This is a genomic window from Geomonas sp. Red276 (assembly GCF_054784495.1).
The window spans coordinates 57,672-114,859 of the sequence record NZ_BLXW01000014.1 but is presented as its reverse complement, the minus strand read 5'-3'; the positions used below and the strand labels follow the sequence as shown (position 1 = coordinate 114,859).

Below are 57,188 nucleotides of genomic sequence, written 5' to 3'. Positions count from 1 at the left end.
GCCGCCGCCCATTCGGTCCCCCTGCCTGCACTATCGCCCCCACCTAATCGTACCTCATCACTGCCTGGCCTGAGATGGAGAGTTGGTTACTCCCTTGCGGCTGCCCGTTGATCAGCATGGCAAGCATTGCGTTTAGCGGGGTGATCATCGGGAACTGACCATAATTGACCGTCACTGTCACCTGGTTCCCCGGCTGTGCAGCCCCAGTCACGCTCCGCCCGCCGGCATTGGCCAGGGAAATCTGGTAGGTGATGGACGGTGGGACGGTGCCGTCACTGTTCTGCAATGGCGCCAGCGCACCCGCCACCGCGACGGCGGTGGTGGAACTCCCCGAACCGACGGCAGTGGAACTTTGCGGGAGCAGTCCCGGTGTCAGCACCGCCGTCCTGGCTCCGGCGCGTGCCGCATTGACCAGGGTATTCCTAGCATGCATGACCCTCCCATAGTCCACCACGCCAAAGAGAAACGCGAGCAGCACCGGCAGTATCAACGCCAGTTCGATTACAGTAGCCTGTCCACTTTCATTTCTCATCCCCTTCCTCCCTCACCATAGCTTTCGACTCTAGGCGAAGTAATCCCGACAGGCCTCGGTGACACTTTCCAGGGTAAGCTGCGGCGGCCGGTCGTAAAACGAGGAGTCGGTCAGGATCAGGTTGATCAGGTCGCGGGGGTGGCAGGCACTCCGCTCCACCTTCTGGCTGCCGTACCAGTGATCGTTCAGGTAGCGGTAAACATCCTCCCTGAACTCGATCCCGTGCTCCTCGCAGGCCGCCTTGAAGATCGTCAGGTACTCGTCCTCGGTGGGACGATCGATCCTGATCTTGTAGTGAAGCCTCCTCAGGAAGGCCTCGTGAACGAGGTCCTTCGGCTCCAGGTCCGTCGAGATGATCACCAACACGTCGAACGGAATGAGCACCTTCATGCCGGTCTGCAGGGTGATGTGGTCGACCTGACGCTCCAGGGGGACCAGCCAACGGTTGAGGATGCTGAGGGGGTCGATCTGCTGGCGTCCGAAGTCGTCCAGGATGAAGACGCCGTTGTTGGCCTTCATCTGCAGCGATCCCTCGTAGTACTTGGAGACCGGGTCGAAGCTCAGTTCCAGCATCCTCAGGGTCAGCTCCCCGCCGACGTTGATGACCGGCCTCTTGATGAGAACCCACCGGCTGTCCGTTGTTCCCCCCTCCCCCCCCGGCGCCACCACCTCGTGGCAGGCGGGGTCAAAGACGCTTATCACCTGCCCCCCCACCTGGACGGCGTACGGAATGTAGACCTCCTCGGGGAGCGCCCGCCCGATGGCTTCGGCGATCGAGGTCTTCCCGTTGCCCGACGGGCCGTAAATGAAGACCGCCTGCCCCGAGATGATGGCGGGCCCCAGGCGCCTCAGCACGCTGTCGTTGAGGACGAGGTGTGACAGCGCGCTCTTCAGGGTGTCCTCCCCACCAAGGGCTCCCTTCACGGTCTGCGCCTGCACCACGCGGCGGTACTCCTTGATCGATACCGGCGCCGGACCGGTGTAACGGCAGAGATCGAGCAGATCCTGCCCCTTCCTGCGCCCCGCCTCGGTCAGCCGGAAGAGGTAGGAGGTCTTCGTGTAGGTTGCCGCCCCCCGGATCTCCAGCAGCTTCTCCTTGTGGAGATCCTCCAGCATCAGTTCGACCAGAGATACCGGCAATTTCACCCGCTCGGCAACGTCGGTCATCTTGAACTCGCCGAGAAAGAAGAGGTGCTTCAGTACCAGTTCCTCGGCGAAGGAACGCTCGAGCCCTGCCTCTTCAAGGGTGGTCGGTACCTGAGGGGGAGAAAACGTCCGCATAGCCCTTCCTCCTTTCGATGACGAGGTCTGTCCGCTAGGAGAGGGAAAAAACCTTGTTATTCCGTCTCGTTTCGATGAGTGGGCCGAAAACATTGGCACATTTTAATTCAAAATTATACTTATTTATCGGCGATTTGAACGCGGAGGCGAAAAAAATTTCCGCTTGCAGATTTGCGGGACCGCCGTACTATTTGCATTAATCTTTTCTAATTCCACAAACTCTCACGGACACCGCCTTCACTTGCAGCAGTATCGTGGCCATCCGACAGCCCGGTCCCCACTGTTGTGCCGAGCCGGGAGGCAGGAGACATCGGTTGCCCGCCTGCTGTCATGACGGGAAACGTCCTTGGGTGAGCGAAGGAGCCCGATCCAGTCCGGAAGGAATTGCCAAGAAAAAATCCGCGACCTGGGGCCAGGCTATGTCGCGGAGGTCACTCAACGACCGGGAGCGGGGACTGGACGAGACATGACCAATGAGGGTCTTCGGTAACTGTTGTCACGAGTGGTGTCACCACCACTTTCATCAATCAAAAAAAGGAGAAAGGATATGCTAGCTCACCTGAGAAATGCGTATGAGAAGGCATTACGGAACGAGAAAGGACAAGGCTTGGTGGAATACGCGCTGATACTGGTGCTGATCGCGGTAGTGGTGATCGCCGCCGTCAGGGGCATCGGTAGCCAGGCCGCCAGCACCTTCAGCACCATCAACAATAACCTGCACAATTGACGGACTGTCATCGCCTCTGCAGGAGGAGACCAGTTCCCCCTGCAGAGGCCGATCAGGCTGTCCAAGCTGAAAGGACACCTTCACCTCTGCTGGCGGCTGCAACTCCCTCATAGGACCGGCGGGAGCCGGAGTTCTCTCCTGCGGCCGAGCCGGATCCCTCGACAACGAATACGTGGTACCAGCGGACCACTCACCTGGAGAATCCTTCCGGGGCATCCCGGATTGCCCCATCCCGCCGCACCGGTTGCCATCCGCCATCCAACCGTCGCGGCGGACCAGCGGTGGAAAGCCGGCAAAAGGAGTGACCGATGACGCGCCAGAACTCCGCCGTGATAATCGTCTCCGCCTCCGCGGTCGTCTTCGCGGGGGCCGCAGCCTGGCTCACCTACAACTACCTCCAGCAAGAGGTGAGTAGCGTGAAGGCGGTGCAGCCCCAGAAGATCGTGGTGGCGAAGAGCGACATCCCGATTGGACCCCCCCTCTAAGGGGCACAACTCAAGGTAACCTCCTGGCCCAAGGACAGCATTCCGCCGGGGAGCGCCCAGACCCCTGAGACCTTGGTGGGGCGGGTAGCCATCCGCCCGATCGCCGGGGGGGACGCGGTCACCGAGCAGAAGCTAAAGCCCAAGGCCGGCGCACAAGGGAGCGGCTTCATGACCTACGTGGTACCTCCCGGACACCGGGCGGTGACGGTGGCGGTCAACGAGGTCGCGGGGGTGGCGGGTTTCCTCACCCCCAACGACCGGGTAGACATCGTGGTGACCACCTCCCTTCCCAACAACGACAAGGAAAGCGTCAGCAAGATCATCCTCGAGAACGTACCGATCCTGGCGACCGGGCAGATCACCGACCAGAGGGAAGGGAAACCTGCGGTGGTACCCACGGTTACCCTGGACCTGGTCCCGGCAGACGCTGAAAAACTGGTGCTCTCCGCGAGCAAGGGATCGCTGCAACTGCTGCTGAGAAATATCGCCGACAGCGGAGCGGTGGATTCCAAGGGGGCGACCATCGCCAAGGTGCTGGGAGGGGCGGAGCGCCCCCTGGTCGCGCCTCCCCCTGCCACAGCGGCCAAGGCGGCCGCAAAACAGCCGGCGAAGCAGGTGAGCATAGTGAAGACCTCCTCCCCCGGCTACACGCTCGAGGTGGTCAAGGGGACCGAAAAGATGTCATGGCACTACACGGAATGAGCCAACCAAGACCTTCATGAATCGAGGTAGACCATGAATCTCATCCGCTGCAGATCGTTGCTGGTACTGGTTATCGCCGCCTGTCTCCTGGCCGGCCTCGCCCCCCTCCCCGCCGAGGCCGGCGTCGTCATCACGGTGAAGCAGGGCAAAACCGCCATCCTGCGCCCGGCCGACAAGAAGGCGAAGTACAAGTACGTGACCATCAGCGATCCTGAAGTCATCGACGTTCCCAAGTCCTTCCAGCCCAACTACCTGCAGATAAACGGCAAGAAGATCGGCTCCACCAACCTCCTGGTCTGGGAGGACACCGGCAGCGAGCCGGTCTTTTACACCGTCAACGTGGTGGGGGACGACGAGGCGATCCAGTCGCGGCTCGACGAGCTAGCCCCTGACGACGACATCGTCGCCCAATACGCGAAGGACACCCTGGTCCTTTCCGGCACGGTCGCCAACGAGCTGACCTCCAAAAGGGCCGAGGACATGGCGAAGATCTACAGCGGCAAGGTCATCAACCAGATCGCCGTCGATAACCCGCCCCAAGTGCTCCTCCAGGTGAAGGTGGCCCAGGTTGACAAGACCTCCCTGAAGAAACTCGGGCTAAGCGTGCTGGTCAAGGGGAACCATGGCGAAGGGTTCCTTAACCTCGCCGGGGCCCCCGTCAGCGCCACCACCACCATTTCCCGCACGACCTCAACGGAGACCTCGGCCCCCGGCATCAACGCCAACGGCCCGTCCGGGCTCGGGGGGTTTGATCCGCTGAGCGCCTTCCAGGTTGGCGTCTCCTACTTCCCCGGCGGGGTGGGGGCGGTGCTGCAGGCGCTGTCGACCAAGGGGCTCGCCAAGATCCTGGCCGAGCCGAACCTCATGGTGAAGAGCGGGCAGGAGGGGGACTTCCTGGCCGGGAGCAAGATCCCTTACAACGTGCTGGTCAGTACCGGCGGGGCCGCCACCTCTTCCATCGTCTTCGAGACGGTGGGGGTCAAGCTGAGGTTCAAGCCCGAGGTACTGGAAAACGGCGCCATCAACCTGAAGATCGACCCGGCCGAGGTGAGCAGCATCTCCGGGACCCTGTCGGTGAACGGCTACCCCATCATCGACACCCGAGACGTCAGGACCAGCGTCCAGCTCAAGGATGGCGAGAGCCTGGTGCTGGCAGGGCTGCTCCAGGAGGAGCAGATAAAGACCATGTCCAAGATCCCGGTCCTGGGGGACATCCCCATCCTCGGTGCCCTGTTCCGCTCCACCGACAGCGAGCGCCGGGAGAAAGAGCTCGTGTTCTTCATCACCCCCAAGCTGGTCGATCCCAACCCGCCAGACGCGGAGCCGGAACTCCCCACCGACCGGGAGCCGGACCCCGAAGACGTCAAGGAACTGAACTGGATGCCGACCGGGAGCTGATCCCGGCCCTAGCCGTCGACCACCTCTGCCGCGAGGGGGAAACGGAGGCGCAACGAGGGGCCAGGCACGAGCCAGCCCCTTCGAGCGGGAGAGTGCCGATTAAGGAGGCTTGGCTGCCATGGCTTCGCAATTCTCCATCGTGATCATCGACAAGGACGAGCAGTCGAGGGAGTCCATCGCCAGCACCCTGAGGCCCTACTCTGAAACAGTGACCCTCGCCGGTTCGGTGGACAACTTCGCCGACGGGGCGCTCACCATCCAGAAGGCCTCGCCCAACGTGGTGATCCTGGGGGTCGACAGCATCGAGCAGGGGATCAAGGACGTCCAGTTCATCACCCTCAAGTACCCGCGGGTCTCAGTGATTGCCTGCTCGTCGGAGAAGAACGTCGAGTGGTTCCTCTCCATCATGCGGGCCGGGGCGGTGGAGTACCTGCTGCGGCCGATCGGGCAGGAGGAGCTGAAGCAGTCCCTGCAGAAGGTCGGCCGATTCCTCCTCCCCCCCCCCGGAGAGGAGATGGCGGCGGGCGAGATCATCGCGGTCTACAACCCGATCGGCGGCATGGGAACCACCACGGTCGCGGTCAACCTGGCGGCGGCCCTGGCCGAGGAGGGGACCAAGGTTGCGCTGGTGGACCTGAACCTGGAAGCGGGCGACGTCAACACCTTCCTCAACGTGAACCCGACCTACACGCTGAGCTCGGTCACCACCAACGTTCAGCGGCTGGACGCGAACTTCCTGATGAGCGTGATGACCCGCCACGTCTCCGGCCCCTTCGTGCTTACCGAACCGGTCGAGGTGGACGAGGCGACCTCCATCACCCCGGACCAGGTACAGCGGGTACTGGAGCTTTTGCGCGGCATCTTCGGGTACGTGGTGGTCGACTGCGTCGGGCAGTTGGCCGGCTGCAACCTGGCGATCTTCTCGAGCGCCCACCGGATCCTCTTCACCACCACCTTGAGCCTGCCGGCCCTCAAGAACACCAAGCGCTACCTCTGCGCCATGGAGCGCAAAGGGTTCGGCGCCGACCTCGTGAAACTGGTCATCAACCGCTACCAGCCGAAGTCCGACATCCAGTTGAAGGACGCCGAAAAGGTGCTCGGGAGAAACGTCTACCAGTCGATCCCCAACGAATACCTGGACGTGGTCAACTCGATCAACAAGGGGATCCCGGTGGTCAAGCTGGCCCCCCGCTCGCCGGTCAGCAAGGCGATCCAGGGGCTCGCCAACCGGATCAAGGAGTAGCCGGTGGCGGAGACTCCCCCTCATCGCCGGAGGCCTAGGGGCGGAAGGAAGAGAAAAGCGGCAAAGGAGAAAGCGATGCTGACCAACGATCCCTTCAAGATACCGAGTGTGCAGGCGACCAGCGCGGAGGCCGAGTACTTCCAGGACATGAAGATCCGGATCCATCGCCGCCTGATCGACCGCATCGACCTGAGCAAGATGGACCTCATGGGGGGGAGCGAAGTCCTCAAGGATATCGGGAGCATCATCGAGAACCTAATCATCGGGGAGGGGATCCCGCTCAACCAGATGGAGAGGGACCGGCTCATCGTGGAGATCCAGCACGAGACCTTTGGCCTTGGCCCCCTGGAACCGCTGCTGGCCGATTACCAGATCTCCGACATCCTGGTCAACAACTGCTCCAAGGTCTACATCGAGAAGGGTGGGAAGCTGCAAAAGACCGACGTCTGCTTCCGGGACAACAGTCACCTCATGCAGATCATCGAGCGGATCGTTTCCAAGGTGGGGCGCCGAATCGACGAGTCATCGCCCTACGTGGACGCCCGGCTCCCCGACGGCTCCCGTGTCAACGTGATCATCCCTCCGCTGGCCCTGGACGGGCCGGTCCTCTCCATCCGCCGCTTCGGCCGCGATCCTCTCGGCATGCCCGACCTGATCAAGGTGGGGGCGCTCGACCAGCGGATGGCCGAGCTTTTGGAGGGGGCGGTCAAGACCAGGCTGAACATCCTGGTATCGGGGGGAACCGGGACCGGCAAGACCACCCTCCTGAATGCCCTCTCGGGCTCAATCCCGCACAGCGAGCGGGTGGTCACCATCGAAGACTCGGCCGAACTCCACCTGAAGCAGGAGCACGTGGTGCGCCTGGAGACCCGCCCCCCCAATATCGAGGGGAGGGGGGAGGTGACCCAGCGCGACCTCCTCAAAAACGCCCTGAGGATGCGCCCCGACCGGATCGTCATCGGCGAGGTGCGCGGCGGCGAGGCGCTCGACCTGCTCCAGGCCATGAACACCGGCCACGATGGCTCGCTCTCCACCGTGCATGCCAATACCACCCGCGACGCGCTCTCGAGGCTGGAGACCATGGTGCTCATGGCCGGCCTCGACCTCCCGGAGAAGGCCATCAAGGAGCAGATCGCCTCGGCCCTCAACCTGGTGGTGCAGCTCGTGCGGTTCTCCGACGGGACCAGAAAGATCGTCAAGATCTCCGAGATCACCGGCATGGAGGGGAACACCATCGTCATGCACGACGTCATGATCTTCGACCAGAAAGGGATCGACAAGGACGGCAAGGTGATCGGGGAGTTCAAGGCCACCGGCGTCCGTCCCCACTTCGTGCAGCGCTTCAAGGTATTCGGCTACCAGCTTCCCCCGGGTATCTTCGACAACTAGGAGGCGGCCGTGCTTCTCCACGTCGCGGTACTCATCTTCCTCACCGCTTTCTGCGCCTTCGTGGCCCTCTGGCTCGCCTGGAGGGAGCGTAGCGCATCCCCGCGGGCGGAACTCAAAAGACGCCTCCAGCAACTCTCCCGCGTCTCCCCCAAGGCGGTGCCGGAGGAGCTCAAGGCGGAGATCGCCAAGGAGGCCAAGCCGACCGACCTCTTCTTCGCCCGCTTCCCGCTCACCCGCAATCTCTCGGTAAAGCTCGACCGGGCCGGGCTCGCCGTCACCGTCTCGCTCTTCGTCGCCGGCATGTTCGCCGCGGCCCTGGTGGTGCTGCTGCTGGTAGTGCTGCTGGTGAAGTCGCTCCTTTTGGGGCTGGCTGCGTCGGTGGCGACCGTACTGGCGGGAGACCTCTTCCTGAAGATCAGGGCCCAGATACGCCTGGAGAAGTTCACTGAGCAGTTTCCCGACGCCTTGACCATGATCGCCCGCTCCCTGCGCGCCGGGCACTCCTTTACCACCGCCATCCAGCTGGTCGGTCAGGAGCTCGCCCCTCCGGTGGGGGATCTCTTCAAGCTCGCCTACGACCAGCAGCAGTTGGGGCTTAGGCTTACCGACGCCCTGGCGGAACTCAACGGCCGGCTCGACAGCCTCGACCTCAGGTTTTTCACCACCGTGGTCTCCATCAACACGGAAATAGGCGGCAACCTTTCCGACGTGCTGGACAAGCTCGCCCTCACCATCCGTGAGCGGCTGAGGATCAGGAGACAGGTGCGGGTCTTCACTGCCCAGGGAAGGATGTCGGGGTACGTGCTGGGCGGGCTCCCGATCGCCTCCTTCGTCACCATCAGTTTCGTCTATCCCGAGTACGAAAAGGCCCTCTTCACGGAGCCTATGGGGATCTACATCGTGGTCTTCGCGACGGTGCTGCAGCTGTTCGGCCTGATGGTCATCAGAAGAATCATCCGGATCCAGATCTAGGGGAAAGGCCATGGTGTATTTCATCACGTTGCTCGTTTTCTCGGCGGTGGTCCTCCTCTTTTGGGTGTCCTCCTACCAGTTGCTTTTGAGAAGGAGCATGCTGCTCGAGCGGCTCAAGGGGCTTGTCCCGGAGAAGCGGCCAACGCCCAAGCTGAAGGAGTCCGGCACCTGGGCCTACAAGTTGAGCAGGATCGGGGAAAAGGTGAAGCTTCCCGAGAAGGATCACTCCAAGTACGCAGCCCTGCTGGTGGCGGCCGGCTACCGGAAGGAATCGGTGGCTCTCCTTTTGGGGAGCAAGATCCTCCTGGCGTGCGTGCTCCCCGCGGGGTACCTGGCCTATGCCATCCCCCGGGGGACCTGCTTCACCACCCAATCCATCCTGACTACCGCCGGGGGGCTCGCCGTCGGGTACCTGGTCCCGACCTACTGGCTCTACCTGAAGAAGAACAAGCGCCAGGTCGAGATCTTCCACACCCTGCCGGACATCCTGGACCTGGTCACCGTCTGCGTGGAGGCGGGGCTCAGCATGGACGCCGCGCTGATGCGGGCGACCGAGACCCCGCAGTTCGACAACAACGCCCTGGCCCGCGAGATTCGGCTCGCCACCATGGAGACCCGGGCGGGGAAACCACGCATCGAGGCGCTGCGTCACATGGCAGAGCGAACCCAGGTGGAGGACGTCCGGTCCTTCGCCTCCACCCTGACCCAGACCGAGCGCTTCGGGACCAGCCTGAGCCAAGCCCTGCGCACCCATGCCGACAGCCTGAGAACCAAGCGGCGGCAGATCGCCGAGGAGGCCGCCGCCAAGACGACCATCAAGATGATCTTCCCGCTCATCCTCTTCATCTTCCCGGCCCTTTTGGTGGTCATCCTCGGGCCGGCGATAATCCAGGTCCAGAAGATCTTCAGGTAACCCCGCAAGGGGCGGTCGACACCCAACACAAGGAGGTGATCCCATGAATTACGACCTCAACACTTTCATCCTGCTGATCATTTCGGTGCAGCTGGCACTGAGCTACGTGCGAGAGGGGAAGAGCAAGTAACTTGCCGCCCTTGCCGGCATCGGTGGATGCCGGCAAGGGATTAACCCGGCCTGAAACCACCGCAACTCCGGTCGGCCTCAAGATCAAGCAGCCATGATGGCAGGGAGATTCGACATGGCCTCGTACAAACCAGTCATAGCAGCAGTGATCGTTCTCGGTTTCCTCGCATTGACGGGATGCGGGTCCAGCGGGGGGACCAGCAGGGATCCCCTCGCCTCCGGCCAGCAAGGCAACGACACCGGTACCACCCCCTCGAACCAGACCCAAAATAACGGCAGCGTCATCATGTTCACCAGCGCGGCGGGAACCATGCCGGGAAGCCAGACCAACCTCCTCACGGCGGTCACCAAGGAGATAGATCCCGGTGCGGCCCCGGCGGTCACCTTCTTGCAGCTGATCCCCTTCAAGCTCACCGACGCCGGCGGCAACCCGCGCCCGGGGGTCCCGGTCCGGGCCAGCGTCTATAGCCTCACCACGCTCAATCCCGACGACGTCGCCATCGGGTTCCTGATGCCCCCGGTCACCGAAGCGACCCAGCAGACGGTGACCACCGACTCCGCCGGGCAGGGAATCTTCAGCGCCGCCATTACCCTGGCCTCCCCAACCGCAGGTAGCTCCAATACCGTCGCGGTGGTCTTCAAGGCCGAAAGCGGCGACACCCCCGCCACCATCGCCTACGTGGGGAACACCTACTCGGTAACGGCGAAACTCCCGACCCCGGCGATCACCCCGACCTCGGCGGCCTTCGGCAGCGCGACCGAGCTGCGGTTCACCATCAGCGGGGGGAGCAAGCCCTACACCGTCTCCTCCAGCAATACCCAGAGGGTCACCGCCACCATGCTTGCCGACGGGACGACCGTATCGGTGCAGCTGGCCGACCCCGGTGACTGGACCGGCTCGGTAACCATTTCGGTAACGGATGCCTCGGGAAAAACCGCATCCGCGACAGTGACCAGGCAGTAGTGCGACCCGCCGTTTCCATCCCTTCGGGACTGCGACCGCAGGAGGCCATCATGCGAAAATTCACCATCATCGTCTTACTCGGCCTGGCAGCGATGGCTTCCAGCGCGGCGGCCGCCTCGCTCGACGGCAGGCTCGGGGTCACCGCCAAGGCGGGGGCGCTGGTTCCGGTGCAAGACGACTTCATCAGCTCGACCTCCATGGCGAGGACCGGCATCGCCGCCGGGGGGGGCCTCATCTTCGGGATCGGCCGCGGGGTAGCCGCCGAGGTCGACGTCACCCGGGCGCCCGGGCTCGATGTGGAGATCGGCGGGAACAAGGCCTACGAGGCGGCGCTCACCGACGTGGCCATCGGCCTGCAGTACCGGCTGCTTCCGGACCGGCGCCTGGTCCCCTTCCTGGGCCTGGGAGCCGACTTCATCAAGGGGAACCTCAAGCAGGCGGTGACCGGCACCAACTACGACCTCGACTGGACCGAGGGTGGCCATGTGAACGCCGGGATCGACGTCTTTATCACCGACAGCATCGCCTTCACCGCAGAGGGGAGGTTCCTGTTCGCCTTCGACGGGGACGTGAAAAGCGCGGGGGTGAAGAGCGGCAGTTACGACCCGACGAGCTTCATCGCCACTGTCGGTATCCGCCTGATCCTGCCCGAGGCTGCGTTCCGCTAGATGAGGGCCGTCAACGGCACTTCCGGCGCGGTACTGGCGGCCGATCTGCGCGTCGCCGACACCCTCCTCGCCAGGACCCGCGGGCTCCTCGGCAGGAGCCACCTCCCCCGCGGCGAGGGGCTGCTCATCTCACCCTGCAAGGGGGTGCACACCTTCTTCATGAGATTTCCCATCGACGTCATCTTCCTGGACAAGGACGACCGCGTCATCCGGATCGGAGAACATCTCCAACCGTACCGGGTGACCGGCCTGCATCTTGGCTGCCGCCGGGTGATCGAGCTTCCCGCCGGCACCGTATCGGCCTCCGATACCGCGGTCGGCCAGGTGATCCTGATCGGTTGACGCCTCCGCCATCCCGTTTGCCTTTGGACATGCAGGCTCATACTTGCCGGCCCCGGCCGATGCCATGCGGTGTGATATGGAAACCAAGCGCTCCCTGCCAGTGACCCTGCTCCCCCCCATCGGCGAACTCTTCTTCGCGGTAGCGCTCCCCATCGTCTTCTTCGCCGGGAAGGGGCGGCTTCTGGGCGACTGCGACACCGGCTACCACATCCGGGCCGGCGAGTATATCCTGCGGACCCGCTCGGTCCCCCGTTTCGACATTTTCTCCCTGCACACCCCTCCCCTCCCCTGGACCGCCCACGAGTGGCTCTCGGAGGTGGTAATGGCCCTTCTTCACGGGGCCGGGGGGCTCACCGCGGTGGACGCCTTCTTCGCCACCGTCCTCTCCGCCTGTCCGGCCCTTCTGTACCTGGTGCTGAAAAGCTACGGCACGCAAACCGCGGCGGCGGGTATTTTCACCCTCTGCGCCCTGAGCTCCTTCCAGGTCCACTGGCTTTCCCGCCCCCACGTCTTCTCCTTTGTCTTCATGCTCCTCTTCCACTACCTGCTGGAGACGTGGCGGCACGGAAAGTTCGACCGTCTCTATCTGCTCCCTCCGCTCATGCTTCTCTGGGTCAACCTGCACGGCGGCTACCTCGGCGGGTTCATCCTGATCGCCGCCTACCTCGCCGGATGCGCCGCCAGCACCGCCACCGGAGCGGCCGGCCGGCGCGAGCAGGGGTGGCGCAACTGCCGCCGGCTGGCCGCCATCGGGCTTTCCTGTCTCGGCGCCTCCCTCGTCAACCCTGCCGGCTACCGGATACTCCTCTTCCCTTTCAAGCTGGTGGGCGACACCTTCATCATGGACCACGTCTCCGAATTCTTATCGCCGAACTTCCACTTCATGACCTCCTTCCGGATCTTCCTCCTCCTGGTGCTGGCGCTTTTGGCCCTGTCCCGGAAGAGGCTCCCGGCCACCGACCTTTTGCTGCTGGCCGCCTTCACCAACATGTCGCTGTACTCGGCCCGCTACATCTCGCTGTTCGCCCTGGTGGTCCCGCCGGTCCTCTCCCGCAATTTACGGGGCATCAAGCTTCCCCCCTCGCCGGTGACGTGCTTTCTTGCCGAGCGGTCCCGCAAGCTCGCCGCCCTGGATGCAGGGGGGCTCCGAGGGGTCTGGGGGGCGGCCGCCCTGGTCGCGGTCATCGTCGCCGTCGTCTCCGGCAAGGTGGAGCACCGCTTCGATCCGAAGGTGAAAGCGGTGGAGACGGCGGAGTTCCTGATGCGGGAGAACATCCCGGGGAACATGTTCAACAACGACGAGATCGGCGATTACCTCATCTACCGCACCTTCCCGCGCTACCGGGTCTTCTTCGACGGGAGAAGCGACATGTACGGATCCGCCCTGATGAAGGAGTACTACCGGGTGACCAGGTTCCAGCCGGGGTGGGAGGAGGTCCTGGCCAAGCACCGGATCGGGTGGGTGGTCTTCGATACCGATTCCGAGCTCACGCGTTTCCTCGCCCTGCGCCGGGAGTGGGCGCTCGTCCATTCCGACCCGGTCGCCTCGGTCTTCGTGAGGAGGATCCCGCTCTACCAGGGGCTGATCGACCGGCACCCCGGCGTATCCCTCTGGCGTGACCCGGCCCCCCCGCGAAATCCCGCCTGACCCGGAGGAGAGCCATGCAACGTATCTGGTCGCGCGGGGACAGCGATACCGACAAGGCCGGGGCGGTCGGCGCCTCGCTGGCGCTGCACGGGCTCCTCATCCTGCTCTTAACCAGCAGCTCCAGCTTCAACCTCTTGCTCGGCCACGACCACCCCTTCGAACTCTACTGGTTCGCCCCGGCCCCCCCCTCCCTGCAGGCGGAAAGGGGCGGGCTTGCGCACCCTGACGTTGCGGCGGCGGTGCTCACCGACAAAGAGGACCAAGCCGAGGAGGAGGGGAGCGGCGAGGAGGAGACCGTACTCCCGGCGCCCCATCCGGAGACGGGAATCGCGCCCCCCCTCGGCCCTCCCGCTTCGCTACCGAGGGCTGCGGCGGCCCGGCCGCCTGATCCCCCGCTTCCGGCTACCGCATCCCCGACCATGACCTACCCCGGGGCCGCTCCGGCGAAAGTGGCACTCGAGGGGGGAATGGATGCCGCCGGTTTGGGGGGCGGGATGGAGAGCCGGAGGGGGCCCGGGGAAACACTCCCCCCTCAGCCATCGGCGGCCGCCACCGGGGCGACAGGCTCCTCCAGGGGAGCCTCCCCCGCCGCCAAGACTCCGGTAGCCTCGCGTCCGGCGGCGGTGTCCTCCCGTCCGGCGGTAGTGCCGATGGTCTCGCGTCCGGCGGCGCCCCCCGTCCTCCGGATTGCCTCCCCACCGGTGGCGGCGGCCGACCGCAGGCCCGTCGCGCCCCTCCTGTCGCCCCCTTCCCTCCCGAAGGGGGCTGGCGCGCAACGAAAGACCGCCCGTTCCGCGAAGAGCTTCCCCCGACGCGCCGCGGCCGCCTCGAGGGAGCCGGGTGACCGTCCGGGAAGGGAAGCACTCCCCGGCCACCGGGAAGAGGGGAGCGCCCAGGCGGTCCGCCAGGAGCCCCTCCCGGCGGCGGAGGCAACCCGCCGGCTGCCGGGAACCACCCGCCCGCCGGGGATGGCCGCCACCCCGCTCCGCGGCGACCTCAAACTGGTGGTCCGGGGGGGAGCCGGGCTGAAGGTGACCGTCGCCTTCCGGGAATATCCCATCTCTCGCCACACCAAGCCCCCGGGAAGGGCCGAGTCCCGCCGAACCCAGAAGGTGGCGGTCGTCGAGGCGGTGACCGGTGAAGAGACCAGGGAGGTGGTGGTCGAAAAGAGCGGCGAAGGGGTCTATCTCTTCACGGTGGAGCCCCCCGGGTACCTCGAGGAGGGGGGAAGCTTCACCATCAGGATCTACCAGCGGGAGAACGGGACCAGGATCGTCCAGCTCGGAAGCCGCAGGGTCAAGGGGCGGACCCTGTTGGCCCGGGTCCTGATGCCGGAGGGGATCCTCTGGGAGGACGACGCCGCCTTCACCGGGACGTTGGAGGATGCCGACAGCGTCACCAAGTTCAACGCCCGCACCGGGATCTACTGGAAGGAGTACAACGACTGAAGCGCCTGCCGGCGCGAAGGGGGTTCTCATGCTTCCGGAAACCAGCATCGTGATCGCCGCTTTCAACGAGCAAGAACGACTGCCGCAAACGCTGCGGACCATCGCGAGCTACCTGGCCCGGCGTGGGACCCCCGCCGAGATCGTGGTGGTCGACGACGGGAGTACCGACGCCACCGCACAGGCCGTGCGGGAGATGGCGCCGAGCGTGCCGGGTCTCAGGCTGATCGGCTATCCCGCCAACCGCGGCAAGGGGTACGCGCTCAGGACCGGGGTCCTGTCGGCCCGCGGCGGGGAGGTGCTGGTCACCGACGCCGACCTCTCGACCCCCATCGAGGAGCTCGACTCCCTCCGCAACGAGCTCGCCCGGACGGGAAGCGACATCGCCATCGGCTCCCGTGCCCTCCCCGCGAGCCGCATCTTGAAGGCCCAGCCCCCCTGGCGCCGGCTGATGAGCCGACTCTTCAGCCGGGCGGTGCGGTCGCTGGTCATCCAGGAGTTCCGCGACACCCAGTGCGGCTTCAAGCTCTTCAGCGCCCGCTCGGCCGCCGAGCTCTTCGCCAGGGCGCGCATCGACCGCTTCGCCTACGACGTGGAGATCCTCGCCCTGGCCGGCCGCCACGGATTCAAGGTCTGCGAGGTCCCGGTCAGCTGGACCAACTCCCCCGCCTCCCGGGTTCGTCCGCTGCGCGACTCCCTGCAGATGCTCGCCGACCTGGCGCGCATAAGGTTTTTACTTACCATACCCAAGGCAAGGCCCGCCATCGCCACGGTGAAAACCCTAGACCCCGAAGGTTGACACGGTCCCCTCCCGGCACGATTGCCCGAATTTTCCTGCCTCGAAATAAAGGGGGGCGCCCGTCAACCCGCGCCCCCCTTCGATCTACCGCCTGCCCCCCTTCCGGCCAGAAAAATAAGAGATTCCCCGACCAAGCTATCATTAAAGTTCTGCCCCCCCTTGCCGAAAACCTCCATGTATACAGTTACCGTTTCGTTACCCGCGTGTGCAAGCCGGCAGGATTGACCGGCAGAAAGGATCCCGATGTCACCGCAAAAAGAGCCCCTCTTCACCCTTCACCTGGAGGGGGAGTGGCGCATCGAACAGGCCCCGGACCTGCTCCGGCAGGTGGGGGGGGGGTGGTCCGCGCTTATCGCCGCGGCACCGCCTCCCGACCGCGTGGAGATCGACCTCGCGGAGGTCCGGGAGATCGACGCCTGCGGCGGTCAACTGCTGGCCTTGCTGCAGGAGCAGGTAAGGCGGCGGGGGATGATGCCGCTCCTTTCGGCGGTACCTCCCCCGGTCAGGGAGCGGCTGGCACTGCTCGGATACCTCGCCCAGGAAACGGGCGGGGAAGGTGGGGAGCCATGAGCGCCAAAGAGTTGGACGGTAACGATCTCAGCAGGTTCAACCAGGCCTTCTTCGAGGAGTGCGCCGAGCACCTGGCGGAGATGGAGCGGATCCTGGTCTCGCTCGGGGACCGGGAGCCGGACCGCGACCAGTGGGATGCCGTGTTCCGGGCCGCCCACTCCATCAAGGGGGGAGCCGGCATCTTCGGCTTCGAGGACATGGCGGTGGTGACCCACGCGCTGGAGTCGCTGCTCGACCTTTTGCGCAACCGGGAGATCCCCTACCGCGCCTGCATGGTCGACCTCTTCCTGGAGGCCGGAGACGTCATCTCCATGCAGCTCGCCGGGCACCAGGAGGGGAAGGTGGTGGACCGGCAGGCGGTGGAGGCGGTGACCGCCAAGCTCGAGCAGGCGCTTTTGCGGCAATCCTCCCCCCGCGAGCTCCCGGCGGCGGGAGACCCGGTGCCGGCGCCGCCTCCCACCCGCATTCCCATCCCCTACCGGGTGATCTTCTCTCCCCCGGCCGACCTCTTCGCCCGGGGAGTCCGCATGGAAGGGCTGATCGAGGAACTGGGCGAACTGGCTGAGCCGGGAACCTTCCGCTGCCGCGCCGAGCTCACCGAAATCCCCCCCTTTGAGGGGCTCGACCCGCAGCGCTGCCTGACCCGCTGGCACTTCACCCTGACCACCTCGGCAGGCGAAGAGGCCATCCACGACGTCTTCATGTTCGCCGCCGAGGAGCACGAACTGGAGGTGGTCCGGTTGGCGGGAGAGGTGGCCTTACCCTCCCCCCCCGCCCCGGTGGCCTCAGCCGCCCCAACTCCCCTCGCCACGGGAGCGCGGGAGCGAAGCGGCGGCGAGGGGGGGCGTCCCCCCGGCGAGCCGGACAACTCCATCCGGGTCAGGGTGGGAAAGGTCGACCAGCTGATCAACCAGGTGGGGGAGCTCCTCATCACCCAGTCCATGCTCTCCCAGATGTCGGCCACCCTCGACCCGGTGCTCCACGAACGGCTCCTAGCCTGCGTCTTGCAGCTCGAGCGTAACGCCCGCGACCTGCAGGGGAGCGTGATCTCCATGCGGCTCGTCCCGATCAGCACCGTCTTCAACCGCTTCCCGCGCATGGTGCGCGAGATCGCCGCCAAGCTCGGCAAGAACGTGGAACTGAGGCTGGTGGGGGAAGGGACCGAGCTGGACCGCGGCCTCATCGAGAAGATCGCCGACCCCCTCTCGCACCTGGTGAGAAACGCCCTCGATCACGGGATGGAGAGTCCCGGGGAGCGGGCGGCGACCGGCAAACCGGCCACCGGCACCCTGACCCTGGCCGCCTCCCAGGTGGGAGGGAGGATCCTCATCCAGGTCTCCGAGGACGGACGGGGGCTCGACCGGGAGAGGATCCTCGCCAAGGCGGCCCAAAGCGGCATCACGGTCAGCGAGACCTTGACCGACGAGGAGGTCTGGCAGCTCATCTTCCTCCCCGGCTTCTCCACCGCCGCCGAGGTGACCGACCTCTCCGGCCGCGGGGTCGGGATGGACGTGGTGCAGCGAAACGTCCAGGCCCTGGGGGGAAGGATCCAGCTCGCCTCGGAGCCGGGGAAGGGGACCAGCGTCACCATCAGCCTCCCGCTCACCCTGGCCATCGTGGACGGCCTCTCGGTCTCGGTGGGGGAGGAACGCTTCATCGTCCCGGTCAACCTCGTGATCGAGTCGCTGCAGCCCTCCCCCGACCAGCTGAAGATGGTCAACGGCCGCGAGGTGGTGCGGGTGCGCGGCGACTACCTCCCCATCCTGAGGCTCCACCAGCTCTTCGGCATCGACCGCGCGGTCGAGCGCCCGGAGCGGGGAATCCTCATGCTGGTGGCGGTGGAGACCGAACGGGTGGCGCTTTTGGTGGACGCCCTGGTGGACGAGCTGCAGGTAGTGGTCAAGAGCGTGGAGGCCAACTTCCGGCACGTGGAGGGGAGCGCGGGTGCGACCATCCTCGGCGACGGCAAGGTGGCGCTCATCCTGGACCTCACCGAACTGGTTCTTATGCAGAGACGGTCGATCGCGGAAGCGGTCCAGGCCGCTTGAAGGAGAGTGACGGATGGAAATCGGCAACGCGGCAACCGCCCTGACCGGCGGGCATCACCTTTCAGAGCACCTCACCTTCCGGCTGGGGAACGAGAACTACGGGATCGACATCCTGAAAGTGCAGGAGATCCGGGGCTACGACAGCGTGACCCGGATCGCCAACACACCCGAGTTCATCAAGGGGGTCATCAACCTCAGGGGGGTGATCGTCCCCATCGTGGACCTGAGGATCAAGTTCGCCACCGGCGAGGCGACCTACCACCAGTTCACCGTGGTGATCATCATCAACGTCCTCTCCAGGGTGGTCGGCATCGTGGTGGACAGCGTCTCCGACGTGGTGGCGCTGCCGCCGGAAAGCGTGAAACCTGCGCCGGAGCTCGGCTCCACCCTGGACACCCGCTACCTCTCCGGGCTCGCCGATCACAACGGTGAAATGCTGATCCTGATCGACATCGAGAAACTGATTGCCAGCGACGAACTGCAGGTCGTCAAGGCTGCCCATAACCACCGAAACGAAAACGAGACGAGGTTCGTATGAAAATCACCAAGTTCAAAGATTGGAAGATCCTTACCAAGATCCTGAGCATCTCGCTCGCCACCGTGGCGCTGATCGTCCTGGGGGTGCTCTGCTACCTCCTCCCCTACATCGAGAAGCACCTGATGGACGAGAAGATCCAGGCCACCAAGGGGGTGGTCGAGGTGGCCTACGGCATCATGGAGGGGAAGTACAACGAGGCCAAGGCGGGTAGAATCCCCATGGCCAAGGCCCAGCAGGAGGCCATTGACCAGATCCGCGACCTCCGCTACCACGGCTCCGAATACTTCTTCATGCTCGACCTGGACACCAAGATCGTCATGCACCCACTCAAGCCCGAGATCGTCGGCAAGTCCCAGGCCGAGACCAAGGATCCCACCGGCAAGCACCACTACGTCGAGTTCGTCAACGTCTGCAAGGAGAAGGGGGAGGGGACCGTCTCCTACCTGTTCGAAAAGCCGGGCGCCTCCAAACCGGTCCCCAAGATCTCCTACGTGAAGCTCATGAAGGAGTGGGGGTGGATCGTGGGGAGCGGCATCTACGTGGATGACGTCAACGCCGAGATGAGCAAGATGAGGTGGCAGGTGGTGGGGGCCACCCTCATCCTGGCGGCCGTGATCGCGCTCTTCGCCTGGTTCGTGGCGGGGAGGATCAAGCGGGCGCTCGACCAGGCGATCGGAGCCTCCCAATCCATCGCATCGGGGGACCTGACCACCGCGGTCAGCGCGGAGAGCAGCGACGAGACGGGCGAGCTTTTGAGCTCTCTCAAGCAGATGAACGACGGGCTCGCCAAGATCGTGGGGGAGGTGCGCCACGGCGCCGACTCCATCGCCCACGCCGCCGAGGAGATCGCCACCGGCAACGCCGACCTCTCCCAAAGGACCGAGGAGCAGGCGAGCGCCCTGGAGGAGACCGCCTCCAGCATGGAGGAGCTCACCTCCACCGTCCGCCAGAACGCCGACAACGCCCAGGCGGCCAACCAGCTGGCCATCAACGCGAGCAGCGTGGCGGTCAAGGGTGGCGAGGTGATCTCACGGGTGGTCACCACCATGGAGTCGATCACCGACAGCTCCCGCAAGATCTCCGACATCACCAGCGTGATCGACGGCATCGCCTTCCAGACCAACATCCTCGCCTTGAACGCCGCGGTGGAGGCGGCCCGGGCCGGCGAGCAGGGGAGGGGCTTCGCGGTGGTGGCCGCCGAGGTGAGGAGCCTCGCCCAGCGAAGCGCCGCGGCCGCCAAGGAGATCAAGGCCCTCATCGAGGACTCCTCCGACAAGGTGCGGGACGGCAGCCGGCTGGTGGAGGAGGCGGGACAGACCACCCAGGAGATCGTGACCAGCATCCGCCAGGTGGCCGAGATCATGGCCGAGATCTCCGCGGCCTCCCAGGAGCAGTCGACCGGCATCGAGCAGGTCAACAACGCCATCATCCAGATGGACCAGGTGACCCAGCAGAACGCCGCGCTGGTGGAGGAGGCCTCGGCCGCCGCCGCCTCCCTCGAGGAACAGGCCCAGCAGCTGGTGGAGGTGGTGGCGCGCTTCCGGCTGGAGGAGGGGAAGGAGCAGCCGGCCGCCCCGAAGGCGCAGCGCGAAAGGCGCCCGCCGACCAGGAGCGCGGGGCCGCGCGAGCGTGTGATCGTGGCGCCCCCGGCCCCCCGGGTGGCCCGGGCCAACGACAAGTCGCCGGCCGCCAACCTGACCCTGGACGACGAATGGAAGGAGTTCTAGCCCCGGCACCGGTCGCCGCCCGGCCAAACCATCTCCAGGGGGTGCGATGAACGGTATCGTGCGCAGCATACTGCTCCCGCTGTTACTGACCGCCACCATCGCCGCCGTCGCCCTGCACACGGTCAACCACCTGGTGCTCGAGAAGATCCTCAGCCAGGAGCTGACCGAGGTGGCCCAGCTGCAGAACAACAACCTCCGGGTCTTCTGGGAGCTCTGCGGCGCCAAAGGGAGCGCCTTCCGGCTGGAGGGGGGGGCGCTTTGGTGCGGGAACTACCGGATAAACGGCAACAACGAGATCCCCGACAAGGTGCTCGACCTGACCGGGAGCCGGGCCACGGTCTTCATGGGAGACGTCAGGGTGGCCACCAACGTCCCGCTGGCCGACGGGAGGCGGGCGCTTTGGACCGTGCTCGCCAACCCGGCCCGGCGGGCGGTGCTGGTGGAGGGGAGAAGCTACCGGGGAGAGGCGGCCATCCTCGGGGTCCCCTACTACACCGCCTACGACCCGATCAGGAACCGCCGCGGCGAGGTGATCGGCGCCCTCTTCGTCGGGATGGACCGCGACCACAGCCTGGAAGCCTACCGGAGGATGAGCTTCAGCATCAGGGCCATCAACGCGAGCTTCGGGGCCGGGATCGTCCTCTGCGCCCTGCTGTTGCTCATGCAGAAACGGCGCTCGGAGGAGGTGCTCCGGGAGCGCGGGAGACTGGAGGCCAAGGCACAGCATTCGGCCATGATGGAGGCCCTCATGGTCCATCTGAGCCACGACCTGAAGACCCCGCTCACCCCGCTCTGCGCCCTCCTGCCGCTCATGATCCGCGAGACGGGCGACCCGAGGCTCGTGAGGATGCTGGAGATCTGCCGGGACAACGTGGAACAGATCCGGGGGATGGCCGAGAAGTCCCTCCAGATGGTGAAACTCTCCTCCCGCAGCAGCGACCTCTGGCCGCTGGAGCTCGCCCCGCTGGCCGAGCAGGCCATCCTCGAGACGGCAGACGAGCTCTCCCGGCGGGGGGTGAGCTGCCAAAACCTCATCCCCGCCGGCATCCACATCATGGGGTCGATGGAGCAGCTCGACCTTCTCTTCACCAATCTCCTCTCCAACGCCGCCCGCTACGCCGCCGGCGCCGTCGTCCTCACCGCCCGGGTGGAGGGAAACCGGGTCGTGGTGGAGGTGCGCGACGACGGGGTGGGGCTCGACCCCGAGCACACCGCGCTGATCTTCACCGAGTTTTTCAAGACCGACGGTGCCCGCCACGATACCGGTAGGCAGGGATTGGGGCTGGCCATCTGCCAGCGAATACTATATAACCACGGAGGCAGCATCTGGGCCGAGAGCCCCGGTCCCGGGCTGGGGACCAGCATTTTTTTCACCCTCAAAGGGGCACCGCCTCCATGAAGCAACTCTCCATCGACCAACTCAAGGAACGGATCAGGCTTTTCGTCGGGCTCACCGTGGCGTCGGTCATGCTGATCACCGCCCACGGTGTGGTCACCGAGCGCCGCGACGTGCTGAACAGCGCCCGCAGGCTTTCCGCCGGGTACGTCCACGCCCTCGCCGAGCACAGCGAGAGCGCCCTCTCCGAGGGGGACGGCATCCTCCGGGAGCTCCTCGGCGACCTGCGGCGCGAGGGGGGGCTCGACCGGGTCGACGCCGCCTCCTTTCACGAAAAGATGCGCCTCGCCATGCGGGACTCGCCCCAGGTGGGAACCCTGTTCATCGCCGACCGCCAGGGGGCGATGCGGATCAACTCCGACACCTACCCCGCCAAGCCGGTGCAGGTCGGCGACCGTCCCTACTTCCGGCGCTACGTCGAGGAACCGGGGCTCGGCCTCTCGGTCGGGGAGCCGATCACCAGCCGGCTGGTGCACCGCCGCCGCTTCAACCTGATGCGCCCGCTGAACGCGCCGGGGGACCCGTTCACGGGGCTCTTGGCGCTCGGCTTCGAAACGACCTACTTCAGCACCCATTTCGACCCCTCCAAGCTCGGCTTCCGCGGCGAGGTGCTCCTGGTGAGAGACGACGGCACCCCGCTGGTCTGGGACCCGCACCCCGCCGCCGAGCAGGAGCCGAAGCTCGGCGCCAGCCCGCTCTTCAGGCGGGAGCTTCCCCGCGCGAAAAGCGGGGTGTTCCGCGAGCAGATGAGCTTTCTCGACGGCTTCCCCGCCATCATCGCCTACCAGCACCTCTCCCGCTTCCCGGTGGTGGCCGTGGTGAGCCTCAACGAGGATGAGGTGCTCGGCCCCTGGTACGGCCGCACCCTCCGCCAGTCCGCGCTGGCCGTCGGTCTGAGCCTCGTGCTGATCGCCCTGACCCGGATCCTCTTCAGCCACCTCGACCGCCTCAAGGTGGCCGACCAGCTGGTGGGGGGACAGCGTTCGCAGCTCGCCATCAAGGCCGCCCAGCTCGACTGGGTGCTCGACGTGATCCTCCAGGTCGACCGTGAGGGGAGGATCCTCCATTTCAACCAGGCCCTCTGCCGGCTGACCGGCTTCAGCCAGCACGAGCTCTCGGGCGCCCGCCTGCAGGACATCGAACCCCCGGAGTTCGCCGAGCGGGTGGCCCCCAACATCGACCGGCTCATGCAGGGGACGCAGGAGGAAACCTTCGAGAGCGCCTTTCTCTCCCGCAGCGGCGCCCTCATCCCGGTCGAGGTCCACTCGCGGATGATCGAGAGCGAGGGGCAGCCGCTGCTGCTCAGCGTGGTCCGGGACATCACCCACCGCAAGCGGGGGGAGGAGCGGGAGAGGAACCGGCTGCGGGTCCTCGAGAGGATCGCCGGCGACGCCCCGCTGGAGGAGCTGCTGACCGCCATCGCCACCTTCGTCGAGGAGGAGAGCCCCGGGGCGCTCTGCTCGCTCCTTTTGGCCGACCCCACAGGAACCACGCTTCGCCACGGCGCGGCCCCCACCCTGCCGGATTACTACAACCGGGCGGTGGACGGCCTGCGGATAGGCTCCGGCAAGGGGTCCTGCGGGAGCGCCGCCTTCCTGCGCCAGCGGGTGGTGGTGGAGGACATCGAGCCGCACCCCTGGTGGCAGGGATTCGAACCGGCCCGCACCGCCGGCCTGCGCGCCTGCTGGTCGGAACCGATCCTCTCCCCCCAGCGCGAGCTTTTGGGAACCATCGCCATCTACCACCGGACACCGGCGGCCCCGGGGCAGGAAGACCTCCTGCTGCTCGAGTCGGCGGCCCACCTGGCGGGGATCGCCATCTCCCGCGTCCGCAGCGAGGAGAGCCGCCGCTCTCTCGAGGAGCAGCTCCGCCACAGCCAGAAGATCGAGGCGCTGGGGAGGCTGGCCGCGGAGGTGGCCCACGACTTCAACAACCTGCTCACCCCCATCATGGTCTACGCCGACCTCCTGAGACGGGGTCTCTCCCCGGAAGCGCCCCAGATGAAGATGGTGGAGGCGATGGGGGAGACCGCCCAGAAGGCGAGCGAGCTCACCCAGAAACTCCTCTCCTTCGGCCGCAAGCAGCTCCCGGACATGTCACCGGTGGACCTCAACGAGGTGGTCCGCGCCTTCGGCGGCATCATGCGCACCACGGTCCGGGCCAGCATCGGGGTCGAATACAACCTCTCCCCCACCGCCACAGGGGTGCTGGCCGACCGAGGTCAGCTGGAGCAGGCCCTTTTGAACCTGGTGGTAAATGCCCAGGACGCCATAGCGGAGCGCGGGACCATCTCGGTGGAGACCGGGCACCTGGTGCTGGACGACGAGTTCCTCGGCCGCCATCCCGGGCTCGATCCGGGGGCCTATGTGCTGCTGGCGGTTACCGACGACGGCTGCGGGATGGACGAGGGGACCCTCCACCACGTCTTCGAGCCGTTCTTCACCACCAAGGAGGCGGGGCGCGGGACCGGGCTGGGACTGCCGACCGTGTACGCCATCGTCAAGCACCACGGGGGCTGCCTGGAGATCAAGACCCGCCCGGGGGAAGGGACCCGGGTGGAGATCTACCTTCCTTCCCGAAGCGGGCTGCTCTCGGCGGCGTTGCAGTCGGCTGCGCCGGCCGAGGTGCCGGTCCAGGTCGAGGAGGGGGGGACGGTGCTCCTGGTGGAGGACAACGCCGCCATCAGGGAGACCGTCACCGAGCTCCTGCACTCGTTCGGGTACCAGGTGCTGAGCGCGGCGCTCCCGGCCGAGGCGCTGGAGATGGCGGCCGGCGTCAAGGTCGACCTTCTGGCCACCGACGTGGTGATGCCCCAGCTGAGCGGGCCCGAGCTGTACGAGCGGCTTTTGGAGGGACACCCCTCGCTGCCGGTACTCTACATCTCCGGCTACAGCATCAACCCGCTGCCGGGCGATGCACCGGCCGGGGGGGGCTTTTTGGCCAAGCCGTTCACCGTCGAGCAGTTCCTGGACCGGGTTCGGCGGATGATGGCCGGAACAAGAGGCAAGCACGGGGCCGAATCCGGTGAGCAGTCATGAGCGGCCAGCGACCGCTGCTGGTGATCGCGGATCCACCGGTAACGGCCGGCGATTTCCGTGAGATTCCCGGCGGTGGCGGGGATCCCGGCACCTCTCCCGGGGGGTACCGGATCGAGTGGGCCGACGACGGGGAGCAGGGGATAGCCCTGGTGACCCGCGGGTTGGACCGGCAAAGCCCCTACCCGGTGGCCCTGGTCGATCAGTCCCCCTCGTCCGGGGAAAGCTGGGTCGAGACCGTGGAGCGCCTTTGGGAGGCGGACCCCCGTCTGCAGGTGGTACTCTGCACCGCCGGCGGCGAAGCCGGCGAGGCGGCGGAGCGGTTTCGGGGTGACCAGCGGCTCCTCTTGCTGAAAAAACCGGTCTCCCCCCTGGAAGTCGTCCAGTCGGTGGGGATACTGGCCGCTAAATGGGAGCTGGAGCGCCGCAGCGAGCAATTAGGAGAGCTCCAGGCGCTGGCCCAGCGGCGAGGAGACGCGCTCGACACCTTGACTGCCGATCTCGAACGGGCCCGGCGGGAGGCCGATGCCGCCCTGCAAGCCAAAAGGGAGCTCCTGGCCGCCATCGAAAAGGAGCTGAAGGGCCCGCTCAACACCGTGCTGGGGATGGCCGACCTGGCCCTGTTGGCCGAGCTACCCGCCAGTCAGCGGGGGCTCCTCGTCAAGGTGCGGGAGGCCGCCCAGGCACTGGGGGAGAAGGTCGGGGCCGTCCTCGACACCGCCGGACCGGCGGGCGAGACCGTTTCGCTCCCCGGGGTCTCCATCGCGCTGGGGCTCGAGTACTGCGGGGACGACCGGGAGCTTCTCCGCTCGCTGATGGAGAAGTTTCTCCGGCGCCGGGAAGCCACCGCCGAGATCGCCGACCTCCTGGCCAGGGGGAACCGTGAGGAGGCCCAGCGGGCGGCGCACACGCTGATCTCGCCGGCGGCCACCATCGGCGCCGACCTCCTTGCCCGGGCGGCCCGGGCGATGGAGGAAGGGATCAGGGACCGGGACGGCGACCGGCTCCCCCCTCTCTTGGAGAGGCTGGGGCGTGAGCTCAACCGGGTGATGGGTTCGCTCGATCGCTACCTCGCCCAGCAGCCCAACCAGGCGGGGCCCGGGGGACCCGACCGGGCGAGGGTGAAGGGGCTGCTCGAGCAGATGACCTCCCTCTTCGAGAGCGACCTGGGAGCCGCCCTCTCCGTCAAGGATGAACTCCGGCGCGAACTGCGAGGCAGCCACCTCTTCGAGCAGTTCTGCCGGCTGGAACATTTGGTGGATTCCTTCGATTTCAACGGGGCGGCCAAGGCCCGGGAACGGTTGGAGGAGATGCTGGAATCGGCACCGGCAGTGCCTGAGGAGAAGCCATGAACGAAACGGTCGGCGCGGCAGCCCGCAAGAAGCTCTTGATCATCGACGACACCCCCGAAAACATCCAACTGCTGATGGCGATCCTGGGACGCGAGTACCAGATCATCGCCGCGCGGGAGGGGGAGCGGGCTCTGGCGCTGGCCGCCAGCGATCCCCAGCCGGACCTGATCCTGCTGGACATCCGGATGCCGGGGATGGACGGCTTCGAGGTCTGCGAGCAGCTCAAGAGCGACCCCAAGACCCGGGACATCCCGGTCATCTTCGTCACCACCATGAACGCCGACGAGGACGTGCGCCGCGGGCTCGCGCTGGGAGCGGTGGATTACATAACCAAGCCCTACAGCCCGACCCTGGTGAAGGCCCGCATCCACGCGCAGTTGTCGCTGACCAGGGTGCCTGCCGGGGATGCCGGCGGCGAGTGAACAGTCATGAACGCAGGGAGGGAAGGGTGAAATGGCCAAGCAAGTGATGATCGTCGACGACAACCGGTACGTCCGCGACTCGGTGGAAATCATCTGCCAGGGGGAGAACCTGGGGGTGGTCACCGCCGCCTCGGGCGAGGAGTGCCTGAGAAAGCTGGAGGAGGGGTTCCGGGGAGTGATCCTGATGGACGTCATGATGCCGGAGATGGACGGCTGGGACACCATCCGGGCCCTGATCGAGAAGGAGCTCTATCCGGGCAACGTGATCGTCATGCTGACCGGGATGGGAGAGCCGGACACCAAGATGGACGGGGTGCAGGAGTACGTCACCGACTACATGACCAAGCCGTTCAACCCGGAGGAGCTGATCCAATCGCTGCGCTACTACCTGGCCCTGGTGGACGAGCTCCAGTAGATGACCTGCCGCAACCTCGTGGTCATAGGGGTCTCCACCGGAGGTCCCCTCACCCTGCGGGAGATCTTTCTCCGGCTCCCCCCCTTGAATGCCGCTATCCTGGTGGTGCTCCACATCACCCCGCCGATGGATGCCCGGATCGCCAAGGGGCTCGACGCGGTCTCCACCATGCCGGTGGCGCTCGCCCGGCACGGGGAATACCTCGAGTCCGGCCAGGTCTACCTGGCCCCGGGTGGTTTCCATCTCCGGCTGGACCCGCAGTACCGGGTCGAACTGGTCCGCGGCGAGCGGGTCAACTACGTGCAGCCCGCGGTCGACGTCACCATGTCCTCACTTAACCGTCAGCTCCACGGGATCCTGGTGGGGGCGGTGCTGACCGGGATGGGAAAAGACGGCGCGGAAGGGATCCGCCACGTGAAGCGGGTGGGTGGCATCACCATCGCCCAGGACCAGAAAAGCTCCACCATCTACGGGATGCCCAAGGCCGCCGCCCAGACCGGCGCGGTCGACTTCGTCCTCTCCCCTTCTCAGATCGCCGACAAGCTGGCCCAACTGATCCCCCCCTTGGCCTGACCCTTCGCCTCGACCTGCCCTCCCCTCGGGCTGGCCACCTCGGCCTTTACAATCTGCCCTCACCCGGCCTTCGGCCACCCTCTCCCGGGGGGAGAGGGCATACCGGTAAGCTTCACTAATTGCACCGTTATTCTCCCCTAAAGGGGCGAGGGGATTGATGCCTGCCCCCCTCCCCTGGCCAGCAGGAACTCCGCGAAGGCGCGGTTGGCCCGGGAGAGGTAGCTCTGTCTCTTCCAGGCGATCAGCAGGTCGAGGTAGAGCGGCGGATCGAAGGAGACCGCCACCAGTTCGCTGTCGTCGGCCACCACCATCCTCAGGAGGATGGAGATACCGGTTCCGTTTCTCACCAGCGACCTCACCAGCGAGAAGAGGTTGGTCTCGAAGACGATCTCCGGCCGGGCCTCGCTCTCCTTGAGCGCCTCCAGGAAGAACTCCCGGATGAAGTACCCCTCCTTGTAGAAGATCAACGGTTCGCTGATGAACTCGGCCAGGGTGACGCTCCCGGCGGTGGCGAAGCGGTGTCCGGGGGGGACGCAGACCACCACCTCCTCCCTCAGGAAATGACGGGTCTCCAGGGTATCCGGAAAGCTCTCCCCGGCCACCACCCCCATGTCGAGCTCCCCCTGGGCGATCATCCGCTGGATGCGCGCCGCCCCCTCGCCGTGCACGGCGAGTTTCAGCTTGGGGAAGGCGCGGTGGAAGTCCCTGATGATGTCGGGGAAGAAGTAGGCGGAGATCATGGGGGGGATGCCGATGCGCACCTCCCCCTTGGAAAGCCCCTTGAGCTCGGCCATCTCCAGCTCGGCCGCCTTCAGGTCGTCGAGTACCCGGCGGGCGTGGAGGAGGAAGATCTCCCCTTCCGCGGTGAGGGAGACCTTGCGGTCCTGGCGGTTGAAGAGGGTGAGCTCCAGCTCCTCCTCGAGCTTCTTGATCGACATGCTGAGGGCCGGCTGGGCGATCCGGAGCCCTTCAGCGGCGCGGGTGAAGCTGGCGGTGGTGGCGACCTCCACGAAATACCTGAGCTGCCTGGCGTCCATCAATGCTCCTGTCGGACTGATCGGACCTGTCCGACCTGTCGGCGTTGGATGAATCAAAAAATGATATCGAAACGATAAGCATTATATATTTTTCTTATCCACTGGCAACCGCTATCATTCCCTTGGCTGAATCAGGGGGGAGAGCAGATGGGATCGATTACCAGGGGAAGTGACCGCTACCGCAGGATCAACCTGGCCTTTTTCGTGGCCGGCTTCGTGATCTTCATAACGCTCTACGACATGCAGCCGCTCCTGCCGATCTTCACCCGGGAGTTCGGGCTGCACGCCGCCACCGGGAGCCTCCCCCTTTCCGCGGCCACCTGCTCGCTCGCCATCGCCATGCTCTTTGCCGGGAGCATCTCGGAGAGCCTGGGGAGAAAACGGGTCATGGTCGCCTCCCTCTTCGCCACCGCCACCCTCGCCCTCTTCACCTCGTTCACCCACAGCTTCGCCCTGCTGGTGGCCTTGCGGCTTCTGCAGGGGGTGGCCCTGGCCGGGCTTCCGGCGGTGGCCATGGCCTACTTGAGCGAAGAGATGGCCGCGAGCGCGCTCACCTCGGCCATGGGACTCTACATCGCCGGCAACGCCATCGGCGGGATGACCGGCCGCATCTTCACCGCCACCGTCGCCGAACAATGGTCCTGGCGCCTCGCGCTCACCGTGATCGGCGTCGCCACCCTCGCCCTATCCGCCGCCTTCGCCCGCCTCCTCCCCCCCTCGAGCGACTTCCGCCCCCGCCCCTTCGCGGTCGGCTACCTCTTCACCTCGCTCTTGCGGCAGCTTAAGGATCCCGGGCTCCTCTGCCTGTACGGGATCTCCTTCCTGGTGATGGGGAGCTTCGTGACCCTCTACAACTACATCACCTTCCGGCTCTTGGCGCCTCCCTACTCCCTCGGGCACGGCCGGGTCAGCTGGATCTTCCTCGTCTACCTCGCCGGCTCCTTCAGCTCCTCGCTGGTAGGGCGCCTGGTGGAGCGCTTCGGGCGCAGCCGGATGCTCGCCTGCTGCCTGGCGGCCATGGCGGCCGGGGGGGCGATCACCCTGGCCCAGCCGGTGGCGGTCATCGTGGCGGGGATCGGTATCTTCACCTGCGGGTTCTTCGGCGCCCACACCATCGCCTCCAGCTGGGTGGGCGCAAGGGCCCGCACCGCCCGGGCCCAGGCGGCTTCCCTCTACCTCTTCAGCTACTATCTCGGTTCGAGCGTCTCGGGTACCGCGGGAGGGTTTCTCTGGAGCGGACGGGGGTGGGAAGGGGTCATCGTGCTCATCCTGGCACTTTTGGCGGGTGCGGCGGTCTTGGCCAGGTGTCTCACGGCAATCGCGGCGCCGGCCGGCGAGGAAGTACCGGCCGCGGCACCGGAGGCCGTGGAAGGATAATCTAATCCAGATCAGGCTTAAGTTTACGGGGGTGGGGTCGATATATCTGGTGTAGGCAGCAAAGGAGCAAAGCCATGCCGGATCTCATACATCTCGCAAACGGAATCTCGATACCGGTCGAGATGCTCTCCACCTGGGAGCGCCTGGCCGAGTTCGCCACCATCCACGGAAGGGTCTTCGAAGCTGACCTCATGCAGCTGGGCGTCAACCTGCGCCCGATCTTCAGGTTGAACTCCTCCATCGGGGGAGAGCAGGCCATCGCCTTCGGTACCGCCACCTCCTCGACCCTGCAGTTCGTGCTCCGGCCGGACATCTACCGGGCCATGATCGGCACCACCAACAACTGATCCCTCCCCCTCATAGCCGGCCGTCGTTCATGGTCGCCCGGTAGCGCTGGGCGACGAACTGGATGTGGTCCCTCAGCACGTAGAACTGCTCGGCGAAGGCCAGCGGCACCTTCATCCGGTTCACCTGCACCTCGATCTCGTCGAGTTTCCTCAGAAGCTGGGTCCGCTCCTCCGGGGTGGGGTTGTCGAGGATGGTCCTCTCCAGGGCGATCAGGGCGCCGTACCAGCGGTAGATGCGCGACCTGATCCGCCAGTTGTAGATGGCCGGCAGCAGCTTGACGCCGGGGATCAGCAAGACCAGCACGGGAACGACGACCACCACCATCCTGTCCACCAGGCTTGCCAGCCAGAACGGGAGCCACTTGTAGAAGAACCCCTTGCCTGAACTGTAGTAGCGCTTGGCGTCGGAGCTGACCGGGAACTCGTGCTCCAGCGGGGCGGGGAATTCTCCCGCCTTCTGGAAGAGGGTGGAGCGGCCGTGGATCTCGCGGGCGGCCTCGATCAGGAGATCGGAAAGCGCCGGGTGGAGCCGCTTTCTGGCCACCAGCTCGACGGTCGGGCCGACCAGCTGCACGTCCTGGGGCGGGATGTTCTTGCCGAACTCGATCCCCCCCATCGGGAGCGTCATCTTCATCAGGTAGGGGAACTTCCGCGAGTAGGCGTCGGCCTGGCTGACGTCGAAGAGCCGCACCCCGGGGGCGCGGAGCAGCTTGCGCAGGACCGGCGGCGTGGCCGAGTCCCCCATCAGGAAGATGGCATCGGCCTGGCCCGAGAGAAGGGCATCGGAGGCATCGCTGCCGGCCAGGGGAAGAAGCTGGGTCTTGCCGCCGGGCTCGATGCCGTTGGCCTTCAAAAGGGTCATCGCCAGGGTCTGGGTCCCGCTCCCCTCGGTGCCGACCGCTACCCGCTTCCCTTCGAACTGGGAGAGGATGGAGAGCGGCTTGTCGCCACGGTAGAACAGCAGCAGCGGCTGGTGAAAGATGCTCCCGAGCGAGACCAGGTTGCTGATATCGGTGCCGTTGGCCACCCCCCCTTGCACGAAGCCGATATCGACCTTGGAGTTGGGATCGGTCAGCCGCCGGAGGTTCTCCAGGGAGCCGGCCGAGGGAAGGATCTTCAACTTGATACCGTTTCTGGCCAGGATCTTCCGGTACTTCTCGGCGTTGAGCATGTATATGCTTCCCGGGGCCCCGGCGGTCATGGTGATGGTGTTCGGCGGCGCAGGGCGCACGTACCAGTAAGCGAGCAGGATCACCAGCACGGTCAAAAGCACCATCGGGAGGGCGGAGACCACCAGGTCGCGCACCGAGACTCCGACGAAACGAGCGAGCGGCCTCACCTGAAAGAGGTTGCCGCCGGATTTTTCCTGTTTGTTCATGTCCGCCCTTCCTGTTTCCAGCCTGAAAGTTGTCTCGTTCATCCCCTCGCCCCTTTATTAGGGGAGAGGGGATGAATGTGAAGCCTTTGGCCGCCCAATTGTACGCATAGATGGAAGAATTTCCAGTCCCATCTGCTTGCACAGCAAAACCCCCTCCCAGGCTCCCCCGCCAGCGTTCTCCCCACCCGCGAAAAAGACCAAAGAGACCCGAAATTGTACTTACTGCGATTTTATGACTTTAGTCAAGGCCGCGAAGGCCAACCGAAGGTAAGGTCACCTCATCGAAAACGCGGTACGGAGCACCAATCATCGGAGTCTCCGCCACGGTAACCGGCAAGGAAGCCGAAAAAAAATCAAGGCGCTCCAGGCGGAGCCCCGGGAGAAATCAATGATCGACAAAGTCAAGAGCTTCTTCGGATTTACCAACTCAACCAACAACGCAGCAATCAAGGAGGAGAAGATGGACATGTTTTGCTTTCAGTGCGAGCAGGCCGCCAACGGCGGGTGCTCCAAGGTAGGGGTCTGCGGCAAGCAGCCGGAAGTGGCCGCTCTCCAGGATCTTCTGGTCTACGCCATGAAAGGGATCGCCTTCTGGGCCGACAAGGCCCGTCAGAAAGGCGCCAAGGACGCCGAGATCGACCGCTTCATGCTGGACGGTCTCTTCACCACCGTCACCAACGTCGACTTCGACGCCGAAGAGATCGCCAAGCTGGTCCGCGATGCCGCCCATCAGCGCAACCGCGCCCAGGCCCTCTTCGAGAAGGTCAACGGCGCCCCCTTCACCGGCCAGGTTCCCGAAGCCGCCCAGCCCTTCGCAGCCGGCAGCACCTCCGAGCTGGTCGCCCTGGGTGCCGCCCACGGCGTAAAAGATTCCTCCATCGACCCGGACGTGAAATCCGTCCAGGAGATCATCATCTACGGCATCAAGGGTTACGCAGCCTACGCCCACCACGCCCTGGTGCTTGGCCAGGAAAACGACGAGATCTACGCCTACACCCACAAGGCGCTGGCCGCCACCCTCGACAAGAGCCTGGGTCTCATGGACTTCGTCGGCCTCGCCATGGAGTGCGGCAAGACCAACCTGACCACCATGGCGCTTCTGGACAAGGCCAACACCGACGCCTTCGGCCATCCGGTTCCGACCCCGGTCCAGCTCGGCACCAAGGCTGGCAAGGCGATCCTGGTCTCCGGGCACGACCTCCGCATGCTGGAAGAGCTCCTCAAGCAGACCGAAGGGAAAGGGATCAACATCTACACCCACGGCGAGATGCTTCCCGCCCACGGCTACCCCGGCCTCAAAAAGTACAGCCACCTGGCCGGCAACTTCGGCGGCGCATGGCAGGATCAGGCGAAAGAGTTCGTCAACTTCCCCGGCGCCATCATCTTCAACACCAACTGCATCCAGCGCCCCGCCGAAAGCTACAAAGACCGCCTCTTCACCTGGGGCCTCGTGCAGTGGCCGGACGTCAAGAACATAAGCGGCATGGACTTCACCCCGGTCATCGAGAAGGCTCTCGCCCTCCCCGGCTTCGACGAGGCTCCGGGCAAGGAGATCCTCACCGGCTTCGGCCACAACGCCGTGATGGGCGTGGCCGGCCAGGTCATCGACGCGGTCAAGGCCGGCGCCATCCGCCACTTCTTCCTGATCGGCGGCTGCGACGGTGCCAAGAGCGGCCGTAACTACTACACCGAGTTCGCCGAGAACGTCCCGAGCGACTGCGTGATCCTGACCCTGGCCTGCGGCAAGTTCCGCTTCAACAAGCTCGACTTCGGCGACATCGGCGGCATCCCGCGCCTTCTGGACATCGGGCAGTGCAACGACGCTTACTCCGCGATCCAGATCGCGGTCGCCCTGGCCGGCGCCTTCGAGTGCGGCGTCAACGACCTCCCGCTCTCCTTCATCCTCTCCTGGTACGAGCAGAAGGCGGTGGCCATCCTCTTGACCCTGCTCCACTTAGGCGTGAAGAACATCAAGCTTGGACCGAGCCTCCCGGCCTTCATCACCCCGAACGTGCTGAACTTCCTGGTCGAGAACTTCAACATCGGCCCGATCGGCACCGCCGAAGGCGACCTCAAGCAGATCCTCGGCTAAAACCGGTTCCCGCCGAACCATCGCAGCAACAAAAAACCGCGGTCCCATCCAGGGCCGCGGTTTTCTTTTCCCTACCATCCCGTCATCACCGTCCGAGGCGGGTGACGTAGATTTCCTTCAGACCAGCCATCGCTACCAGCGTGGAAGAGCTAACCGGCGCGCAGTTTTTTCGCGCGGCCGGTTGAGCGCGTTGTTGGCTGCGCCGACTGTGCGTCAGCGTATGAATCAAGCAATTGCCGGATCATCCGCTGGTATTGCGTATGATATTTTGATGCCTCAGACTTGAAAAACTCGATGCTCTTCTTACTGAGGGAGATAGTCACCTTGACCGATTCCTCCCGAAACGCCAACTCTGCGGGAGAGGGGAGAAAGTCCGGGACTATCTTCAGCTCGCCTAAGGGTTCATCGGAGTATTTTGTTTTCGTGCTCATAGATCGTCCTTCCTTTCCGCCAGTAACCGGCTCCGAAGATCCGAATCACGCTATTGCGATACATAAAACGTACCGTGATGATGCCATCCTTGACCTTCCCAAAACAGAAGTAGCGCATTTCCTGGTCGCTATGAGTCACATCCTCCGCAATGATGCGATGCGAATCGGCAAAGGCGTATTGGGCCTCCGCAAATGAGACTCCGTGCTTTTGCAGGTTTTCCTGATCCTTCTTCGAGTCCCATTCGAAATGGGTTCTATTCATACGAATAACCTTAGCAGAAAACGAGGCGCACAGCCATATCTTTATATGGTATTTTTTATGGTTTGTTTTTGTTGGCTAACCCAACAACAAGTAGCGTATCCGTATATAGGTGATGGTCACCTATAGCGGTTACTTGACCTTTTCTATCTGACCGGCTCGCTTCGGGAGGGGCTCATGTGAAGGGAAACGCGGCCCTTAAATCAAGGGAAAATGTATAGCGGTTGTTCACTGCTGTCAAAGGTGAACTTTGGCCCGGTTCAGGCGATCAGGAAGGGCGATGGGAGTTTTGCAAGACGAATTCGGTCGGCTATACTTGCTGCTGGTTCGCCGGCCAGGCGAGCACTTCCAGCGGGGGGAGGGGCAGTGGGAGAACCGGAGCCGAATCTTCTCGTGCAAGCCCCCCTAGCGGCGGAAGGGGTTTCCACCGGGACCGCCTCCGACCTTCCACCGCGGGGAGAAAGGATGGCCTTCCTGGCGGCCGTGCTCTTTTTCACCGCGCTCTCCCTCTGGCCCGTCTGGACGGTCCGCTTTCTCCCGATGCAGGACTACCCGCAGCACCTGTTTCTCTCGCACCTGGCGGCCACCTACCACGACCCAGCCTTCAACTGGCCGGCCCATTACACCGTCGGCTTCGGTTTCCGGCCCTACCACCTCTGGTACCTGGCCATGGCGGCGCTCACGCTGGCCGTGAAGACCGAGGTCGCCGGGAAAATCCTCGTTTCACTCTACATCCTGCTGGTATCCCGGCTGGCGATCAAGGCGGGCGCACTCTTCCCCGGCACCGGACAGCCATGGGGCGCCCTCCTCCTCTTCCCGTTGGCCTTCAACCAGATTTACTACCTGGGCTTCCCCAACTTCCTCCCCACCCTGCCGCTGGTGTTCCTGGCGCTCCTCGAGTTCGACTCCTTCACCCTCTCACCGCTGTCGATCGCGCGCCACGGGGCGTATTGCCTGGTCATCTTCCTGGCCCACCCTTACGCGGCCCTGGTCTACATCGTCCTCGCCGCGGTCTGGTTATCCCCCGCCCCCCCCTTTCGCCGGGAGGCCATGACCAGGCTCCTTCCCGCACTGGTCATGGCGGCAGCCTTCGCGGCGTGGTACCTGACCTCCCACCAGGCGAGCTCGGCCCCCACCAAGGTCCCGTGGGGGATCAGGTGGTGGCCTTTGCTGGGGACAGTGGCCTTCTACCTGCTCCCGTTTACCGGCATGCGTCTCGTGGAGGGGTGCGACTGGGTGGCCATCGCGGGCTGGGGCGTCCTGGCGGCGACCCTCGGGAGGCTTCTGTGGCGTAGTCGGGTGGGCACCCCGTGCCCACGCGTTTCTCGAAAACAATGGTGGGCAGGGGGCTCCCCACCCTACGAGAGCACGAAAACTCCGCGCCGGCTCTTGGCCGTCTATCTCGCCACCACGGCGGGCTTTCTGGTCCTCCCCTTCTACCTGGGGTTCTACACCTATTTCAACCTCCGCCTGGCCCCCTTCTCCTACTTCGCCCTGGCCCTCTGGATGGCATCGGTACCGGTCCCTCCCCGCTCGCGGGTGGTGCTGACCGGCGCCATTGCCCTGCTTCTCTGCTCTTCGCTGCAAATCCACCGTGCGGTCGCCCGCGAGACGGAGAGCATCCTGCCGGTGCTTTCGGCGATGAAGAAGAACGCGGCCGTTTTGCCGCTCGTCGCCGACGGGAGCTCCCGGCGGCTCGACGCCTCCTTTTTCTACCAGGCCCACAACCACGACACCGACTACTACCACCTCCTGGTGGGAGGGGGCGTCTCTCCAACCCTCTTTCCCAACGCCATGATGCCGGTGCAGTTGCGGAGCGGCTCGGCCCTCCCCCTCCCCCTCCCCGATTCCGTCTCAACGTTTTCCTGGGAGAAACATGGCGCCTGGTACGATTACCTGCTGGCCCGCAACCCGGCGCCAGAGCTCCGGGCCATCCTGAGGGAACACTGCACCCTGCAAGCCGCATCGGGTCCCTGGGAACTCTACCAAAACAAAGGGGCCCGCAGGCCCCTCATCCCGGTAGCAGGAGCCGGCCGGGAGGTCTCTTCCGTCCATTGACGGAAGGGTCCGATCTAAATCTCAGTCCTCCAGCCGCGCCGACAGGGTGATATTGGCCTTGAGCACCCGGGAAACCGGGCAGTTGGCCTTGGCGTCGTCGGCGATGTTCTGGAACTGGTCGTCGGAGATATCGGGGACCCGGGCCGCGGCATCGAGCTGGATGGACCTGATGCTCCAGTTTCCCTCCAGGTTTTCGAGGTCGAGCGAGGCCTGGGTCCGGATCCGGTTGGGCTCGAAGCCGGCCTTGACCAGCGCCGCCGAGAGCGCCATGGAAAAGCACGCTGCGTGGGCCGCCGCGATCAGTTCTTCCGGGTTGGTCCCCTTCTCCTCCCCGAACCTGGTCGCGAACGAGTAGCCGGTCTCGGAAAGAACGCCGCTTTCGGTGGAGACGGTCCCCTTCCCCTCCTTGAGCGAACCGGTCCATACTGCCGAAGCTATACGTTTCATGATGCTTCCTCCTTTCACGCTTTAATGACCGTTGCTACCCCATTGTATGACAGAAGCGACCGAAGGGACAAACGAGACCCTGGAGACGACCAAGAGGCGCCGCGAAAAAAGGGCCGCACCCCCTGGTGGGATGCGGCCCTTTTTGGTTTGCGGCGGGAGAGACGGCTAGAACATGAACCTGGTGATCGTGTAGGCGACCACGGTGGAGACGCCGACCCCGATGAAGCCGGGAATCATGAAGCTGTGGTTTAACAGGTACTTCCCGATCCTGGTGGTCCCGGTGCGGTCCATGTTGATGGCGGCCAGGTCGCTCGGGTAGAAGGCGAAGAAGAAGTAGGCGTAGCTGCAGGGCATGAGGCCTAACAGCAGCGGGACGGGAAGACCAAGCGCGGCGCCGAAGGGGAGCATGATGATCAGGGTGGCCGCCTGGCTCTTCACGAAGGCGGAGACGCAGAACATGGCGATACCGAAGGTCCAGGGGGCGATCTTCACCATCATGCCGATCTTGTCGACGAGGAAGGACTTGTTGGCGGTCACGAAGGTATCGGACATCCAGGCGATACCGAAGATGGAAACCACCGCGATCATGCCGGCGGTAAAGACGCTCGAGTGGGCGATGTCCTTGGCCTTGACCCCCGAGGAGAACATGATGAAGGCGCCGAAGCCAAGCATGATGAACTGGACCACGGTGGTCATCGGGACCGGCTTGCCGGCTGCCAGCGGGAGAAGCTCGGGGTAGACCGCGAAGCCGATGATGCTCAGGACGCCGGCGAAGAAGAGGAGCACGGAGACCTTGGCAGTGGTGGAGATTTTCTTGTCGAGGGTGGTGACCGAGCCGTTCAGGGCGGCGGCGAACTCGGGGTCCTTCATCCTTTCCAGGAACTCGGGATCCTCATAAAGCTCCTTGCCGCGGTTGAAACTCCAGGCGGCGGCCGCCAGCACACCGATCACGCCCGCCGGCAGGGTCACCATGAGGATATTGAAAAGGGAGATGGGATGGCCGCTCTTGATGGTGAAAGCCAGGAAGGTGGTCACCGCGGCCGCCACCGGGCTCGCCGTGATCCCCATCTGGGAGGCGACCGAGGAAATGGCCATCGGACGCTCCGGACGGATCTTGGTCTTCAAGGCCACGTCGGCGATGACCGGCAAAAGTGCGTACACCGCATGGCCGGTACCGACGCAGACGGTCAGGAAAAAGGTGGAGAGCGGGGCAAGGATGGTCACGTACTTGGGATGCGCCCGCAGCATCTTCTCGGTCAGTTGCACCAGGTACTCGAGGCCGCCCGCCACCTGCAAGGTCGCCGAGGCGGTCACCACCGCCAGGATGATCAGCATGACCGCGATCGGAGGCTCGGAAGGAGCCACCCTGAAAAAGAGCACCAGGACGGAGACGCCCAGGCCGCCGATGAGACCCAGGGCCACCCCCCCTTTGCGCACGCCGAGGAGGATCGCTCCCAGCACCAGCACGAATTGGATCCAGAACATTGCCATTGTCTTCACCTCTCGTTTTAGGCCAGGTCCGTCACCGTCCGGGCCGATTTGGCTCACCGCCACACCCTCATGAGAGCATCAACGGTGCCAAAACCAATGAAAGGCGCTAAGTCCTCATTATCGCTAAGGGAAATGCCTTGATCGAGACGGAGCCGGGCGAGGAAGTGGAATAACGAGAGGTTATAGTCCGGTGGGGGAGCAAGCGGCCGGGAGGGAATAAGTGACGGCGGCAAGCGTGTTTAGGCGGGGAATAACCTGCGGCTATCGCTATAACCGCAGGTTATGCAGGTTCTGAACGCATCATCTTGAGCCGCTTGTTGAGGGCCGGCTGGGAGATCCCGAGGAGCCGCGCGGCGAGCGTCTGGTTGCCGTTGGCGCGCGCCATCGCCTCCATGACCAGGAAGGAGGCGGCGTCGGTAAAGGTGGGGAGCTCGGCGAAACCGGCGAACGGGTTGTCCCGGGGAGCCGGAGCCGGGGCAGGGGCCGACTCCCGGGCCCCTTCCACCGCCTTCACGAAGGCGTCCATGGAGAGCATCCGGTCCCGGTGCAGGCTGACGGCGTCATAGACCATGGCCCGCAGCTCCCGGACGTTGCCGGGGAAGCTGTAGGTGGCGAGGAACTGGGCGAGCCCCTTGGGCGGAGTCGGCTTCTTCTTCCCGAGCGCCTCGGCCGCCTCGGCGAGGAAGTGATCGAGCAAGAGCGCAATGTCACCCTTACGCTCCCGCAGCGGCGGGACCTTCACCTGGTGGGTGCGCAGACGGAAGTAGAGATCGCGCCGGAAGGTGCCGGCGGCCTCCTTGGCGGCGAGGTTCTGGTGGGTGGCGACGATGACCCGCGCCTTGATCCTTTTGGGCTGGTCGCTTCCCAGCGGGAAGTATTCCCCCTCCTGCAAAAGCCGCAGGAGCTTCACCTGGGAGGGGATACTCAGGTCGCCGATCTCGTCCAAAAAGAGGGTGCCGTCGGCCGCCTCCTCGACCATCCCCTTGCGGGGGGCCTCCGCGCCGGTGAAGGCGCCGCGCAGGTGGCCGAAGAGGGTGTCGGCGAAGACCGAGTCGTCGAGGCCGGCGACGTTGACGGTGACGAGCTTCCCGCGGCAGCCGGAAAGCCGGTGGGCGGCCCGGGCCAAAAGCTCCTTCCCCACCCCGCTCTCCCCGGTGATCAGCAGCGGCTGGGGGCTTTTGGCCACCGCCTCCAGGTAGGAGAAGATCCCCAGCATCCCGCGATCGGCGGTGACGATGTCGGCGAAGACCGCGGGATGGCGAAGCTCCCCGGAGACCAGGCGGGTCGACATCTCCCGGTAGTCCCGCTGCATCTCCAGCATGCGGACCGCCCTGAGCACGCCCCCCACGATCCGGTCCTCCTCGTCGGTCTTGATGAAGTAGTCGAAGGCCCCGAGCTTCATGCAGCGGACCGCGGTCTCCAGCTGGTTCAACCCGCTCACCACGATAGAGGTGATCTCCGGGTGGCGTTCGGCGATGGTCTTCAAGAGCTCCTCGCCCGAGATGTGCGGCATGGTGAGATCGAGGAGCACCATCCCGATCCCTCCCTGGTCCAGCATCTCCATCACCTTGCGGGAATCGTCGCAGGTGACCAGGTTGGTGAGCCCGGCGACGCTTTTCAGGGTGAGCGAGAGGGAGCGGAGCCAGGTCGGCTCGTCGTCGACCAGGAGGATGCGGAAATTGGGGTAGAGGGTGGTTTCGCCGGTCATGCCGATGCCTCCTTGGCGGCGGGGAAGGTCAGGGTGACGCAGGTTCCTTCTCCCGGGGTCGATTCGAAGCTCATGCTCCCGCCGTGCTCCTTGACGATGCCGGCCGAGACCGAGAGACCGAGGCCGGTCCCGCCGGAGTCCCGCTTGGTGGTGAAGAAGGGATCGGTGAGCCGGGAGAGGTTCTCGGGGGCGATGCCGGTTCCCTGGTCCTCGACCCGCAGATCGATCCGCTTGCCGTCTGAGGAGACCCCGGTGGAAACGGTGATCCCCCGCTGCGGGTCGGGAAGCGCCTGGCAGGCGTTGAGGATGAGGTTGACCACCACCTGCTCGATCCTTTGCGCGTTCCCCACCATGGCGGGAAGGGGCTCGGTGAGCCGGACGGTGAGGTTGCCGGTAGCCTTGCGGATGGTGGGCTCCACCAGCCTGAGCGCGGTCCGCACCACCTCGTTAAGGTCCATCCCGGCCCGGTCCCCGGCGTCGTCGCGGCGGGCGAAATCCTTGAGATCGTGCACGATCCGCTTGATCCTCTTGGCCCCCTCCTGCATGCCGTCCAGGATGCGGGGGATCTCCTCCCGCATCTCCGAATAGGGTATCCCCCCCAGCGAAAAGTCGCCGTGCTCCCGGTAGTACCCCTCGAGGATCGGGGTGGTGTCCTGGTGCGCCCTTTTTAGGACCGGGATGTCGAGCAGGATGAGGCCGGTCGGGTTGTTGATCTCGTGGGCGACGCCGGAGACGAGTACCCCGAGGGCGGCCATCTTGTCCGCCTGCACGAGCTGCTGCTGGTTCAAGAGGAGCTCCTCCTGGGCGCGCAGCTTCTCGGCGACCTCGCGGGTGAGGTCGGCGGTCCTCAGCGCCACCTCGTGGTGCAGCGTGCGCGACCAGAGGGCGAAGGCGCCCAAAAGGAGCATGAGGGGAATCACCACGATGGCGGCGTACTTGACCACCATCTTCCAGTCCACGGGGGCGGGCTCCAGCACCCCCAGCCATTTCTCGTAGATCGCCTGCTGCTGGCCGGTCTTCTTGAGGATGGCGAGCCCCTCGTTGAAGCGGGAGATGAGCTCCTGGTTCCCCTTGTCCACCGCGTAGCAGTAACGCTGGCTGGCGACGTTTCTGATCACCGGCACCAGGTTGGAGAGCTTCAGCTCCCGGATGAGGTACATCCCCGGCACGATGGCCACGATGGCATAGTCGGCGTTTCCCGCCGCCACCCGGCGCAGCGCGTCGGCCGGGGTGTCGGTCAGCACCAGGTTGGCGCGGAAACGGATCCCCGCCAGGTAGTCGTGCATGATGCCGCCACGGTGGACGGCCACCGTTTTCCCCTCCAGGTCATGGAGGGTGTTGACGTTTTGGGAATCCCTGCGGGCGAAGACCGCGTGATTGACGATGGTGTGGGGGATGGAGAAATCGACCTCGGCGGCCCGTTCATCCGAATAGGACATCCCCTCCAGGACGTCCACGGTGCCGTTTTGAAGCGCGCCCCGCATCTCGGACCAGGTCCCCAGCCTGAACTGCACCTTCATCCCCATGACATCGGCGATGGCCTTGGTCAGCTCGACGTTGTAGCCGGCGGGACGTCCGTCCTTGTCCAGGTATTCGTAGGGAGGATAGTCGCGGTCGCCGCCTACCACGATCACCGAACCGGGAGGATGGCGGTAGACCTCGGTGTTGGCGGTGGCCAGGGGGGGGAAGAGAACGGCAAAAAGCGCCAGCGCCAAGGCGAAACGAAGCCAGGGGGAGGGGGTGGCTGCTCCCGGGTAGGGGGCTCGATGGCGGGACGGCAAGGGCAACGGCATGGGCTCTTTCTTCCGCAACCGGCGCGGATCTCTCCCTTCCCTTAAAGAGAGGGGCGGGGTGAGGATGGGGGTAAAAAGGATCGGCTACTTCTCCTCGTCGGGCGGGTCCTGGACGATGACACTGTCACAGATGATTTTCTTGCTGTCACGCATGTCGGAGTATTTGAAGCCGCCGCCCAGGGTAGTGGGAGAACAGACGTTGTCGGGAGAGTTGGCGTTGACCAGACAGATTGCGCAGGTGACGGTGGGATTGTCAGTCAGTTTCTCCACTTCTTCAACCATTCCCTTGCTGTGCAGATAGCAGATATGCTGTTCGTGCCTGCCGGCACAGACGCAGGTTGCTTTTTTCTCATCCATCACGTACCCCCGATCAAACAACTCAAGCGGCTCCGCCTTGAGCCAAGGTCTATGGTAGTCCTTTTCGCCGTCCCTGTCATGTTCCGCCCCTTCGGCGGAGGGCCCTCTTAGGAAAAGGGGGGCAGGGGGGGTGCCAAAGGGGGACTTAAACGGCTCCCCTTCACCGCCCTCATGGTCTCCTGACGTCGATGGTGACCTTTTGCTTCTTGAGCGCCTCCTTGAGCCGCTTGTGCGCCTGCCCGATCAGCATCTGGTGCGTCCCCTCGGAGGGCTCCCCCTCGGCGGGATGGCGCTGGAGGTAGCTTCCGTCCGGCTGCATGTCCCAGGCGGAGCGGTGGTCGGCCTCGTAGCACTGGAGGATGGAGCGGAGCTCGGCGGTCAGCTCGGGGGCGGTGACCGGGCAGAGCACCTCCACCCGCGCCTCGAGGTTGCGCTTCATGGCGTCCGCCGAGGAGATGAAGTACTCCTCCTGGCCGCCGTTTCGGAAGTAGTACAGGCGCGCGTGCTCGAGGAAGCGCCCGACGATGCTGATCACCCGGATGTTGTCGGAAAGCCCGGGGATCCCGGGCCGCAGCCGGCAGGTATCCCGGACGTAGAGATCCACCTTCACCCCCGCCATCGACGCGCGGTAGAGCGCCTTGACGGTCTCCCCGTCCTCCAGGGCGTTCATCTTGAGCTGGATGAGCCCCCCCCCGCGCTCGCGGTGCAGCGCGATCTCCCGCTCGATCTTGGACAAAAGCGCCTTCTTCAGGAACTTGGGAGCCGGCACCAGCGCGCGGTAGTGGCGGTTGGCCGAGAAGCCGGTGGTGAGGTAGTTGAAGAGCTCGGTGACGTCCTGGGCGATGGTCTCGTCGCAGGTCAATAGCCCCAAGTCGCTGTAGACGCGGGCGGTCTCGGCGTGGTAGTTGCCGGTCCCGATGTGCACGTAGCGCCTTAAGCCCTGGTAATCCTGGCGGACCACCAGGATCACCTTGCAGTGGGTCTTAAGCCCCACCACCCCGTAGGTGACGTGGATCCCCGCCTCCTCCATCATCTCCGCGAACCGGATGTTGGCCGCCTCGTCGAAGCGCGCCTTGAGCTCCACCACCACCGCCACCTGCTTGCCGTTTTGGGCCGCCTGGAGAAGGGAATCGACGATGCGGCTTTGGGCCGAGGTCCGGTAGAGGGTCATCTTGATGGCGCGCACCTTGGGATCGCCGGCCGCCTCGCGCAGGAAGCGCTCCACCGAGGTGGAGAAGGAGATGTACGGGTGCTGCAAAAGGACGGCGCCCGCCTCCCGGATGGTGTGGAAGATGTTCCGCTTGGTGAGGAGCAGCGGGTGGTCGATCGGGTGATGGGCCGGGTCGTGCAGCCGCGGGTAGTCCAGCCTGGCCAGCTCGAAGAGATCGCGCATGGCCAGCATCCCCGAGACCTCGAAGACGTCATTTTCCTCGTCGAGTTCCAGCTCAGCGGCCACCCTCCCACGGTGCACCGGGTCCATCCCCGCCTCGATCTCCAGACGGACGATGGGGGCGAAGCGCCGCTCCTTGAGCTCGGACTCGATCATCGCCATCAGGTCGTCCGCCTCCTCCTCGTCCTTCTCCGTGTTGGCGTTGCGGGTGACCCGGAAGATCTCGCAGGCAACCACGTGCATCCCGGGGAAGAGGGTGTCGAGGTTGTTCCGCATCACCTCTTCCAGCAGGATGAAATGGTCGGCCTTGCCGATCCGGATGAAGCGGGGCGAGCCGAGGCCGACCGGGACCTTGACCCGGGCGAGCGTCAGCTCGCGGGACTTCGGGTAGCGCAGGGTCACCAGGAGGTTCAGGGAGAGGTTGGAGATGAACGGGAACGGGTGCGCCGGGTCGATCGACTGGGGGGTCAAAAGGGGATAGATGTTGGTGTAGAAGTGCTCCCGGACGAGCTTCTTCTGCTTGGGGGAGAGCCCGTCGTAGCTCTCGATGACGATCCCCTTCTGCTCGAGGAGGGAGCGTACCGTCTTGAAGGCCTCCTTCGTGCGTCCGTGGATGTCGCGGATCAGGGCCTGGGACTCGAGGACCTGCTGGCGCGGCGTGCGCCCGTCCAGGGTCGGCTCGTGCATGCCGGCGCCGATCTGCTGCTTGAGGCCGCCGATCCTCTTCATCACGAACTCGTCGAGGTTGGAGCTTACGATGGCGATGAACTTGAGCCGCTCCAAGAGCGGGGTGCGGTCGTCGATCGCCTCGTGGAGCACCCGGCGGTTGAACTCCAGCCAGGTCAGCTCACGGTTGAGATACCACTGGCTGTCGGAGAGGTCGAAGGGAGATTCCGGTTCGGCGGCGGGGCCGCCCTTCTTCACCCGCGCTCCCTTCTCCTTGGCAGACTTGGGAGCGGCCGCTTTCGCCTTTCCCCCCTTGGCCGGCTTGACGGCCTTCTTCTTGGGCCCTTTACCGACAGGCAGTCTCCCTTCCGCCGCCGGTGGGAGCTTGGGCTGCGGTGGGGCCGGGGCGGCATCCCCCACCCTCTCGGGCGCATCCCCTGAGGCAATTTCGGCAGGAGCGGAGTTTCCCTCATCGCTGTTCTTGACTAGTTTCAGGATCTTGGTCTCAATCACACATCACTCCATGACACCGTTGATACCTGTAATTCTTACACTATCGGCAACGAATGGCAAGAATGCGGCGGGGGCGGCTCAGCTTGAAGGGTTAAGAGAGACCCAGCCGGGGCTCATTCATTGCGATGATCTCTCAAGGTAACACGCTGATTCAGCGCCGCTTCACCACTTCAAGGGGAGAGACCGTTGTGAGTGTAAATTGGCCGCCGGAGGCGGCGGGAGGATAGGGATCGGCATAAGAAAAGCCCCTGCCGAACTCGCGTGAATGCTCGTTCGACAGGGGCAGTAGTCGGGGAAGCGGAAGGGGGTGGATCAGCGCTGGCGCCTGCCACCTTCGGTGCCGCCGGGGAACTTCTTGGCGGCCCGTTTCCTCAGGATCCTCATCACCTCGGTGGCACTCCACTCCTTCTCTTCCCGTCTCCGTTCCATGATCAGTATGATGGGGTCCGTCCTTCTCTTGAGCTCGTCCTCGTCCATGGCTTCCTCCCGCGGCCGGAAAACCCGGCCGTCCTCAGGATCCCGGTTCGCTTACGGGGGGGGTACCACTTCATTATACCGGGCTCATACACGGAGACAACGCCCCAGCTAGGCTCCCCCTCCCAGCACCTTGTAGAGGGTGACCAGGTTGGAGAGCCGCGAGAGCCTCAGGCTGACCAGCCCCTGTTCGGCGGAGTACATGGAACGCTCGGCATCGAGCACCGAGAGGTAGTTGTCGACGCCCCCCTGGTAACGGGTCTCGGAGAGCCGGTAGCTGTCGGTGCTGGAGTTGACCAGCGCCTGCTGGGCGGTGAGCTGGTCGCCGATGGTCCCGTACTGGGCCAGGGCGTCGGAGACCTCCCGGAAGGCGACCTGGATGGTGCGCTGGTACTGGTTGACCGAGATGTCCCGGTCCACCTCGGCGATCTTCAGGTTCGCCTTGTTGAGCCCGGCGTTGAAGATCGGGACGGTGACCTGCGGCAGGAACTGCCAGGCGCCGGCACCGCCGGTGAAGAGCCCGGTCAGCGAGTCGCTGGCGAGCCCCCCCTGGCCGGTCAGGGTGATGCGGGGGAAGAAGGCGGCGCGGGCCGCCCCGATGTTGGCGTTGGCCCCCTGCAGGAGATTCTCGGCCTGGAGGATGTCCGGGCGCCGGGTGAGCACCTCGGAGGGAACCCCGGCGGAGATCTCCTTCAGTACGGTCACCTCGCTAAGCCCCGCCGGCAGGAGCTCCGGAGCGACCGGGGCCCCCACCACCAGCTGGAGGGCGTTCAAGTCGGTGGCGATCTGGCCGGTGTAGCGGGCCACGTCAACCCGGGCCGATTCGACCGTGGTGGCGGCGCGGGCCAGGTCGAGTCCGGTGGCCACCCCGAGGTCGAAGCGGCTCTTGGTGATCTTGTAGGAGTCGACCTGGGCCACCAGGGTTTCCTGGGCGATCTTCAGCCTTTCCTTGTCGGCGGCGTAGTTCAGGTAGTCGTTGGCCACCTCCGCCACCAGGCTGATCTGCACGGCCCGGCGGGCCTGCTCGGTGGCGAGGTACTGTTCGAGCGCCTGGTCCTTCAAGCTTTGGATGCGCCCGAAGAAGTCGAGCTCATAGGAGCTCACCCCGACGCCGAGGGTCCAGACCTGGCTGGTCACCGCGTTCCCGGAGCTGGTGAGGCTCCCCGGGGTGCGCTGGGCCTGGTAGGAGGCGACCCCGTTGACGGCCGGGAACTGCCCGGAGCGCTGGACCTGGTAAAGCGCCTGGGCCCGCTCGATGTTGAGCGCCGCCGTCCTCAGGTCGCGGTTGTTCGCGAGCGCCAGGTCGATGATCTTTCTGAGGTTGCCGTCGACGAAGAAATCCTTCCAGGCGAGGTCCGAGAGGATCACCCCGTTTGGCGAGGTCCCCTTGTAGGCCGTTCCCGTCGGCCAGGCGGCCGGAACCGGCGCCTCGGGTCTGTTGTATTTGGGTGCCATGCTGGCGCACCCCGAGAAGGAGAGGACGGCGGCCAAAAGCAGGCCGCCTCTCAGGAAGTTACGGTTCATATCAGACCACCTCCGTAGCAGCGTCGGTCTCTTTACCCGCGCCGCCATGCCCCGATCCTTCCGAGGCAGGGTGAGGCTTCCTCGCGAATACCCGGGAGACCAGCACGAAGAAGAACGGGATGAAGATCAGGTCGATGAAGGTCGCCGACAAGAGGCCGCCGGTCACCGCGGTGCCGATGGCGTTCTGGGCGCCGGCGCCGGCCCCCTTGGTGAGGGCGAGCGGCAGGGTACCGAAGAAGAAGGCCAGCGAGGTCATGATGACCGGGCGGAGCCTGATCTTCACCGCGGTGAGGGTCGCCTCCACGAGCCCCAGGCCATGATGCATCTGGTCCTTGATGAACTGGATGATCAGGATGGCGTTCTTGGTGGAGAGGCCGACCGTGGTCAAGAGACCGATCTGCAGGTAGACGTCGTTCGGAAGCATGCGGAGCTTGACGGCGGTGACCGCGCCGACCAGGCCGAGCGGGAGCATCAACAGGTTGACGAACGGGATGGTCCAGCTCTCGTAGAGGGCCGCCACGCTCAGGAAGACGACGATGAGCGAGATGGCGTAGAGGGCCGGTGCCTGGGCACCCGCGTTCTTCTCCTCGTAGGAGAGGTTGGTCCACTCGTAGCCGATCCCGGGCGGGAGCTGGGCGGCCATCTTCTCCATCTCGGCCATCGCCTCGCCGGTACTCACCCCGGGAGCCGCCTGGCCCATGACCTCGACCGACGGGATGCCGTTGTAGCGCTCCAGGCGCGGTGAGCCGTACTGCCACTTGGCGTTGGCGAAGGCCGAGAAGGGAACCATGTCGCCGGTCTTGTTGCGGACGTACCAGCGGTTGATGTCGTCCGGGACCATCCTGAAGCGGGCGTCGGACTGCAGGTAGACCTTCTTCACGCGGCCGTTCTGGATGAAGTCGTTGACGTACGAGCTACCCCAGGCGGTGGAGAGGAGGCTGTTGGCCTCGTCCAGGGAGACCCCGAGGGCTCCGGCGCGGGCGTCGTCGATGTCGAGCTTGAACTGGGGGGAGTCGTCCTGGCCGTTGGGGCGCACCGCCACCAGTTTCTTGTTCTTCATGGCCATGCCGAGGAGCTGGTTACGCGCCTCCATGAGCTTCGCGTGGCCTAAGCCCCCGCGGTCCTGCAGCTGGAAGTCGAAGCCGTTGGCCTGGCCGAGCTCGACCACCGCGGGAGGCGGGAAGGCGAAGGCGAGACCATCTTTGAACTTCCCGAAGGCCCCCATGGCGCGGCCGACGATGGCCTTCACCCTCTTGTCGGGGGTCTTGCGCTCCTTCCAGTCCTTGAGCTTCACGAAGGCGAGCCCCATGTTCTGGCCGCGGCCGGCGAAGCTGATACCGGCGACGGTGAGCACCGAGTCCACGGTGTCCTTCTCCTTGGTCTCGAAGTAGTGCTGGAGATCGGTCAGCGTGTTCATGGTGCGCTCCATGGTGGCGCCCGGAGGGAGCTGCACCATGCAGTAGAAGAAGCCCTGGTCCTCGTCCGGGAGGAAGGAGGAGGGGAGGTGCAGGAAGAGGAACGCCATGCAGGCCACCACCGCGCCGTAGGAGACCAGGTAGCGGATCGGCTTGCCGAAGGAGCGGCCGACGATCCCCTCGTACTTGCCGCGGCAGAAGTCGAAGACGCCGTTGAACCGGCGGAAGAAGCCGGCGAACCAGCCGTACTCGCCCGGCTGGTGCCCCTTGGGAACCGGCTTCAAAAGCGTGGCGCAAAGCGCCGGGGTGAGGGTCATGGCGACCGTCACCGACAGGATCATGGCCGAGATGATGGTGACCGAGAACTGGCGGTAGATGACGCCGGTGGAGCCGCCGAAGAAGGCCATCGGGAGGAAGACGGCGGTGAGGACGGTCACGATCCCCCAGAGAGCGGAGGTGATCTGGTCCATCGACTTGATGGTCGCTTCCTTGGGTGGGAGCCCCTCCTCGGTCATGATCCTTTCCACGTTCTCGACCACGACGATGGCGTCGTCGACCAATAGGCCGATGACGATGACCAGGGCGAACATGGTCAGGGTGTTGATCGAGAAGCCGCCCGCCTTGAGGACGCCGAAGGTACCGAGCAAGACGACCGGCACCGCGATGGTCGGGATGAGGGTGGCGCGGATGTTCTGGAGGAAGAGGAACATGATCAAAAAGACCAGGATGACCGCCTCGACCAGGGTGTGTACCACCTCCTCGAGGGAGATCTTCACGAACGGGGTGGTGTCGTACGGGTAGACCACCTTGACGTTCTGCGGGAAGTACCGGGAAAGCTCGTCCATCTTGGACTTGATCCGGTTCGCGGTATCGAGCGCGTTAGCACCGGCCGCCAGGCGGATCGCCATGGCGCCGACCGGTTTCCCCTTGTAGAAGGACTGGATGTCGTAGTTCTCGGTGCCGATCTTGCACTCGGCCACCTCTTTGAGCCTGACGACCGAGCCGTCCGGGTTGGTGCGCACCACGATCTCCCCGAACTGCTCGGGGGTCTGCAAAAGGGTCCTCGCGGTGATGGTGGCGTTCAGCTGCTGCCCGGTCATGGCGGGGATGCCGCCGAACTGGCCGGCGGAGACCTGGGCGTTCTGGGCGGTGACCGCGGCGGCGACGTCGGCGTTGGTCAGGTGGTAGCTGTTGAGCTTGTCCGGGTTCATCCAGATGCGCATGGCGTTCTGGGCGCCGAAGATCTGCAGCTCGCCGACCCCTTCCAGGCGGCTCACGATGTCCTGGACGTTGGAGACCAGGTAGTCGGTGAGGGCGTTACGGTCGAGGGCGCCGTCCTCGGAGACCAGGCCGACGATGATCAGGTAGTTCCTGGTGGATTTCACCACCTGGATCCCCTGCTTCTGCACGATCTGCGGCAGGAGAGGGGTGGCCAGCTGGAGCTTGTTCTGGACCTGGACCTGGGCGATGTTCGGATCGGTGCCGGCCTTGAAGGTCAGGTTGATGGCCACTGCGCCGGACGAATCCGAGGAGGAGGACATGTAGATCAGGTTGTCGATGCCGTTTAGCTTCTGCTCGACGACCTGGGTCACGGTATCCTGCACGGTCTGGGCCGAGGCGCCGGGGTAGACGGCGTTGATGGTGATCTGGGGAGGCGCGATCGGGGGGTACTGGGAGACCGGCAGGGTTTTCACCGCCAAAAGGCCCACCAGCATGATCATGATCGCGATAACCCAGGCGAAGATCGGGCGGTTGATAAAGAAACGAGGCATCTGCAAGCTCCTTGATTGGATGCGAGAGCGAAAGTCTTGGGGTCAATCCCCCCATCCTCACCCCACCCTCCAGTTGATGGGAGGGAGAGTGCGGTAAATCCCCTCGCCCCTTTAGGGGAGAGGGGCAGGGGTGAGGGAGGTTTTAAAAGCTACCCTCACCCGGCCTTCGGCCACCCTCTCCCCTGAAGGGGCGAGGGGATAGGACCGGGTGAGGACGGGGTTGGCTACCGATTATTTCTTGGCCTGGGCGGCCGGCAGGGAACCCGGGGCGGCCGCGCCGCCGGCCTGGGCACCTGCCTGGGCGGCGCCCGGCTGTCCGGGAGCGCCCATGGCGGCAGCGCTCTTCGGCACGAAGGGGACCGCCTTGACGGTGGTGCCGGGGCGCCCTTTCTGCTGCCCCTCCACGATCACCTTCTCGCCCGGCTTGAGGCCATCGTCCACCAGCCACTTGTCGCCCACCGCGCGGGAGACCTTGAGCGGGCGGGGCGCCACCTTGCTGTCCGCGCCGACCACGAGAGCAACCGCGTTCCCCATCTGGTCGCGGGAGACCGCCTGCTGCGGCAGCAGGATGGCGTTGGAGACCACCCCTTCCTCGATCTGGGCCCTTACGTACATCCCGGGGAGGAGCTGGTTTTTCGGGTTGGGGAAGACGGTGCGCAGGGTGACCGAGCCGGTCCCCTGGTCGACGGTCACGTCGGAGAACTTGAGCGCGCCATCGAGCGGATAGCGGCTGCCGTCCTCGAGGAGGAGCTTGACCTTGGTCTGGGCGCCCCCCTTCTGGAGCTTGCCGGTCGCCAGCGCCTGCCGCATCCGCAACAGGTCGGAGGTCGACTGGGTCACGTCCACGTAGACCGGATCGAGCTTCTGGATGGTGGCGAGCGCGGTGGCCTGGCTCGCGGTCACCAGGGAGCCGGTGGTCACCGAGGAGCGGCCGATGCGGCCGGCGATCGGGGCGGTCACCTTGGTGTAGTTAAGGTTGATGCTCGCGGTCTGCAGGTTGGCCTTGGCGGCCTCGACCTCGGCCTCGGCGGTCTTCACCGCGGCGGCCGCGTCGTCGTAATCCTGCTTGCTGACCGCGTTGGTGGCGACCAGCTGGCGGTAGCGATCCGCCTTCAGCTTGAGCGGGATGAGGTTGGCCTCGGCCTTGCCGACCGCCGCCTTGGCGCTCGCGTAGGCCGCCTGGTAGGGGGCGGGATCGATCTGGTAGAGGACTTCGCCGGCCCTGACGTCCGCACCCTCGGTGAAGAGGCGTTTCTGGATGATGCCGTTCACCTGGGGACGCACCTCGGCCACCAGGTAGGCGGAGGTCCGTCCGGGAAGCTCGGTGGTGAGGGATACGGTCTGCGGCTGGACCTCCACCACGGAGACCTCGGGGGGGCCGCTCGGCGGAGGAGCGGCTGCAGTCGCGCCCTGCTTGCCGCAGCCGCTGGTCAGCAGGGCCAAGGTCGCCAGCACCGCCCCAAGATAGCCGAATTTGTTCCACTTTTGCATGCTACACCTCATCCTTTGATGAAAATGGTAATGCCCGGCCGTAGAGGGCCGGGCGTACAGGGTTACGGGATCATTTTTTCCGCGGATAGAAACAGACCGCGATGATCAGAATCCAGGTGATCGCCACCGCTACCGGCAGCAGTTTGACCAGCATCGACAGGTTCCTTTCTTAGATGGCTACCGCTTTCCAGCAGCCGTCGATGGCCTCTTCCAGCATTTCGTCGTCGACGGCGATGAAGCCAAGGTTGTGGTCGCGGCAGATGTAAATGAGCGGGCCGAGGGCCAAGGCGATCAGCACCGGGGTCGGAAGGTCCCGGACCGCCTTGATCTCCTGGGCCTCGAGGAAGATGTCCCGGCAGAGGTTGCTCTGCTTGCCGAGCAGCATCTCCTTACGGAAGGCGACGCCGTAGGGAGAGTTGTGGAACTGTTCCACGAAGCGGAACTCCCTGGGGGACGAGCTCCACCATTTGAACAGCACCCGCGCCAGGTGGAAGAACTTCTCCTTCGGGGTCCCGTCCTCGGGGTATCCCTCCAGCGCCCTTCTGCGGAGGCGGTCGTCGAGGTCGCTGTAGGTCGCGCCGATGAGGGCGTCCTTGTTTTCGAAGTAGCGGTAGATGGTTCCCGCCGCCACTCCGGCCCGTTCGGCGACCATGGCCATCGGGGCGCCGTGGAAGCCGTTCTCGCTGACCAGTTCCACCGTCGCCCTGATGATGGCCGCCCTTTTTTCGCTGCAATCCATGCCGCACCCAACCATCGGTGTCTACCCCACTGAATGAACGTTCATTCTTAGATATGCTTTTGCGCCGAGCATGTCAATCATTAAAATGTGAAAGTTGACTAAAAAGGTGGGGGCCAATCGAAACGGGGAGTTGCGGAGGAGTACCCCCTCTCCCCGGTGGGAGCGAAGGGGATACCGTATACCCTCGTCCCCCCTGGGGGAGAGGGTGGCCGAAGGTCGGGTGAGGGTAGATTCAAAGGTTGCGAGGGTATGGCTCGTGAGGCGGAGGTCGTCTTACCCGCCGGTGACGCGCTCGATGATCCGTAAAATGTCGGAGGCGAGGTACGGCTTCTTGAGGCAGTCGGCGAAGCCGAAGTTCTTCCATTCGGAGAGGGCAAGGTCGTTCGAATAGCCGGTCGAGACGATCAGGCGGGCGCTGCCGTCCAGCTCGAGGAGCCTCGCGGCCGCCTCCTTCCCCCCCATCCCGCCCGGTATGGTCAGGTCGAGGATCACCGCCGAGTACCCCTCCCCCTCCTCCAGGGCCTGGCGGTACAGGGCGATGGCCTCCTCCCCGTTGACGCAGGTCTCCACCGCATATCCAAAGCGGCTCAAGAGGTCGGCAGCGAACCGGCAGATCATCTCCTCGTCGTCCATCACCAGGACCCTCCCGGTCCGGGCCCGCTCGAAGAGGGGCTCCGGAGGGAGGGTGGGGCCCTCCAGGGGGGGCTCGCCGGAAGCCGGCAGGACCACCGTGAAGGTCGTGCCGCTGCCGGGAGTGGAGGCGACCAGGATGGCCCCCCCGTGCCGGGAGACGATGGAGTGGGTGGAGGCGAGCCCGAGCCCGGAGCCCCCCGACTTGGTGGTGAAGTAGGGGTCGAAGATCTTGTTGAGGTCGGCCGGGGAGATCCCCACCCCCTGGTCGCTGAAGCGAAGCTTGACGTACTCCCCCGCGGCAAGGTTGTAACCGTTCCCCTCCTCGAGGCTCAGGAGATCCCCCTGGACGGTCAGGGTCCCGCTCACCGGCATGGCGTGCACCGCATTGATGATGATGTTGTTGAACGCCTGGCTCAACTGCCCGGGGTCGGCCTCGATGGTGGGCAGTGAGGGGGGGATCTGCAGCTCCGCCTGGACGTGGCTCCCCCGCAGCGAAAGGGAGAGCGATTCCGCGATGATGTCGCCGACCCGGACCGGCTGCTTCATCGGCTCTCCCTTCTTGGCGAAGGTCAGCAGCTGCTTGGCCAGTTCGGCGGCCCGCAGCGACGCCTTTTCCGCCTGCTCGAGGCACTCCTGCACCTTGGTTTCCGGCTCCATCAGGGCCCGGGCGAAGGATACGTTCCCCATGATGGAGGTGAGGATGTTGTTGAAGTCGTGGGCGATCCCCCCGGCCAGCACCCCCAGGGACTCGAGCTTCTGGACCTTGAGCAGCTGGTCCTGGAGCATCTCCCGCTCGGTGATGTCGGTGAAGAGCTCGATGGTGCGGCCGAGCACACTTTGGGTGTTGACCAGCACGTGCTTGCACGAGCCGTCCCGGCAGGTGATCTTCAGCTCGCGGGCCCGCGCCCGGCGGTGGGGGGAGCCGTTCTCCCGGCGCCCTTCATCGCCGCCGTTGGGCGCGCCCTCGTCGGCACCCCCCTGGTACCCGATCGGGTACCAGTCCTTCAGGCGCGGATGGTCTTCCGGTCCGTAGCCGAACGCCTTGCGGAACGAGTGGTTCACGTACTCGATCCTCCCGTCCTCGCCGTACCACCAGACGCCGGCCGGCATGGAGTCGAGCAGGGACTTGAGGGTCCTCTCGTTCTCGGCCAGCGAATCCTCGGCCCGCTTCCGGTCCTCGAGCTCGCGGGTGAGGGAGGTGATGATCACCCAGAAAATGAGGGAGAAGGCGAGGAGGCTGAACCCGAAACCCGAGGTCAGGTCGATGATGCGGTCCTGCCGGGTCTGGAAAGGGACCACCATCTCCGGGTAGTGATACTGCAAAAGGACCAGGGCGCAGTAGTCGGCCACCATCAAAAGGAGCAGGCCGTGGCGGCGCCCTCCCTTGAAAAAGGTCAGCGGGTAGAGGGCGGCGGCGAAGAAATAGAAGGCGATGCTCCCCGCGTCCCCCGCGTTGAACACCCAGCAGCCGTTGAGGACCGCCAGGGTCAGCCAGAAATTGGTGACGATGAAATGACGCCCGCGCAGGGAAAGCTCGTAGAGCCCGAAGGTGATCACGGCATAGACCGCGATGATCTCGTTGAGCTCAACGGGGAGGTCGAGAATGATATTGATGGGGAGGATGATGAAGAGGCAGAGGTTGGCGGTGGTCAAAGTGACCAGACGGAATAGATGAACCTCGAGGGAAATTTCCTGTCCCTTGACAACGAAGTCCCACAGGTTTTGAAAGAGTCTGTCCATTCCGCCTCGGTGCCGGCAGGCCCGGCGCATCACAGTGTCCACGGGGGCGGTGAGAGCGGGATGAGCGCGCGGCGAGGTGGGCTCAGCCAGCCGGGAACACGATTAAATCAATGATTTCCCGCGGAACATACCATAACGGTCAAGGAGTTGTCATCTCCAATTTAGGGAACCGAGCCCTCGACCGATAACCTGCTGATCTCATTTACCGTATCCGGAAAAGGGAAACTCCGATCAGAACGAACGTTCGCGACAAAGGAGAGAAAGCATCCGGAGGTAATCTTCGGGAAGGTCCATGTCGAGGAGGATGCCGGGGTCGTCGACCTCCACCTCTCTCACCAGGGGAAGGTGACGCCCGATCACCTCCCGCAAGATCTGCTCCTCAGGGCGATCAGCTGGGCCACCACGCTCACCGCGATCTCCTCCGGCGTGTGCGCCCCGATATCGATCCCCACCGGGGTCACCACCCGCTCCCGCTCCTCGGGAGCGACCCCCTCGTCGGCCAGGGTCTGGAAAAGGAGCTCACGCTTGCGCCGGCTCCCCAGAAGGCCGATGAAGCCGGCCTCGGTCCCCAGGCAGAGCCGGACGACCTCGAAGTCCTGGCTAATGGCTGGGGGTGGCGATCAGCAGGTAGCTCCCCCTGCCGACCGGCAGCGAGGCAAGGGCGTCACCGGCCGCCGCGCAGATCACCCGCTCGGCCCCGGGAAGGAGCACGGCCGTGGCCCGCTCGGGGCGCTCGTCCACCACCAGCACACGGAAGCCGCAGCGGGAGGCAAGTTCGGCCACCGCCTTCCCCACATGCCCCGCGCCGAAGATGACGAGCTCCCCCCTCATTCCCTGGGGCTCGACGAAGACGCTCATCCTCCCCCCGCCGAACCGAGCAGGGTTCCGTCCCGGCGCACCAGCATCTTGGCCCCCGCCTTGCGCGGGGAAGAGCCGCGGTGGGAAACGACGGTGGCGACGGAAAAGGGCTCCCCCCTGCGGGTGAGCGCCACCACCTCCTCGTACAGCTCCAGATCGGTCATCGCCCCCTCCCCTGGCGGCTTTTTTATGCTGGGGGAATCACGCCAGCGCCTCGCGCAGCTTCTCGGCCAGCGCCCCCATGTTGAACGGTTTCTGGATGAAGTGCCCGCGCCCCTCCCCGCACCCCTGGGGGGAGATGAAGTCGGCGGCGTAGCCCGACATGAAGAGGATCCGGACCCCCGGGCGGCAGGCCTCGACCGCCTCGGCGAGCGCCCGGCCGTTCATCCCCGGCATGATCACGTCGGTCATCAAGAGGTCGATGGTCCCCCCGTGTCCGGCCGCCACCTGCAGGGCCTCGTCCGGCGAGGAGGCGGTCAGCACCCGGTACCCCAGCATCTTCAGGAGCACGGTAGCCATCTGCAGGATGCCGGCCTCGTCCTCCACCACGAGGACCGTCTCGTTTCCCCCCGTGATGCCGGCCGCCGGCGCGCTCTCCTTGGGAACCGCCGGCTCCGGGTGGCGCGGGAGGTAGATCCTGAAGACCGCCCCCTCGCCCGGCGCGCTCTCCACCTCGAGGAAGCCGCCGTTTTGCTTCACCGCCCCGAAGACGGTGGAAAGGCCGAGGCCGGTCCCCTTGCCGATCCCCTTGGTGGTGAAGAACGGCTCGAAGACCTGGGAAAGGGTCTCCGGGTCCATCCCGTGCCCGTTGTCGGCCACCGACAGCCGCACGTACTCTCCCGGCAGGGAGTCGAGGTGCTCCGCGCAGTAGGCCTCGTCCAGGACGCAGTTGGCGGTCTCGATGGTGATGGTCCCTCCGCTCTCCAGGGCGTCCCGGGCGTTCACGCAGAGGTTGGCCACGATCTGGTCCAGCTGGGAGCCGTCGGCCTTGACCGGCCAGATCCCCTCCCCCGGGTGCCAGCTCAGGGTGACGTCCTCCCCGATCAGCCGCTTGAGCATCTTCAGCATCCCGGTGACGGTATCGTTGAGATCGACCACCTTGGGGGCGATCGGCTGCCGGCGCGCGAAGGCCAAAAGCTGGCGGGTCAGCTCCGCCGAGCGCTGGGCGGCCTGGACGATCTCCTGGAGGGCGCCAAAGACCGGGTGGCCGGGGTCCAGCTGCAAGAGTCCGAGCTCCGCGTAGCCGAGGATCACCCCGAGCATGTTGTTGAAGTCGTGGGCCACCCCGCCGGCGAGCCTCCCCACCGATTCCATCTTGCGCGCCTGCTGCAGCTGGGTCTCCAGGGCGAGCCGCTCCTCCTCGGCCCTTTTCCGGTCGGTGATGTCGGTGGAGATCCCGCAGACCGCGTAGGTCTCGCCGGAGATCTTCTTGAGCGGGAACTTGACCGAGATGTAGAGCCGGCGTCCCCCGTCGGTCGGGAGCCA

At 65.1% G+C, this 57,188-nt stretch carries 51 protein-coding genes and 1 pseudogene (2 of these 52 cut by a window edge); 28 read left to right on the top strand and 24 right to left on the bottom strand.

Features of this window, described 5'->3' with window-relative positions; translation table 11 throughout:
• The 3 genes in view from ACYVL5_RS11770 to ACYVL5_RS11760 are tightly spaced (at most 31 nt apart) and all read right to left on the bottom strand, a layout consistent with a single transcriptional unit that may run on beyond the window.
• A protein-coding gene (locus ACYVL5_RS11770) for a pilus assembly protein TadG-related protein (RefSeq protein ID WP_460595768.1) crosses the window boundary here: on the bottom strand, positions 1-12 show its 5' end (the start). It extends 960 nt beyond the left edge of the window; 12 of the gene's 972 nt are visible here — the first part of the coding sequence; it begins with the start codon at positions 10-12; its stop codon lies beyond the left edge, outside the window.
• A gap of 31 nt (positions 13-43) precedes the next feature.
• The gene (locus tag ACYVL5_RS11765) at positions 44-532 is read right to left on the bottom strand and encodes a TadE/TadG family type IV pilus assembly protein (RefSeq protein WP_460595767.1); all 489 of its coding nucleotides are present in this window, start codon (positions 530-532) and stop codon (positions 44-46) included.
• A gap of 30 nt (positions 533-562) precedes the next feature.
• On the bottom strand, positions 563-1,813 hold the full coding sequence (locus tag ACYVL5_RS11760) for an ATP-binding protein (protein ID WP_460595766.1): 1,251 nt from the start codon (positions 1,811-1,813) through the stop codon (positions 563-565).
• A 610-nt stretch (positions 1,814-2,423) separates the two neighbouring features.
• On the opposite strand from ACYVL5_RS11760, the gene ACYVL5_RS11755 reads away from it, so the two are divergent.
• From ACYVL5_RS11755 to ACYVL5_RS11640, 24 genes and pseudogenes are all read left to right on the top strand, one after another.
• Positions 2,424-2,540: a Flp family type IVb pilin gene (locus ACYVL5_RS11755; RefSeq protein ID WP_460595765.1), complete on the top strand. Its 117-nt coding sequence runs from the start codon at positions 2,424-2,426 to the stop codon at positions 2,538-2,540.
• 308 nt (positions 2,541-2,848) lie between these two features.
• On the top strand, positions 2,849-3,025 hold the full coding sequence (locus tag ACYVL5_RS11750; protein ID WP_460595764.1) for a hypothetical protein: 177 nt from the start codon (positions 2,849-2,851) through the stop codon (positions 3,023-3,025).
• Between the two features lie 15 nt (positions 3,026-3,040).
• Positions 3,041-3,727 (top strand): annotated as a pseudogene (gene cpaB, locus ACYVL5_RS11745) (Flp pilus assembly protein CpaB); the annotation flags it as partial.
• A gap of 33 nt (positions 3,728-3,760) precedes the next feature.
• Entirely contained in the window at positions 3,761-5,125 is a 1,365-nt protein-coding gene (locus tag ACYVL5_RS11740; RefSeq protein ID WP_460595763.1) for a type II and III secretion system protein family protein, read from the top strand.
• Positions 5,126-5,243: 118 nt separating this feature from the next.
• Positions 5,244-6,368, top strand: a complete 1,125-nt coding sequence (locus ACYVL5_RS11735) for an AAA family ATPase (protein ID WP_460595762.1) — start codon at positions 5,244-5,246, stop codon at positions 6,366-6,368.
• 75 nt (positions 6,369-6,443) lie between these two features.
• On the top strand, positions 6,444-7,757 hold the full coding sequence (locus ACYVL5_RS11730) for a CpaF family protein (RefSeq protein ID WP_460595761.1): 1,314 nt from the start codon (positions 6,444-6,446) through the stop codon (positions 7,755-7,757).
• 9 nt (positions 7,758-7,766) lie between these two features.
• Complete coding sequence (locus tag ACYVL5_RS11725) at positions 7,767-8,729, top strand: type II secretion system F family protein (RefSeq protein WP_460595760.1); 963 nt, start codon at positions 7,767-7,769, stop codon at positions 8,727-8,729.
• Positions 8,730-8,739: 10 nt separating this feature from the next.
• On the top strand, positions 8,740-9,642 hold the full coding sequence (locus ACYVL5_RS11720; protein WP_460595759.1) for a type II secretion system F family protein: 903 nt from the start codon (positions 8,740-8,742) through the stop codon (positions 9,640-9,642).
• A 244-nt stretch (positions 9,643-9,886) separates the two neighbouring features.
• A complete protein-coding gene (locus tag ACYVL5_RS11715) occupies positions 9,887-10,735 on the top strand; it encodes a hypothetical protein (RefSeq protein ID WP_460595758.1) in 849 nt (282 codons plus the stop codon).
• A 50-nt stretch (positions 10,736-10,785) separates the two neighbouring features.
• On the top strand, positions 10,786-11,403 hold the full coding sequence (locus tag ACYVL5_RS11710) for an outer membrane beta-barrel protein (protein WP_460595757.1): 618 nt from the start codon (positions 10,786-10,788) through the stop codon (positions 11,401-11,403).
• Positions 11,404-11,745, top strand: coding sequence for a DUF192 domain-containing protein (locus ACYVL5_RS11705; RefSeq protein WP_460595756.1), 342 nt, complete (start codon positions 11,404-11,406; stop codon positions 11,743-11,745).
• Positions 11,746-11,821: 76 nt separating this feature from the next.
• The gene (locus tag ACYVL5_RS11700; protein WP_460595755.1) at positions 11,822-13,393 is read left to right on the top strand and encodes a hypothetical protein; all 1,572 of its coding nucleotides are present in this window, start codon (positions 11,822-11,824) and stop codon (positions 13,391-13,393) included.
• Positions 13,394-13,407: 14 nt separating this feature from the next.
• Positions 13,408-14,841: a hypothetical protein gene (locus tag ACYVL5_RS11695; RefSeq protein ID WP_460595754.1), complete on the top strand. Its 1,434-nt coding sequence runs from the start codon at positions 13,408-13,410 to the stop codon at positions 14,839-14,841.
• Positions 14,842-14,869: 28 nt separating this feature from the next.
• Positions 14,870-15,637, top strand: coding sequence for a dolichyl-phosphate beta-glucosyltransferase (locus ACYVL5_RS11690; protein WP_460595753.1), 768 nt, complete (start codon positions 14,870-14,872; stop codon positions 15,635-15,637).
• A gap of 243 nt (positions 15,638-15,880) precedes the next feature.
• Positions 15,881-16,207, top strand: a complete 327-nt coding sequence (locus ACYVL5_RS11685) for an STAS domain-containing protein (RefSeq protein ID WP_460595752.1) — start codon at positions 15,881-15,883, stop codon at positions 16,205-16,207.
• Positions 16,204-18,255, top strand: a complete 2,052-nt coding sequence (locus tag ACYVL5_RS11680) for a chemotaxis protein CheA (protein ID WP_460595751.1) — start codon at positions 16,204-16,206, stop codon at positions 18,253-18,255. The genes ACYVL5_RS11685 and ACYVL5_RS11680 overlap by 4 nt, the downstream gene beginning before the upstream one ends.
• Before the next feature lie 13 nt (positions 18,256-18,268).
• On the top strand, positions 18,269-18,793 hold the full coding sequence (locus ACYVL5_RS11675) for a CheW domain-containing protein (protein ID WP_460595750.1): 525 nt from the start codon (positions 18,269-18,271) through the stop codon (positions 18,791-18,793).
• Positions 18,790-20,520, top strand: coding sequence for a methyl-accepting chemotaxis protein (locus tag ACYVL5_RS11670; protein ID WP_460595749.1), 1,731 nt, complete (start codon positions 18,790-18,792; stop codon positions 20,518-20,520). Before ACYVL5_RS11675 ends, ACYVL5_RS11670 begins: the two co-directional genes overlap by 4 nt.
• A 46-nt stretch (positions 20,521-20,566) precedes the next feature.
• Positions 20,567-21,919, top strand: coding sequence for a cache domain-containing protein (locus ACYVL5_RS11665; RefSeq protein ID WP_460595748.1), 1,353 nt, complete (start codon positions 20,567-20,569; stop codon positions 21,917-21,919).
• A complete protein-coding gene (locus ACYVL5_RS11660) occupies positions 21,916-24,954 on the top strand; it encodes an ATP-binding protein (RefSeq protein ID WP_460595747.1) in 3,039 nt (1,012 codons plus the stop codon). The genes ACYVL5_RS11665 and ACYVL5_RS11660 overlap by 4 nt, the downstream gene beginning before the upstream one ends.
• Entirely contained in the window at positions 24,951-26,303 is a 1,353-nt protein-coding gene (locus tag ACYVL5_RS11655; protein ID WP_460595746.1) for an Hpt domain-containing protein, read from the top strand. The genes ACYVL5_RS11660 and ACYVL5_RS11655 overlap by 4 nt, the downstream gene beginning before the upstream one ends.
• Positions 26,300-26,725, top strand: a complete 426-nt coding sequence (locus tag ACYVL5_RS11650; RefSeq protein ID WP_460595745.1) for a response regulator — start codon at positions 26,300-26,302, stop codon at positions 26,723-26,725. The genes ACYVL5_RS11655 and ACYVL5_RS11650 overlap by 4 nt, the downstream gene beginning before the upstream one ends.
• 31 nt (positions 26,726-26,756) lie before the next feature.
• Positions 26,757-27,140 (top strand): response regulator, encoded by a 384-nt coding sequence (locus ACYVL5_RS11645; RefSeq protein WP_460595744.1) that lies wholly within the window; start codon positions 26,757-26,759, stop codon positions 27,138-27,140.
• Positions 27,141-27,713, top strand: coding sequence for a CheB methylesterase domain-containing protein (locus tag ACYVL5_RS11640; protein WP_460595743.1), 573 nt, complete (start codon positions 27,141-27,143; stop codon positions 27,711-27,713).
• Between the two features lie 137 nt (positions 27,714-27,850).
• On the opposite strand, the gene ACYVL5_RS11635 is transcribed toward ACYVL5_RS11640, so the two are convergent.
• Positions 27,851-28,750, bottom strand: a complete 900-nt coding sequence (locus ACYVL5_RS11635) for a LysR family transcriptional regulator (RefSeq protein ID WP_460595742.1) — start codon at positions 28,748-28,750, stop codon at positions 27,851-27,853.
• Between the two features lie 147 nt (positions 28,751-28,897).
• Here ACYVL5_RS11635 and ACYVL5_RS11630 point away from each other — a divergent pair, with 147 nt between their 5' ends.
• Both ACYVL5_RS11630 and ACYVL5_RS11625 read left to right on the top strand, forming a co-directional pair.
• Positions 28,898-30,127, top strand: a complete 1,230-nt coding sequence (locus ACYVL5_RS11630; protein ID WP_460595741.1) for an MFS transporter — start codon at positions 28,898-28,900, stop codon at positions 30,125-30,127.
• A 74-nt stretch (positions 30,128-30,201) separates the two neighbouring features.
• Positions 30,202-30,474: a hypothetical protein gene (locus ACYVL5_RS11625; protein WP_460595740.1), complete on the top strand. Its 273-nt coding sequence runs from the start codon at positions 30,202-30,204 to the stop codon at positions 30,472-30,474.
• 10 nt (positions 30,475-30,484) lie between these two features.
• Here the strand turns inward: ACYVL5_RS11625 and ACYVL5_RS11620 are convergent, their stop codons facing one another.
• On the bottom strand, positions 30,485-31,852 hold the full coding sequence (locus ACYVL5_RS11620; protein WP_460595739.1) for a TAXI family TRAP transporter solute-binding subunit: 1,368 nt from the start codon (positions 31,850-31,852) through the stop codon (positions 30,485-30,487).
• A 388-nt stretch (positions 31,853-32,240) separates the two neighbouring features.
• Between ACYVL5_RS11620 and hcp the strand changes: the two genes are divergently transcribed.
• Entirely contained in the window at positions 32,241-33,944 is a 1,704-nt protein-coding gene (gene hcp, locus ACYVL5_RS11615) for a hydroxylamine reductase (protein WP_460595738.1), read from the top strand.
• Between the two features lie 149 nt (positions 33,945-34,093).
• Here the strand turns inward: hcp and ACYVL5_RS11610 are convergent, their stop codons facing one another.
• Together ACYVL5_RS11610 and ACYVL5_RS11605 are read right to left on the bottom strand one after the other, a co-directional pair.
• Positions 34,094-34,375: a hypothetical protein gene (locus ACYVL5_RS11610; protein ID WP_460595737.1), complete on the bottom strand. Its 282-nt coding sequence runs from the start codon at positions 34,373-34,375 to the stop codon at positions 34,094-34,096.
• Positions 34,347-34,637, bottom strand: coding sequence for a BrnT family toxin (locus ACYVL5_RS11605; protein ID WP_460595736.1), 291 nt, complete (start codon positions 34,635-34,637; stop codon positions 34,347-34,349). Before ACYVL5_RS11605 ends, ACYVL5_RS11610 begins: the two co-directional genes overlap by 29 nt.
• Positions 34,638-35,027: 390 nt before the next feature.
• On the opposite strand from ACYVL5_RS11605, the gene ACYVL5_RS11600 reads away from it, so the two are divergent.
• Positions 35,028-36,692 carry a hypothetical protein gene (locus ACYVL5_RS11600; RefSeq protein ID WP_460595735.1) on the top strand — a complete coding sequence of 555 codons (1,665 nt, stop codon included), beginning with the start codon at positions 35,028-35,030 and terminating at the stop codon, positions 36,690-36,692.
• Positions 36,693-36,713: 21 nt separating this feature from the next.
• Here the strand turns inward: ACYVL5_RS11600 and ACYVL5_RS11595 are convergent, their stop codons facing one another.
• The 17 genes from ACYVL5_RS11595 to ACYVL5_RS11515 form a co-directional block, all read right to left on the bottom strand.
• On the bottom strand, positions 36,714-37,139 hold the full coding sequence (locus tag ACYVL5_RS11595) for an OsmC family protein (protein ID WP_460595734.1): 426 nt from the start codon (positions 37,137-37,139) through the stop codon (positions 36,714-36,716).
• A 165-nt stretch (positions 37,140-37,304) separates the two neighbouring features.
• A complete protein-coding gene (locus ACYVL5_RS11590; protein WP_460595733.1) occupies positions 37,305-38,630 on the bottom strand; it encodes an anaerobic C4-dicarboxylate transporter in 1,326 nt (441 codons plus the stop codon).
• Positions 38,631-38,910: 280 nt separating this feature from the next.
• On the bottom strand, positions 38,911-40,338 hold the full coding sequence (locus tag ACYVL5_RS11585; RefSeq protein ID WP_460595732.1) for a sigma-54-dependent transcriptional regulator: 1,428 nt from the start codon (positions 40,336-40,338) through the stop codon (positions 38,911-38,913).
• Complete coding sequence (locus ACYVL5_RS11580) at positions 40,335-42,131, bottom strand: transporter substrate-binding domain-containing protein (protein WP_460595731.1); 1,797 nt, start codon at positions 42,129-42,131, stop codon at positions 40,335-40,337. The genes ACYVL5_RS11585 and ACYVL5_RS11580 overlap by 4 nt, the downstream gene beginning before the upstream one ends.
• An 84-nt stretch (positions 42,132-42,215) precedes the next feature.
• Positions 42,216-42,488: a hypothetical protein gene (locus tag ACYVL5_RS11575; RefSeq protein WP_460595730.1), complete on the bottom strand. Its 273-nt coding sequence runs from the start codon at positions 42,486-42,488 to the stop codon at positions 42,216-42,218.
• Positions 42,489-42,657: 169 nt separating this feature from the next.
• The gene (ppk1, locus tag ACYVL5_RS11570) at positions 42,658-44,904 is read right to left on the bottom strand and encodes a polyphosphate kinase 1 (RefSeq protein WP_460595788.1); all 2,247 of its coding nucleotides are present in this window, start codon (positions 44,902-44,904) and stop codon (positions 42,658-42,660) included.
• Between the two features lie 465 nt (positions 44,905-45,369).
• On the bottom strand, positions 45,370-45,534 hold the full coding sequence (locus ACYVL5_RS11565; RefSeq protein ID WP_460595729.1) for a hypothetical protein: 165 nt from the start codon (positions 45,532-45,534) through the stop codon (positions 45,370-45,372).
• Between the two features lie 108 nt (positions 45,535-45,642).
• A complete protein-coding gene (locus tag ACYVL5_RS11560) occupies positions 45,643-47,055 on the bottom strand; it encodes an efflux transporter outer membrane subunit (RefSeq protein WP_460595728.1) in 1,413 nt (470 codons plus the stop codon).
• Position 47,056: 1 nt separating this feature from the next.
• Entirely contained in the window at positions 47,057-50,242 is a 3,186-nt protein-coding gene (locus ACYVL5_RS11555) for an efflux RND transporter permease subunit (RefSeq protein ID WP_460595727.1), read from the bottom strand.
• A gap of 231 nt (positions 50,243-50,473) precedes the next feature.
• Complete coding sequence (locus ACYVL5_RS11550; protein ID WP_460595726.1) at positions 50,474-51,733, bottom strand: efflux RND transporter periplasmic adaptor subunit; 1,260 nt, start codon at positions 51,731-51,733, stop codon at positions 50,474-50,476.
• 169 nt (positions 51,734-51,902) lie between these two features.
• Positions 51,903-52,472: a TetR/AcrR family transcriptional regulator gene (locus tag ACYVL5_RS11545; protein WP_460595725.1), complete on the bottom strand. Its 570-nt coding sequence runs from the start codon at positions 52,470-52,472 to the stop codon at positions 51,903-51,905.
• Between the two features lie 273 nt (positions 52,473-52,745).
• Entirely contained in the window at positions 52,746-54,845 is a 2,100-nt protein-coding gene (locus tag ACYVL5_RS11540; RefSeq protein WP_460595724.1) for a hybrid sensor histidine kinase/response regulator, read from the bottom strand.
• Positions 54,846-55,076: 231 nt separating this feature from the next.
• Entirely contained in the window at positions 55,077-55,214 is a 138-nt protein-coding gene (locus ACYVL5_RS11535) for a hypothetical protein (protein ID WP_460595723.1), read from the bottom strand.
• Positions 55,202-55,450 carry an XdhC family protein gene (locus tag ACYVL5_RS11530; protein WP_460595787.1) on the bottom strand — a complete coding sequence of 83 codons (249 nt, stop codon included), beginning with the start codon at positions 55,448-55,450 and terminating at the stop codon, positions 55,202-55,204. The genes ACYVL5_RS11535 and ACYVL5_RS11530 overlap by 13 nt, the downstream gene beginning before the upstream one ends.
• Positions 55,446-55,703: an XdhC family protein gene (locus ACYVL5_RS11525; RefSeq protein ID WP_460595722.1), complete on the bottom strand. Its 258-nt coding sequence runs from the start codon at positions 55,701-55,703 to the stop codon at positions 55,446-55,448. Before ACYVL5_RS11525 ends, ACYVL5_RS11530 begins: the two co-directional genes overlap by 5 nt.
• Complete coding sequence (locus ACYVL5_RS11520) at positions 55,700-55,867, bottom strand: XdhC family protein (protein ID WP_460595721.1); 168 nt, start codon at positions 55,865-55,867, stop codon at positions 55,700-55,702. Before ACYVL5_RS11520 ends, ACYVL5_RS11525 begins: the two co-directional genes overlap by 4 nt.
• Before the next feature lie 37 nt (positions 55,868-55,904).
• On the bottom strand, positions 55,905-57,188 hold the end of the coding sequence (locus ACYVL5_RS11515; protein WP_460595720.1) for an MASE3 domain-containing protein. The gene runs 2,088 nt beyond the window's last position; only the last 1,284 of its 3,372 coding nucleotides appear in the window; the start codon falls outside the window, past its right edge; the stop codon is at positions 55,905-55,907.

Excerpts from the sequence above, each read along its gene's own strand:
- ACYVL5_RS11765 (WP_460595767.1), bottom strand. The coding sequence starts at position 532 with ATGAGAAATGAAAGTGGACAGGCTACTGTAATCGAACTGGCGTTGATA.
- ACYVL5_RS11760 (WP_460595766.1), bottom strand. The coding sequence starts at position 1,813 with ATGCGGACGTTTTCTCCCCCTCAGGTACCGACCACCCTTGAAGAGGCA.
- ACYVL5_RS11750 (WP_460595764.1), top strand. The coding sequence starts at position 2,849 with ATGACGCGCCAGAACTCCGCCGTGATAATCGTCTCCGCCTCCGCGGTC.
- ACYVL5_RS11740 (WP_460595763.1), top strand. The coding sequence starts at position 3,761 with ATGAATCTCATCCGCTGCAGATCGTTGCTGGTACTGGTTATCGCCGCC.
- ACYVL5_RS11735 (WP_460595762.1), top strand. The coding sequence starts at position 5,244 with ATGGCTTCGCAATTCTCCATCGTGATCATCGACAAGGACGAGCAGTCG.
- ACYVL5_RS11730 (WP_460595761.1), top strand. The coding sequence starts at position 6,444 with ATGCTGACCAACGATCCCTTCAAGATACCGAGTGTGCAGGCGACCAGC.
- ACYVL5_RS11720 (WP_460595759.1), top strand. The coding sequence starts at position 8,740 with ATGGTGTATTTCATCACGTTGCTCGTTTTCTCGGCGGTGGTCCTCCTC.
- ACYVL5_RS11715 (WP_460595758.1), top strand. The coding sequence starts at position 9,887 with ATGGCCTCGTACAAACCAGTCATAGCAGCAGTGATCGTTCTCGGTTTC.
- ACYVL5_RS11710 (WP_460595757.1), top strand. The coding sequence starts at position 10,786 with ATGCGAAAATTCACCATCATCGTCTTACTCGGCCTGGCAGCGATGGCT.
- ACYVL5_RS11705 (WP_460595756.1), top strand. The coding sequence starts at position 11,404 with ATGAGGGCCGTCAACGGCACTTCCGGCGCGGTACTGGCGGCCGATCTG.
- ACYVL5_RS11700 (WP_460595755.1), top strand. The coding sequence starts at position 11,822 with ATGGAAACCAAGCGCTCCCTGCCAGTGACCCTGCTCCCCCCCATCGGC.
- ACYVL5_RS11695 (WP_460595754.1), top strand. The coding sequence starts at position 13,408 with ATGCAACGTATCTGGTCGCGCGGGGACAGCGATACCGACAAGGCCGGG.
- ACYVL5_RS11690 (WP_460595753.1), top strand. The coding sequence starts at position 14,870 with ATGCTTCCGGAAACCAGCATCGTGATCGCCGCTTTCAACGAGCAAGAA.
- ACYVL5_RS11685 (WP_460595752.1), top strand. The coding sequence starts at position 15,881 with ATGTCACCGCAAAAAGAGCCCCTCTTCACCCTTCACCTGGAGGGGGAG.
- ACYVL5_RS11680 (WP_460595751.1), top strand. The coding sequence starts at position 16,204 with ATGAGCGCCAAAGAGTTGGACGGTAACGATCTCAGCAGGTTCAACCAG.
- ACYVL5_RS11675 (WP_460595750.1), top strand. The coding sequence starts at position 18,269 with ATGGAAATCGGCAACGCGGCAACCGCCCTGACCGGCGGGCATCACCTT.
- ACYVL5_RS11670 (WP_460595749.1), top strand. The coding sequence starts at position 18,790 with ATGAAAATCACCAAGTTCAAAGATTGGAAGATCCTTACCAAGATCCTG.
- ACYVL5_RS11665 (WP_460595748.1), top strand. The coding sequence starts at position 20,567 with ATGAACGGTATCGTGCGCAGCATACTGCTCCCGCTGTTACTGACCGCC.
- ACYVL5_RS11660 (WP_460595747.1), top strand. The coding sequence starts at position 21,916 with ATGAAGCAACTCTCCATCGACCAACTCAAGGAACGGATCAGGCTTTTC.
- ACYVL5_RS11655 (WP_460595746.1), top strand. The coding sequence starts at position 24,951 with ATGAGCGGCCAGCGACCGCTGCTGGTGATCGCGGATCCACCGGTAACG.
- ACYVL5_RS11650 (WP_460595745.1), top strand. The coding sequence starts at position 26,300 with ATGAACGAAACGGTCGGCGCGGCAGCCCGCAAGAAGCTCTTGATCATC.
- ACYVL5_RS11645 (WP_460595744.1), top strand. The coding sequence starts at position 26,757 with ATGGCCAAGCAAGTGATGATCGTCGACGACAACCGGTACGTCCGCGAC.
- ACYVL5_RS11640 (WP_460595743.1), top strand. The coding sequence starts at position 27,141 with ATGACCTGCCGCAACCTCGTGGTCATAGGGGTCTCCACCGGAGGTCCC.
- ACYVL5_RS11635 (WP_460595742.1), bottom strand. The coding sequence starts at position 28,750 with ATGGACGCCAGGCAGCTCAGGTATTTCGTGGAGGTCGCCACCACCGCC.
- ACYVL5_RS11630 (WP_460595741.1), top strand. The coding sequence starts at position 28,898 with ATGGGATCGATTACCAGGGGAAGTGACCGCTACCGCAGGATCAACCTG.
- ACYVL5_RS11625 (WP_460595740.1), top strand. The coding sequence starts at position 30,202 with ATGCCGGATCTCATACATCTCGCAAACGGAATCTCGATACCGGTCGAG.
- ACYVL5_RS11620 (WP_460595739.1), bottom strand. The coding sequence starts at position 31,852 with ATGAACAAACAGGAAAAATCCGGCGGCAACCTCTTTCAGGTGAGGCCG.
- hcp (WP_460595738.1), top strand. The coding sequence starts at position 32,241 with ATGATCGACAAAGTCAAGAGCTTCTTCGGATTTACCAACTCAACCAAC.
- ACYVL5_RS11610 (WP_460595737.1), bottom strand. The coding sequence starts at position 34,375 with ATGAGCACGAAAACAAAATACTCCGATGAACCCTTAGGCGAGCTGAAG.
- ACYVL5_RS11605 (WP_460595736.1), bottom strand. The coding sequence starts at position 34,637 with ATGAATAGAACCCATTTCGAATGGGACTCGAAGAAGGATCAGGAAAAC.
- ACYVL5_RS11595 (WP_460595734.1), bottom strand. The coding sequence starts at position 37,139 with ATGAAACGTATAGCTTCGGCAGTATGGACCGGTTCGCTCAAGGAGGGG.
- ACYVL5_RS11590 (WP_460595733.1), bottom strand. The coding sequence starts at position 38,630 with ATGGCAATGTTCTGGATCCAATTCGTGCTGGTGCTGGGAGCGATCCTC.
- ACYVL5_RS11585 (WP_460595732.1), bottom strand. The coding sequence starts at position 40,338 with ATGACCGGCGAAACCACCCTCTACCCCAATTTCCGCATCCTCCTGGTC.
- ACYVL5_RS11580 (WP_460595731.1), bottom strand. The coding sequence starts at position 42,131 with ATGCCGTTGCCCTTGCCGTCCCGCCATCGAGCCCCCTACCCGGGAGCA.
- ACYVL5_RS11575 (WP_460595730.1), bottom strand. The coding sequence starts at position 42,488 with ATGGATGAGAAAAAAGCAACCTGCGTCTGTGCCGGCAGGCACGAACAG.
- ACYVL5_RS11565 (WP_460595729.1), bottom strand. The coding sequence starts at position 45,534 with ATGGACGAGGACGAGCTCAAGAGAAGGACGGACCCCATCATACTGATC.
- ACYVL5_RS11560 (WP_460595728.1), bottom strand. The coding sequence starts at position 47,055 with ATGAACCGTAACTTCCTGAGAGGCGGCCTGCTTTTGGCCGCCGTCCTC.
- ACYVL5_RS11555 (WP_460595727.1), bottom strand. The coding sequence starts at position 50,242 with ATGCCTCGTTTCTTTATCAACCGCCCGATCTTCGCCTGGGTTATCGCG.
- ACYVL5_RS11550 (WP_460595726.1), bottom strand. The coding sequence starts at position 51,733 with ATGCAAAAGTGGAACAAATTCGGCTATCTTGGGGCGGTGCTGGCGACC.
- ACYVL5_RS11545 (WP_460595725.1), bottom strand. The coding sequence starts at position 52,472 with ATGGATTGCAGCGAAAAAAGGGCGGCCATCATCAGGGCGACGGTGGAA.
- ACYVL5_RS11540 (WP_460595724.1), bottom strand. The coding sequence starts at position 54,845 with ATGGACAGACTCTTTCAAAACCTGTGGGACTTCGTTGTCAAGGGACAG.
- ACYVL5_RS11525 (WP_460595722.1), bottom strand. The coding sequence starts at position 55,703 with ATGAGCGTCTTCGTCGAGCCCCAGGGAATGAGGGGGGAGCTCGTCATC.
- ACYVL5_RS11520 (WP_460595721.1), bottom strand. The coding sequence starts at position 55,867 with ATGACCGATCTGGAGCTGTACGAGGAGGTGGTGGCGCTCACCCGCAGG.